A 56816-nucleotide genomic window follows, 5' to 3' on the forward strand; every position below is an offset into this window, starting at 1 on the left:
TCTACTTGATTCGTTGTTGGCGAGCCTGGCGGGCCTGCTCTTTGAACGACTCTTCGACATCACCGAAGCGCTCGACGTATCGGTCGCCGATCTCGTCTCCGACGATGACCGCTGGCTGTCGTTGGTAACAGCGAGACAGCACCCCGTCCAACGCACAGCGCAACTCGCGTGTGGGACACATGTAGCCGACCGAACGGCCCACATCGCCGACCCGATATACATGTGTCCCACCGCTGGAACAGGAATGAAGCTCAGATCTAGCTGTGCCGGTACAGATAAATCGGCCAATGTGTTTGTCATATCAGAAGATTTGGAAACATCCGGAGACTGACCGAGATCGCAGTGGTCTGCAAGGGTGAGGATGGGATTGCGCGGGTGATACCAGCATGGAACGTTGACGGCAGGACTTGTTCCGGTGCGGCGCAGCTCGACGCGTTGATCGCACGGTGTGTGACATGATGCAGGCTCTGCTGCTACTAGCCGCCGCATTTCTCCTTGTGCCGCAGAGGCACTCGCGGATAGGGCGGGGTGGGGTATCTCCTCGGCGGTGGAACGGAAAACTGGTGGCGGCACCATGGGGTGGTCTGATGCTGATAGCCGTGTGGTTGTTGCCGTTGTCGGTGGTGCTGGCGGTGGGCATTGCTGGCGGCACGCTGTGTGTGCGGTGGCGCCGTCGTCGACGGTTGAGAGTCCAATCGGAGGAACTGATCGTCTTGGAGTCTTGTCTCGAGGTGATTGTCGGTGAGCTGAGGGCGGGCGCGCATCCTGTGCACGCGTTCGAGGTCACTGCAGCAGAGCTTGGCGGAACAACCGGGGAGGTGTTCGCCGCCATCGCCTCCCGCGCGCGCCTGGGGGTGACGCTCGATCCGGCCGTGCCGAGGTCGGGTCCATTGGCAGCGCAGTGGGGCCGGATCAGCCGTGGCTGGATGCTGGCTCAGCGTCACGGCCTCGCCGTCGCGGACCTGCTCGATGTGTGTAGAACGGATCTACAAGAACAGCAACGATTTACGGCACGGGTGAATGCTGGCCTCGCGGGGCCGCGTGCGACGGCAGCGGTACTTACCGGACTACCGGCAGCAGGAATCGGGCTCGGGCAGATGATCGGAGCCAAGCCGCTGAGCGTGCTCTGTGCGGGCGGACTGGGTGGCGTGCTACTCGTTGTCGGGGTGGCGTTGGCATCTGTCGGTCTGCTGTGGTCCGACGTAATCACCGCGAAGGCATTGCGGTGATTACGGCTCTGCTGCTGCTTGCCTCGGCAACCTTGAGCCTGCCGGGGGCGTTGCGGGCCCGTACGAGGCTGTCGTGTGGTGATGCACCTGTCACGGCGGATCGCGACACCACCGAAAAGGGTTTGTTAGGAATGGCGTTCAGCCTTGACATGCTGAGTGTGTGCCTTCGATCGGGGATGCCAGTGGCGACTGCGGCGTTGGTGGTGTCCTTCTGCGCGCCATCAGAATTGGCCCGTGTCCTGAACCGTGCGGGAGAGATGCTCGCCTTGGGTGCGTCACCGTCGGCGGCCTGGGCTGACGCAGGATCTGCGGATGATCTGGGATACGAGCAGCGGCAGGCGCTGGCCAGATTGGCACGGCGATCGGCCGACTCCGGTGCGGTGATGGCTGCGGGGTTTGCGTCGCTGGCCGTTCAGTGTCGTCGGGATGCGGTCGACTCGGCCGTGGCTACCGCCGAGCGCGCCGGTGTGCTCATCGGTGCGCCACTGGGGTTGTGCTTTCTGCCGTCATTCGTCTGCCTGGGCATCGTGCCTGTCGTCATGGGTTTGGCGAGGGATGTGTTCAGCAGCGGTGTGCTGTGATCCGCGGAAGGGCCGCGGGGTCGAGAGGGAGGGAAACCATTGATACACAACATATTGACGAAGCTACGTCGACGGCTGGTGGTGGTCGTCAAGTCCGAGGATGGCATGTCCACCGTGGAGTATGCGATCGGCACAATCGCGGCAGCGGCCTTCGGGGCGATCCTCTACACGGTGGTCACCGGGGACTCGATCGTCAGTGCGCTCACCAACATCATCGCTCGCGCACTCAACACCAGCGTCTAGGCGACGACACCGGAGCCGTCACCGTCGAGGCCGCCTTCGGCATAGCGGCCTTGGTGGCGGTACTCGTGTTGTGTTCCGCGGGAATCCAGGCGGTATCGATGCAGGTGCGCTGTGTGGACGCCGCGCGGGAGGCTGCGCGATTGGTGGCACGCGGAGATGACGCCGATGCGAGAACGGTCGTGCAGCGGCTCGCCCCGCGCGGTGCGGTGCTCGAGGTGCGGCGCGACGGCGACTATGCGGTGGCGCGGGTCGCCGCGACGAGCCGATTGCTGCCTGCCATCACGATTGCCGCCGAGTCGGTTTCGGCGATGGAACCCGAGGGCTGACAACGGCTCGGCGACCATTGTCGCGGTGGCAATGATGGCGGTGCTGTTGGCGTTGACGGCTGGGTGTGCCGCGGTGGGCGAGGCAGTGGTGGCGCGGCATCGGGCTCAGGCCGCCGCCGATCTGTCCGCGCTGGCCGGGGCGCAGCGGGCGCTCTACGGCACCGCTCCCGCCTGTGCGGAGGCGACCGTTGCCGCCCGGAGGATGGGCGCCGCAGTCACCAACTGCACGGTGGAAGACCTCGATGTTGTTGTTGCTGTGGCTGTTCCGGTGATGCTCGGCCGATTCGGTGTTGGCCAGGCCAGAGTGGCGGCTCGTGCGGGGCCGGTTGCCGAGGGAGGGTGACGCAATGACGACTTTCGTGGCTCCGTTCGCGTCGCACCGGGCCAACTGCGACCTCACGTACCGTACAAATCAAGCAGCTTTAGCGTGACGCCATTGGTCCAGCCGAAGCCATCTTGCAGCGGGTACTCCCCGCCTACTCCACCACCGGTATTACCGGTTGAGACCACCGCCGCATCGTGTATGTGTGCGAACCGAAGCGTTCGAAAGCCTATGTGTCGTCGGTGATGTTGCGTGGCGACGGCATGCGGCGTGCATTCGATGAGGCGGGCGGCGTCGCCAACGACGTCACACTGGCAAAGGAAGCCGCCACCAGCCTCCTTACTGGTGAGTAACGCCCTTCTGTCATCGTGGCTCATCATGATGCACTCGCGGCCGGTGTTCTGGCCGGCGCCAGGGCGACGGGAGTCGCAGTGCCCCAGCAACTGGCGGTCATGGGGTTCGACGACGGAATGCTGGCAGAAAGCCTCGGCATGACAACAATCCGGCTGTCCTTCGAAGAAGCCGGACGGCTCGGCGCTAGACTTCTGCAGTCCTTGATTAGCAACGCTGAGCAATCCCCCACCAGGACAGTGCTCATCCCGCAGCTGGTGATCCGCTCCACATCCTGAACGACACATTGCTGAGTATGTGGGTACGCACGCTCGTACGCATCAGAGCGCCGCAACCAGGACCAGTCCACCGCTCATCGCCACGAATGACGTGAACGTGGCGGCCTTGAAGCTGGCGGAGGATGTGATGTTCTCCTTGAACGCCATGGGGAGAAACAGGGTTGGATTCAGTAGCGCGCCAAAGACCACGACTGCGGCCAGCCAGCCGGGCATGCCCGGTACGGCCAGGCCCACCGCGATCAGGAGTATCCCCATCATGATGTAGTCCAGGTGGGCCTGCAGAAACCTGCGCCCGTTCGTCACGCCGATGCGCTTGAGTAGTTGCGGGGCAAGGAAGTTCGCGGCCACCGTCCACCCCATCATCGCGCCGAATGCCAGTTCGGCCAGTCCTATGCGCACCACGAGGTTCATGCGCCCACCATGTTTCTGCGGTACCACCGTCGGCCATGCCACCGTTGGTAGTGCCATGCCGCGGTGGGCAGTACGCCACGGGGATGCAGCCAGAAGCGATCAGGAATCTCGGCCGTGGGTACCTGACGCCCCGGGTCGATATCGCCGAGAAGGATGCCTTGACCCTGCTCGGGGCGTCGTTCGGCGATGATGTGCCCGGCGCTATCGGTGATAAGGGTGGATCCCTCGAAGTGGCCCCGGTACTCGAGGGGCAGCCAGGGCATGGCGCAGCGGAATTCTCCGACGTGCGCGGCGTGAACAACGGGTGCTCCAACATATTTGGCGAAGGTGCCCGCTGCGGTGCGGGCTGTCTCGTGGTTACGGCGTTCCATCGCCTCGAAGGTCGCGCGTGGGTGCCACGGCGGTACCGACCACCAGCCGGAGCCGGTCATGACCAGATCGACGCGTGAACGCATCCGTTGTGCCGTGCGGGTGCGCATCAATTCCCAACACACAGCCGCCCCGACCTCATAGGTCCCCGCGCGGAACACTCCGTCATCCTGACCGCCGATATAGAAGGAGTTCTCCCACATGGTCGGGAGGTCCTTGTCGTGACGTCCGACTACTCCGGTCGCATCCGCCGCGACGTAGGCATTGCGGACGTGCCCGTCCTTGTCTCGGCACAGGAACGAGCCGCCCACGAGCGCGTCGTAGCGACGGGCCAGTGAACACAGCAGTTCGGTGGCCTCACCCGAGAAGGGCAGCGCCGCATCCTTCAAGGACGGGTCGAAGGCGATCCCGCTGGTGAAGAACTCGGGCAACGCGATGATGCGCGCCCCGGACCGGCCTGCCTCGTCGGCGAGCGCAGCGCACCTGTCCAGGTTCGCGGCCACATCGCCGATGACTGCCTCGAGTTGGATCGCCGCTGCCAGCACCATAACCGAACGCTACTACAAAACCGAACGTTCCTACAAGAGTTTGTCGCGGATGAGGCCCCGCTCGATGATCTCGCGACCCAGTGCCAGCACGCGTTGCATTTCGGCGGGCTCGAGTCGCAGCCGGTCGGGACGTAAATTGAGCGACAGCACGCCGTTCCACGCACCCCACAGGAAGATGGATGTCCGGACGGGGTCGGGGCAGTGCAGCTCGCCTGCGGCATCGGCACGGCGGAGCACATCGGCGATGTCGCCGACGAGCGACTCGACCTTGTCGGCGATCCGGCGTTCGACCTCGTCGGCCATATCGCCGGGGGGAACATCCAAGGTGCGGAGGGCGATCATGCGGAAGTATCCCGGGTTCTGCAGATGGAAATCGCAGTAGGCATCACTGGCGGCGCGCAGCTCCTCCATGGGGGTGCGCCCATCGCCGAACGCCGCGGCCATTGCTTGCTCGTTGACCAACAGGGCCCGCTCGACGAGCGCAAGATATAGGCGTTCCTTGTTCTTGAAGTGGTGGTAGATCGAGCCGACCGCGAGGTCGGCGGTCTCGGCGATGGCATCCATCGTGACCGCATGGAACCCGCGCTCCACGAAGAGCCCTTCGGCCGCATCGAGGATGGCCGCGGTTGTTACAGCAGTGCGACGGTCTTGACGTCGAGCCTTGGTCTCAGACACCCACCGAGGTTACGGGCGCGCGATCACATGGCGGTAGCGTGACCGGATGGTCGTCACCCTGCACCCCAAGTCGGGTCTCAAGGCTCGGTTGCCGTTTCTGTTCGTCCTGCTCTTTGTTAAGCCGCTGCTGATCTTGTTCCCGATCTTCGACGCGGGTCTTCGGCAGCTGAAATGGCTGGACCGGGGCGCTCAGCGGGGGCCCGACGCACCCGGCATCGAGCGGACGCGGATCGTGCTGGCCGACAGACCGACGGATCTGATGGTGCCGGCCGGGACGCAGGCCGGCGACTCCGATACCGCCATCCTCTATCTGCACGGCGGTGCGTTCATCGCGTGCGGCCCGGCTACTCACCGCAAGATCACCGGTCTGTTGGCGCGCCAGCTTCAGATCCCCGTCTACGTGCTCGACTATCGGCAGCTGCCGGAGGTCGGCGTGGGCTCGTCGGTGGCGGATGCGGTGCAGGCCTACCGCGAGCTACTCCAGGACTACGCACGGGTGATTGTCGTCGGAGACTCGGCAGGCGGTTACCTGGGCGGCAAAGTCATCGAATATGCACACACCCACAGGCTGTCGAAACCCGTTGCTTATGTAGGGTATTCACCGCTGCTTGATCTGGATCTGGCCTCCAATCCGTCCAGTACCAGCCGCCACGACGCATACCTGCCCAAGGGTAAGCTGTCGAAGTTGGCACCCAAATTCGACAGGGGCCCAGTGGAATTCACTGGAGAACGGCGGGTGATATCGGTACCGGTCGAGGCATTCCCGCCAACGCTGCTCATCACCGCACAGGACGAGTTCCTGGAGCCTGACGCTCTGGAGCTCGCGGAGAAGCTTACTGGTGCAGGTGTGGTGGCCACGGTGCACAGCTACTCGTGGCAGCTGCACGCCTTCCCGGCCATCGCCGTCTCGCGCGATACGGCCGAGGCCGTCGTTCTCTCCGCCGACTTCATCCGCGAGGCGCTTTCGGTGTCCGAGCAGGAGCAGGCGACCGAACAGACTGGGTAAATACGGCCCGGGAAATATTCGGCACGCGTCTGCGTTGGATTGTGCCGGGCCAGCGGTGCTGGCCGCCGACCCGACGCGAGGAGCCTTCGGACCATGAGCCTGCTGTTCGAGCCGTACCGGCTGCGTGACATTACGATCCCCAACCGGATATGGATGTCGCCTATGTGCCAGTACTCGGCGGACCCTACCGGCCCGTTGACCGGTGTGCCGAACGACTGGCACCGCACTCATCTGATCAGCCGCGCGGTCGGCGGAGCCGGATTGGTGTTCACCGAGGCCACCGCCGTCAACGCGCAAGGGCGGCTCTCCCCGTATGACACCGGGCTGTGGAACGACACTCAGGAACAGGCCTGGGCGGCCATCGTGGAACGCGTCAAGGATTTTGGCGCCGTCCCGGCGGTGCAACTCGGACATGCCGGTCGCAAGGCGTCGACCGTCGCGCCGTGGGATGGGCACCGCTCATTGGACCCCTCGGACCCGTTGAGCTGGCAGGCAATTGGTCCCACCGACGCACCGTACGGCGACTTCGTGCCACCTGCGGCGGCCACCCCCGCCGATCTCACCGCGATCATCGAGGATTATGTGGAGGCCGCGCGGCGCGCGTTGCGGGCAGGTTTCCAGGCGCTTGAGGTGCACGCCGCGCATGGCTACATCCAGCATCAGTTCCTTTCTCCGGCAAGCAATTCCCGCACCGACGAGTACGGCGGCTCCTTTGCCGGCCGCGCCAAGCTCACCCTGGACACCGTCGCGGCGGTACGCACTGTCTGGCCCGAGCGCCTGCCACTGTTCGTCAGGGTGTCGGCGACCGACTGGGTGACCGAGGAGCCCGGGCTGGAGGTGGACAGCTGGACGCCCGATCAGACCGTCGAGCTCGCCAGACAGCTGCAGGAACGCGGCGTAGACCTCATCGATGTATCGACGGGTGGCAATGTGCCGCATGTCCGGATTCCGGCAGGACCCGGATATCAGGTGCGGTTCGCTCGGCGTATCCAGACCGAAACAAGGCTTCCCGCGGCGGCGGTCGGCATGATCACCGAGCCGCATCAGGCCGAATCGATCCTTGCCGCCGGTGATGCTTCCGCGGTGCTGTTGGGCCGCGAGCTGCTACGCGACCCGTACTGGCCACGGCGGGCGGCGCGTGAGCTGGGTGCCGAGCTGAGCCCCGCAGTGCCCAAGCAGTACGCGCGTGCCTTCTAGCCCGGCAGCCGGGACAGCACCAATCGCAGCACCTTGACGGCCGCGGCCTTGTCCAGCGGGGAATTCCCGTTGCCGCACTTGGGTGATTGCACACACGACGGACACCCCGCCTCGCACTCGCACGCCTGGATGGCGTCGGCGGTGGCACCCAGCCAGATCGCCAGCTGCTCGTATCCACGGGCAGCGAAACCCGCGCCGCCGGGGTGGCCGTCGTAGACGAACACCGTCGGTAGGCCGGTCTCGGGTTGCAGCGCGGTCGATACCCCACCGATATCGCCGCGATCGCAGCTGGCGACCAACGGGAGCAGACCGATCGCGGCGTGCTCAGCGGCATGGAAGGCACCGGGTGTGGCGAGTGTGTCGATATCGATGCCTGCCAAAGCCTCCGGGGTGACCGTGTACATCACCGCCTTGGTGCTCAATGTCGAGGACGGCATGTCGAGCTCGACGAAGTCGAGGATCTCGCCGGTTGCCAGCTTACGCAGATAGCCGATCACCTGGTGGGTGACATCCACCGGTACCAGCCCAATCTGTATATCGCCCAGGTGTACCCGTTCGCCCTCGCCCGTGATCGCGATATCAATGGTGGACCGGGCGAATGTCGTGTAATTGGGAGTAGCGTTGTGCACCAGGGCAATTCCGTCACTGAAATCGAGAGAATCGACCAGATACGTCTCGCCGGAATGCAGATAGACGGCTCCGGGATGCACCGAAGCCGGCGCTCGGCCAGTATCGACGGTTCCCAGTACTCGGCCGGTGTCGGCCTCCAGGATCGTGATCTGGCCGCCGATCGATCCACGGATATCCACGGCTGCATAGGGATTGAGTCCCGGGGCCGCGAAGTATCCGCCGGGCCGCTTGCGTAGAAGGCCGTCGTCGACGAGCTCGGAAACCACATCTGCTGCGTCCAAGGATCGTACGTCGTCCTCGGTCAACGGCAGTTCTGTTGCCGCGCACAGCAGATGAGGTCGCAGCACATGCGGATTGGTTGGATCGATCACCACCGCCTCGATCGGTTTGTCCAGCAGCGCGCCCGGATGGTGAACCAGGTAGGTGTCTAGTGGATCGTCACGAGCGACCAGCACCACCAACGAGCCCTGTCCCCGGCGGCCCGAGCGGCCGGCCTGCTGCCAGAATGAGGCCACGGTGCCCGGGAAACCCGCCACCACAACGGCATCCAATCCGGCGATGTCGACGCCCAGCTCCAGAGCGTTCGTCGTTGCCGCGCCGGTCAGCGCGCCCGTCGACAACGCTTGCTCCAATGCCCGGCGGTCCTCCGGCAGATATCCCGCCCGATATGCCGCCACCTGGGATACCAGGGCAGGATCGACCTCGGCAAGCTGATGGGCGGCCCCGAGCGCCGTCATCTCCGCTCCGCGCCGCGATCGGACGAATGTCAGCGTTCGCGCGCCTTCCTGGACCAGATCGGCCAGCAGTCGGGAGGCCTCGGTGCTGACCGGGCGCCGCACGGGTGCCCCGTTCTCGCCGGTGATCGGCAGCAAGGGTGGTTCCCACAGCGCGACCGTGCGCATCCCGTGCGGCGACCCATCGGTGATCACTTCTTCGACCGGCTGTCCGATGAGTGCTTGGGCTGCCGAACCGGGGTTCGAGGTCGTGGCGCTGGCGAATATCACCGTCGGATGCGAACCGTACCGTGCGCACAAGCGCAACAGCCGCTGCAGGACGAGAGCCACATTCGACCCGAAAACTCCTCGGTAGTAATGGCACTCATCCACGATGAGGTAGCGCAATCCGCGCAGGAACACCGACCACCGGGTGTGGTTATGCAGCAAGGACACATGCATCATGTCGGGATTGGTGAAGATCCACCGCGAGCTCTCGCGGGCGAACCGCCGTAACTCGTTGGAGCTGTCCCCGTCGTACGCGCAGGGCAGCACTCGCCCGAAACTTTCTATCTCCGTGATCAATTCGCGTACCGAGCGCAGCTGGTCATGGCCGAGCGCCTTGGTGGGCGCCAGATAGAGCGCGCGTGCCCGCGGCTCCTCGGCCAGGGCGGTCAGGACCGGCAGCTGGTAGGCGACGGACTTCCCGGATGCGGTTCCGGTGGCTACCACCACATGGCGTCCCGCGAACGCCAGGGAGGCGGCGGCGACCTGGTGCGACCACGGAACGGTCACCCCTTGGGCCGCAAACGCAGCGACTGCGTCGGGATGCGCCCACTCGGGCCAGGCCGCCACCTCGGCATTTCGCGCGGGGATATCACAAATATGCCGCACCGGGGTCTCGCCGCTGGGCGTACCGGCCACGATGAGATCCAGCAGTTCGCGACCGTACCCAACCGTCACCGCAAAACACCTCGTGACCTGCACACTTGTGCCAAAATGGCGCCGTGCTCGCTACCGCAGATGGCCATAACGCCAGGGTAAGGCAGGCCGAAAGAGGGTCGAAGTTTCGCCACTGTTCACCGAACTTCCCGGCAATTATCTGGCACACCGCTATCGCCAACGCCCCAAACATGCTCTACTTAAGGGGGTCGCAGCTTCTGTGTTCGTGTTTTGCACTCGCAGGATCGACGTTGTGATCGCGGTTACTGCGAGGATCATTCCACGGGGTATGGCGGTCGGAACGGGGCCCGACGTGCCGAACGGGTATGTCGAACCCAAGTAAAGAAAGATCAAAGAAATGCCACAGGGAACTGTGAAGTGGTTCAACGCGGAAAAAGGCTTCGGATTCATTGCGCCCGAGGACGGCTCCGCTGACGTCTTCGTCCATTACACCGAAATCTCGGGCAACGGATTCCGTACCCTTGAAGAGAACCAGAAGGTCGAGTTCGAGGTAGGCCAGAGCCCCAAGGGCCCGCAGGCTACCGGCGTCCGCGCCGTCTGACCCACATCCGTCGAAGGAACGCCCCCGGCCATGTGCCGGGGGCGTTTCTCGTTCCAAGAAACTCTCCGCGCGCGGGGAGAGCCCCCTAGCTTGCGGAGAAAGTACTGTCTGTGACTGTGAGCCAGCTGTCCTTCTTTTCCGCCGAGTCGGTGCCTCCGGAGGTCACCGATTTGGCGGGGCTGCTGGCCGGACCAGGCCAGGTCGTGGTCGGCGCGGGGGGAGCCCGGATTTCGGTGGTCGTGGATCAGCCGTGGCGTGCGCTGGCGCTGGCCGAGATGATCACCGAAACTGGTCTGCAGGCGGAACTGGGCCACACCGAGACGGGCGCGGAGAACCATCCGCTGGTGCGTACCGCCATGGATCCCGCAGTGTTGCCGGTTGCGCGCGAGTGGACCCGCGGCGCGGTGAAAACTGTGCCCGCGCAATGGTTACCGGGTGCACGTGAGCTGCGGGCATGGGTGCTCGCCGCAGGCTCGCCGGAGGCCGACAGGTACCTCCTGGGACTGGACCCACATGCCCCCGATACGCATTCGTCGCTGGCGGCAGCGCTGATGCGGGTGGGCATCGCTCCGACCTTGATCGGAACACGCGGTGCCAATCCCGCGTTGCGGATAAGTGGAAGACGCAGACTGGGGCGGCTACTGGAAAACATCGGAGAACCACCCGGCGACACCGACGCATTCCGCGTCTGGCCGAGGGTCTAACCGGGTTCTAGCAGCGGTTTAGTGAGGACTCGGACACGCTTTTGGCCACCCTGACATCGGGAATACCGACGCCTATATGGAAGGCTAGGTTTGCGCAATTGGCGCGGGGGTGTCATCTTGTGACCACGGTGGACCGCCCTCTACACCGTACATATGCGGCTTGATGCGCAGGTAAGGAGACGAAGCAGGTGCGACGGCTCGTCATCGTCGAATCACCGACGAAGGCCCGCAAGATCGCTGGCTACCTCGGCGACGGATACGTCGTCGAGTCGTCGCGTGGCCACATTCGGGACTTGCCCCGTGCCGCTGCCGATGTTCCGGCCAAGTACAAGTCCGAACCCTGGGCACGTCTTGGAGTGAACGTCGATCAAGACTTCGAGCCGCTCTACATCGTCAGCCCCGATAAGAAGGGCACCGTCACCGAACTCAAGGGCCTTTTGAAGGACGTTGACGAGCTCTATCTCGCGACGGACGGTGACCGCGAGGGTGAGGCCATCGCCTGGCACCTGCTGGAGACTCTCAAGCCCAAGGTGCCCGTGCGGCGCATGGTCTTCCACGAGATCACCGAGCAGGCCATCCTTGCGGCCGCCCAGGACCCTCGTGACCTCGACAACAACCTCGTCGATGCGCAGGAGACCCGCCGCATCCTGGACCGGCTCTACGGCTACGAGGTCAGCCCCGTGCTGTGGAAGAAGGTCGGCCGGAATCTGTCTGCCGGTCGTGTGCAGTCGGTGGCTACCAGGATCATTGTCCAGCGTGAACGCGATCGCATGGCGTTCCGCAGCGCCGGGTATTGGGACCTGGGCGCCGAGCTGGACGCCGGTAGTGAGGCCAAGCCCCCACGTTTCAATGCCCGTCTGCTGAGCGTTGACGCGCTGCGGGTGGCCTCCGGCCGCGACTTCGACTCCCTGGGCCAGGTCAAGAAGGCCGACGATGTGTTGGTCCTCGACGAAGTGCGGGCCAACGCCCTCGTCGCCGGGCTGTCTCACGCCACCCTGACGGTCGCCTCCGCCGAGGAGAAGCCGTACACCCGCAAGCCCTACCCGCCGTTCATGACCTCGACGCTGCAGCAGGAAGCCGGGCGCAAGCTGAGGTTCTCCTCCGAGCGCACCATGAGCATCGCGCAGCGGCTGTACGAAAACGGCTACATCACCTATATGCGTACCGACTCCACGACGCTGTCGGAATCGGCATTGACTGCCGCACGCAGCCAGGCCGCGGAGTTGTACGGAAGCGAATACGTGCATCCCTCGCCACGGCAGTACACCCGCAAGGTGAAAAATGCGCAGGAAGCGCATGAGGCTATTCGTCCGGCAGGTGAGACATTCAAAACTCCGGGCCAATTGCATTCATTGGTCGACAATGACGAATTCCGTCTCTACGAGCTGATCTGGCAGCGCACGGTGGCTTCGCAGATGGCCGACGCCCGTGGCACCACGCTGAGCCTGCGCCTGGCGGGTACCGCCACCTCCGGCGAGCAGGTGGTGTTCACCGCCAGCGGTCGCACCATCACGTTCCCCGGCTTCTTGTCCGCGTACGTCGAGACCGTGGATGAACTGGCCGGTGGCGAGGCCGATGATGAGGAACGTCGCCTGCCGCAGCTCAAACAGGGCCAGACCGTCACGGTCACCGAACTGTCCGCGGATGGCCATACCACCAATCCGCCCGCCCGCTACACCGAGGCCTCGCTCATCAAGGCATTGGAAGAGTTGGGAATTGGGCGTCCGTCGACCTACTCGTCGATCATCCGGACCATCCAGGACCGCGGCTACGTGCACAAGCGCGGCAGCGCGCTGGTGCCCTCGTGGACCGCCTTTGCGGTGATCGGGTTGCTCGAGCAGCACTTCGGCCGGCTCGTCGACTACGACTTCACCGCCGCCATGGAGGACGACCTCGACGAGATAGCGTCCGGTAACGAACGGCGCACAAACTGGTTGAACGCCTTCTACTTTGGTGGCGAGCACGGCGCCGAGGGCTCGGTGGCCCGCGCCGGTGGTCTCAAGCGCCTGGTGGGTGTGAACCTGGAGGAGATCGACGCCCGCGAGGTCAACTCGATCAAACTGTTCGACGACGACCAGGGCCGCCCCATCTATGTGCGGGTCGGAAAGAACGGGCCGTACCTGGAGCGGATGATCACCGATCCGGAGGGCGAAGCCGGGGCTCTCATCCCTCAGCGTGCCAACGTCAAGGACGGCGTCACTCCCGATGAGCTGACGGTCGAGATGGCCGAACAGCTGTTCGCGATCCCGCAGGAGGGCCGGACGCTGGGTGTTGACCCGGAGACCGGACACGAAATCGTCGCTAAGGATGGACGTTTCGGCCCCTACGTGACCGAGGTGCTGCCGGCACCACCGGAGCAGCTCGACGCCGTCGAAGCGGATGCGAAGCCCAAGCGGGGAGCCAAGAAGGTGGAAGGCCCGAAGCCGCGCACCGGCTCGCTGCTGAAGTCCATGACGTTGGAGACCGTGACCCTGGAGGATGCACTTAAGCTGCTGTCCTTGCCGCGTGTAGTCGGCGTCGATCCCGCCAACAGCGAGGAGATCACCGCGCAGAACGGGCGCTACGGCCCGTACCTCAAGCGCGGCACGGACTCTCGATCGCTTGCCTCCGAGGATCAGATGTTCACCATCACCCTCGACGAGGCATTGAAGATCTACTCCGAACCCAAACGCCGTGGTGGACAGGCGGCCTCGGCGGCCCCGTTGCGTGAGCTCGGTGCGGATTCGACGACCGGCAGTCCGATGGTGATCAAGGACGGGCGCTTCGGTCCCTACGTCACCGACGGTGAGACCAACGCCAGCTTGCGTAAGGGCGATGACGTGCTGTCGATCACCGACGAGCGGGCTTCGGAGTTGCTTGCCGATCGTCGCGCGCGTGGTCCGGTGAAGCGGGCCAAGAAGGCACCGGCGAAGGCAGCCAAGAAGGCCCCCGCGAAGAAGGCTGCCAAGAAGGCGACTTAGCCGCGACGCGGCCGCGCGACCTGCGTTGACACATTGCGTCCGCGCAGTTCGACGGTCTCGCCGACGTTCCAGCGCAGTGCTTCCTCGTCGCGAGCCTCCATCACCGCGGAGGCTGATGCCAACACGTTTCCGGGTTCGTTCTTGGCCAGCTCGGTAAGCCGGGCCGCCTCGTTTACGGGGTCGCCGATGACGGTGTACTCAAAGCGCGCCTGCGCCCCGATATGGCCGGCGATGGCGCGTCCGGCAGAGACGCCGATGCCGAAATCGTTGGAGCCCAATACATTGGTGAGCTCGTCGGCCAGCTCACGGGCGGCCGCCAACGCGGCCGCAGCGCCGTCGGGATGATCGATGGGCGCACCGAAGATGGCCAGCGCCGCGTCGCCCTGGAACTTGTTGACGAATCCGCCGTGCTTATTGACGGTGTCGACGATCACCCGGAAGAACTCGTTGAGGACCCGTACGACCACTGCGGGGCCGCGCGTGGAAGCCAACTGAGTGGAGCCCACCAGGTCCACGAAAAGCACTGCCACACTGCGTTCCTGACCGCCAAGCTCGGTGCCGTATTCGAGCGCCCGGCGTGCGACGTCCTCGCCGACGTAGCGGCCGAAGAGGTCACGGAGGCGTTGCCGTTCGCCGAGATCGCGCACCATGTCGTTGAACCCGGCCTGCAGCAGTCCCAGCTCGCTGGCGTCGTAGATCGGTACGTGGGCGTTGTAGTTGCCGCGCTGCACTTCGCTGAGTGCCCAACGTAATTGGCGCAGCGGGTCGGCGATCGAGGTGGCCACCAGCAGGGTGCCCATCAGTCCGATCGCCAGCGCGATGATCGCCAGGATCAGGATGGAGCCGGTGAGGTTGTCGGCATTGGACTTCAGGTAGCCCGCGCGCTGCCCCACGACGGTGAGCACGATTGCCAGGATCGGCACGCCGGTACTCAGTGCCCAGGTGAGGACCTGGCGGACGATAACGCCTGGGGCAGTGACATTTTCCGGCACACCACGGCGCAACGCCTGAATCGCCACGGGGCGCAGTACACGCTCGGACTGCAAGTATCCGATGATGCTGGTCGTGGTGGCCCCGAGCACTGTCGCGAATGCGGCGACCAGCACCGAGCTATGGGTAGATGACCAGGTGACGGCGACAAATATTGCGCCACCCACAAGCCACGTCGCCACGCTGATGACGGTGCGGTAGAAGGGCATCTGCAGGGCGCGGACGCGGACATCCTCGGACCCCTCGGACTCGAAGTCCGGGGAACTGTACTGCCAGCGCAGCACGGGCAGGAGGAGGTAGGTGCTCACGATGGCGCCGGCAACAAAGAGGATGAACAGTGAGACACCGAGGATGATGAGCCGCTGCGTGCCGAGCTCGGTCAGTTCCACCCGGTCACTCGGTGGGAGACCGAACCGCAGGAAGCCCAACACGAACAGTGCGCCGACCAGGTTGGACTGGGCGATACCCATGATGAAGAGGGGCCAAGGCGTGCGCATGACCCATCGCGAATACCGGGCTGCGCGTGCAAGGGGGCGCTGGTCTACCCCTCCCTCCGCGCCAGTCACCCGTTAACCGTAGCTGTCGGCGGTGACGGCAGCGTTTCACACGCCTATGCGGCTTGTTCTTCGCGTCGGTTGCGGCGGCTAGGGTTGGAGGCGATGAGCGGGGTTTTCGGGCGCCTGGTGGATCAGGGAGCGGTGGTTTCCACGCTCTCATCTGCGGCATTGGCCGCACGCGGTGATGACGCGGGCCGGATGACCCATGCCTGGTTGTTTACCGGACCGCCGGGGTCGGGCAGGTCGGTGGCGGCTTTGTGTTTTGCCGCCGCCCTTCAGTGCGAATCGGAAGGTGCCGCGGGCTGCGGGGAATGCCGTGCCTGCACGACCACGATGGCCGGCACCCATGCTGACGTGCGCAGAGTCGTTCCCGAGGGATTGTCGATCGGCGTGGATGAGATGCGCGCCATTGTGCAGGCGGCCTGGCGCCGGCCGAGCACCGGGCGCTGGCTGGTGGTGCTCATCGAGGATGCCGACCGGTTGACCGAGGGTGCCGGCAATGTCCTGCTGAAGGTTGTCGAGGAGCCGCCGCCGCGGACGGTGTTCTTGCTGTGTGCACCGTCGGTGGACCCCGAGGACATTTCGATCACCCTCCGCTCGCGCTGTCGGCATGTGGCGCTCGTCACTCCGTCGGTGGCGGCCATCGCGCAGGTGCTGATGGAACGCGACGGGATCGATGCCGAGCAGGCGCAGTGGGCGGCCTCGGTGAGCGGCGGCCATGTGGGCCGGGCACGCAGACTTGCCACCGATGAGCAGGCCCGTGCACGGCGTCTACGGGCGCTGGGGCTGGCCAGGGAGGCCGCCACCCCGACGCGGGCGTATGCCGCGGCCGAGGAACTCGTGACCAGCGCCGATGTCGAGGCCAAGGAGCTGACGGCAGCGCGTAACGAGGCCGAAGAGGAAGAAGTGAAGACGGCGTTGGGGGCCGGGGGTACCGGCAAGGGTGCGGCGACCGCACTGCGCGGGTCCGCGGGTGTCTTGAAGGACCTTGAGCGTAAGCAAAAGTCGCGTCAGACCCGGGCATCACGAGATGCCCTGGACCGCACACTCATCGATCTGGCCACCTACTTCCGCGACGCGTTGGTGCTATCGTTCGGCGCTGCCGAGGAGGGCCGGGTGACACTGCATCACCCCGATATGGCCGACCGGCTTGGGCCGATGGTCGACAGGGTGCCGCCCGAACAGCTCCTGCAATGCATCGAGGCCGTCCTGGAGTGCCGCGAGGCACTCGCGGTGAACGTGAAGCCCAAGTTCGCAATCGATGCCCTGGTCGCGACGGCGGGGCAGGCGCTGCGCCCGTCGGAATGAGATTGGGAGTCGCGGCGGGGGTGCCGTAGACTTTCGGGCGCTGGGTTCGCCCGGCACGCTGCCCTAGCTCAGTCGGTAGAGCAATTCACTCGTAATGAATAGGTCGGGGGTTCGATTCCCCCGGGCAGCTCCACGCGGATTATTCGATAGCTTTCGTGACCGCCCCGGCCATCGCCATATCGACCTGCTCGAACTCGGTGAGCTGGCTTTTGCGCGCGGCGCCCTTCTCGAGCACTTGACGTAAATCACTCCGCTGCCGGGTACGTCTGCTGTGGGCACAACATCAGACCGCTAGATTGATGCTCATGTGGTTCGCGGGGCGCGGTGCCAGCCGTCATGGCTCGGTCGTTGCTGCGGTGGATCAGGTGCTGGCCACGGCCACCGGACGGCAAGGCTCGGTGGTTGATGTCGCGCATAGCTGGGCCCACGCGAACGGCCGGGTGGTGGACATTGAGGATGCGCCGCTCGCAGCCGGAGTTTTCGGCCAGTGGGTCTCGTTCCCCGACAGGGACCTCGTGCAGGTGGGGCATGGAGTCGTGGGCCGCGACCGCACGATCGCACATGAATTGGGCCACATGGTGTTGGGCCATCGCGGTCTGCCGGTAGCCGAGTTCGCCGCCGAGCACGTCCGTGCGGTGCCGCCTGAGCTTGTTGCGCGCATGCTGCAACGCAGTTGCGGCGCCGATGAATTGACCCAGAGTGATGACCGTTGGCCGCAGGATGAACTAGCTGCCGAGCGGTTCGCGGCATTGTTAGTGCGCCGCTTGCGGGCCGGCCGGCGTGACCGCCCGAGCTGGAGCCCATACGTCGACGACGCGCTGGGGTAATGACTCTCTCGGTTTGGGAGTCGCTGCAGGCTGTGCGCATCGCGGTACTGATCGGATTTCTACCGGTACTGCTGTTCCGGATCTGGCGGTTGGTCCGCTACCCCACGTCGATCCCCGCCATCGCCGCCACGGTCTTTGGGGTGTGGGTGTGGTTTTGGATGTTGATGTTCACCGAGCCGGTGTGGTCGGTGATGCCGTCCTACGTGCACGCGGTGAGCATCGGTGGTTGGGCGCCCGTCTGGATGGCCGGCTGTTTGCAGATTTTCGTGATCGGGATCAGTGGTGATGTCTCGCAGGTTTGGATTCGACGGGGGCTGCGTGCCACCTTCGCCGTCACTGGCCTGGTCCTGGCTGTGGTTGCGGTAGCGGTGAGTCAGAGCCGTGCGCTGGTGTCTTCTGACGACATGTTCGCGCTCACCAACGCTCTTCTCGATGGTGGAGATCGCGGTGCGGCCGTTGCCGAAGTCGTGAGCAGTGGCTACCTGGCAGTGGTGCTTGTCCAGCTCGCCTGGGTCGGATTCCGGCACGCCGACCGCACGCCGGTCGGCGCGGGGCTGGGACTGCTGGCGACCGCCGCGGTGCTGCAATTGATCGCAATCGCCTTCATGGGAATCTGGCGCCCGCTGACTGGCGGAGGCATGGGGATTGGTGGCCCCTATGGTCCATTGCTTCAGATCCTGCCCGGATGTATCGGCGCGGCGCTTATGGTGGTGGGATTCGCCTGGCCGCCGGTGATGCTACGTATTCAGGCGCGGCGAGAATTGCGGCGGCTACGGCAACTCCATGATGCTTTCATCGAGATGTACCCGGGGCTTTTCCCGCCGACAGAGTCTCAAATAAGGCTGTCAGACTTGGTATTTGAGTGGCTAGCGCATATACAAGACGGCCTCACTCTGCTGTCGCAGGGCCGTGGGATACCGGTGGAAACCAGTGTGCCGATTCCCGTAGATCATGTCGATCATGCTCTGGAAGTGGCGAATTGGATTTCTGGTCAATCGGTTTTGGGAATCAGCCATGAATGGCTGCGTCCGCCAACGGGCATGAGCGATCAGGCGTGGGTGCTCGCCATCGCCGATGCCTATCGGGGCCGTGCGGACGCCTTTGGTATGCGGGAAGCACGACGTGGGCATCTGCTGGTGGCGCGGTGACTACCCGGGCGGCGTGGGAGCTGATGCAGATTGTGCGCGTGGCCGTGCTCATCTGCTTTCTTCCGGTGTTGCTGTACCGAATCCGGCGGATTGTGCGTGATCCCACGTCGGTCCCTGCCGTCGCGGTCACTGCCTTCGGGATGTCGGTGTGGATCTGGTTCGTGGTGTACACCGACTGGGTGTGGGCGGCACTGCCACCTGGTGCGCGTGCCGTCAGCGTCGTCGGTTGGCCAGCCATCACGATCGCGGCGTGTTTACAGGTCTTCGTCATCGGTATCAGGGGCGACGCGTCGCGGGAGCGTATCCGCCGTGGGCTGTGGGTCACTGTTGCGGGAGCAGTCATCGCTCTCACGATCGTCGTTGTCGCCGTGCGTCACAGTGAGGTGATCGGGATGGCGGGCGATGCGCTGACGATCGCAAATATCGTGTATTCCGGGGCTGATCGCGGAGCGGTCATCGCTGTTGCGGTGAGCAGCGCGTACATGATGTTAGTGGTCCTGCAGCTCGCGTGGGTCGGCTCTCGGAACGCCGATCGAACTCCCGTCGGCGTCGGTCTGGGACTGTTAGCGGCCGCGTCTATGTTCCAGGTTGTCGCGAGCTTCTGCGGAGGGATCTGGCGCCCGCTGAGCCATGGCGAGGGCTTTATCGGCGGCGCCGTTGGAGTGTGGTTGCAGACGTGGCCGGGGTGTATTGCCGCGGTTTTGATCGTCGCGGGCTTTCTTTGGCCGCCGGTGATGCTGCGTGTTCAGGCACGCCGAGAATTACGGCGGCTACGGCCGCTCCGTGACGCTCTCGGTGGCATGTTCCCGGGGCTTTTCCCGCCCGTGGAGTCGCGAATACGCTTGTCGGACTTAGTCTTCGAATGGATTACGCATATCCAGGATGGCCTCACGCTACTAGCGCAGAGCCGCCGGGTGCCGCTCGTAACCAACTCCCCGGCGCCAAGAGGCGGCTCCGAACAGGCGCTGGATGTGGCGAATTGGCTCGTCGATGAAGCGGTTCCGGGATTTAGTTGCGAATGGCTGCGTCCGCCAGAAGGCGTGAGTGACGGGTCCTGGGTCCTCGCGATCGCCGACGCCTACCGGGAGCATCAGGAAGACTTGGCGGCTCCGGCTTCCTTGTCGGGTATGCCCTCGACTTTGCGTAAGTGATCGACCATATCGGCTATCGCCTGCCGACTGTCCTCGGAGAGTGCATAGCTGCGTTGCGCGATTTCGCGGACCTTTGAGTCACGCAGCTGCACAAGCCAATCCAAATCGCGATTTACCGATGCGGCGTAGTCGGCGTCGTAGAAGTAGGCGGGGCTCACTTGGAAGAACTCCGCCAGTGCCGTGACGATATCGGGCGCCGGGTTGGAACGTTCGCCCTTGCGCAGGAGCGACAGATAGGGCGAAGACACCTCGACGCCGCGCTCGCCAAGTGCGGCGACCACCTCGTTGAGGGAATAAGGTCCGCGCCCGGCCGGATGCACTGTGGCAAACAGATGGCTCAAGCGCTGCGAAAAGTCCGGCACCGCACCCCCTCACATACTTTCACTTCGCAGTCCAACGATACACGCACATGCTGTGCTGCTCACCGTACGTCTGCGGGTGTCCGAGCGATATGCAACTTATCGGAAGGGTAAGTGATTGACAAGGACTATTTACTGACAGTAATGTCCCGAGTGTTCGTTCGGCTAACCAAGGCCGACCGCTGTCGGCTGGTCATTCCCTGTGCTCATCGTGGGGTTGAGCACAGGGAATGACCAGCCGATTTTTGTATGAACTCTTCGCCGCTCAGCGGAGCCCCAGTGCGCCGTGATGCACCAGCGCACTGGCGATCAGGACGCCCCCCAAGCCCAGGAAAATCACTCGAATCGCGGTGGGGCCGTATCGCGTCACCGTCCGCACCAGCGCGCGCTGCGCACGCCGCGCGCCGGGAGATCGTCGCGTCGACAGCACGAGAATCAGCAGACTCGGGAGAATGGCGACCAACCCGTAGCCCACCAGCAGCAGCGGCCACATCGACGGCAGCGGGTGACGTGAGGCGAGCATCGCCAGTGCGCTCAGGTACGGAACAGATGTGGGAGCCTCCGCATAACCCAGCGCAAGCCCCACGAGTGCGAGAAGCCACGGATGGCGGCGCGCAATAGTGCGAATCCACGGCGGCGTCACCGGCTCGGTGAACCAGGTCAACGCCGCAACTGCGATCAACAGAATGCCGATGACCAGTTGGGCCCAATACCGGGTAGACGGGGTGATGTCCGAACCACCGGCCACGTCGGTCAACGAGCGCACCCCGAGCACGGTCGCCAGTCCAAAGGTGAATAGTGCGACAAACAATCCGGTGACGAAGCTGAGGCCGCCGGGAAATGCCGATCGGCGTTCCAGCCGGGTCACGTAGACGATGGTGGTGGCAATACCGATGTTGAGCACGTTGAGGGCGTCCAGACAGGCGAATCCCGCGAATGCCAGCAACAGGGTGAGCACGATTCCAGAACTTACGTGAGGGTGGATCGTGTTCCGGTTAACGCAGCGTTGTGGGCACTGCCACAATCGGCCCCACACCGAGGTGCGGGGCGATAGCCACGACTGGATCACACTCTGACCTGGGTCAACGAGACCGCCGGTACTCTGGACCGGGTGCCTACTCAGACCTCGGCTGCTGCTGCGCCCCTGCATGGATTGCGGGACGTGCGCACCTACATCGACATTGCCGTCGTGGTCGCTGTTCTCGTCGCCACCAATCTGATCGCGCACTTCACCACGCCCTGGGCCAACTTCGTCGTGGTCCCGATTGCCGCGATTGGGCTGCTGGCTCTGATCCGCTACCGGGGCCACTCCTGGGCCGAGTTGGGGTTGGGCCGCGATCACTGGCGTTCCGGCGCCAAGTACGCGGCTGTCGCGGTCGTCATCGTTGGAGCGGTGATTGGCATAGGTCTCTTGCTGCCGATTACCCGGCCGATGTTCCTCAACAGCAGCTACGCGACGACCGTTTCGGGCGCGCTACTGGCCTCTTTCGTCCTGATCCCGCTGCAGACCGTGATTCCCGAGGAGCTCGCCTTCCGGGGAGTTCTGCACGGGACGATGGCCCGAGCCTGGGGCTTCCGGGGAGTCGCAGCCGCCGGGTCTCTGCTGTTCGGCTTTTGGCACATCGCTACTTCCTTAGGTCTGACGACCGGCAACGTCGGCCTGACGAGGCTGCTCGGGGTGGGCCTGTGGGCGCAGATCGCCGGTGTCGCCGGGGCGGTGGTCGCCACTGCCTTCGCGGGTTTCGTCTTCACCTGGTTGCGGCGCCGCAGTGGCAGCCTCTTGGCGCCCATTGCGTTGCACTGGTCACTCAACGGGATGGGAGTGCTGGCCGCGGTTCTGGTCTGGCACCTGATCTAGCCCGATACGACGATCCCGGTCGCTGCGAGAAATAGCAGCTGTTCACCGGTGCGCCAGCCCAGGGGAGTGGACAGCGGGTTGGACCGCTGGGTCGCGGCATACACATTGGCCGGAAACATCACCACCTGCAGCACTCCCCCTCACGCACTGCGGGCAGTGATACTGGCCAGCGCGGCCGATATGGTGGCCAGGTGCGGCGCCACCGAGCTGTCACTGCGGGAACTGCCTCGTAAAGCGGGTGTCTCGCACGCCGCGCCGGCACACCATTTCGGCGATCGCCGCGGTCTGTTCACCGCCTTGGCTGCCGACGGATTCACCAAACTCGCCGAGGCCCTCGACGGCGCGTACCCTGACTTTCGTGCCGCTGCCCTGGCCTACGTGGACTTCGCCCTGGTCCATCCCGGCCACTACTCGGTGATGTTCGAACCCGCGTTACTGGATTCCACCGATGCGCGACTCGCCGCGGTGCGAGGCCGTGCCGGCGCCGCCTTGGATGCCGGGATCGCGACACTGACATCGCGGCAGACTTCGGCCGACAAGGTCACCGCGGCCCGCGCGGCCTGGTCCTTGGTGCACGGATTTGTCTCGCTGTGGTCCGTTGGGGCGCTTGCTGATTCACGTGACGATGCCGCCCCCAGGGCGGTCGCCTCGCAGATCGCGTATGCGCTCTTCCCGCCCGCCGATTAGCCGAGCAGGACCTTGGCGCCCTTGGACTTGTAGTCGATATGTAGGTCGATCTCCCTGGGCACGGTGCCGGCCGGGACGTCATAGACGAGCACCGACCGCTTCTGCGTACCGGGCCCGAGCTCTGCGCCGGGCTCGAGTTGTTCGGCGTTGCGCGCCAAGATGTTTGCCATGCTATCGGGGGTGTACTCCTTGCCCGCTGCGTCCTTGAGTTTCTGTTCGTCCCCGAGGAAGGAGTGCGTTGTCTGTCCGAGGTTTAGGACCTCGACGTGAACGACGACGAAGGTGCCGGTTGCCGTCGCCTGCAGGGCCGGATTCGTCTGGTCGCCGACCGTTCCGGCATCGTTTACCCGTGTGATGACAAACGCGAGGTCGCCGTCGCGCACCTGCTGTCCGAGAGTGCCGGGCTTACCTTCTTCTGCCGTAACCACTTTGGTTTCAGCGCCGCCGCCGCTGGGGCCGACGTGGATGAGGGTTGGCCGACTTTCTGAAGCCCCATTGCCTCCACACGCAGTGAGAAGTATCCCGATAAGTCCAAGGGTGCAAAGGTGTTTCATGATCATGAAGCTTCCATCACGGGAATCGTGATGGAAGAGGGGCGTTCCTCGTCGTGGTGGATCTCGAAGCGGATCGGGACGATGCGGCTGGCGGTCGCCAGCGGTTCACCGGAACCGGTGTTGCGGGCGTGGTTCGGAAACGCGCCCCCGCTGACCTGTACTCGCAGCCGGTGGCCGCGCGTGAAACGGTAGCCGGTGGGATGCATAGTCACGTCGACCGGCGAACCCGTCGTGCCGTTGAACCGTACGATGCCATCGGAAACATTGCGGGACACTCCCTTTCGGTCGACATCGCAGAGTCGGACGAACAGATCGCCCTGGCCGCTGTCCGTGGTCGCGTAAATGGATGCCGAGACGGGGCCGATGAGGTCCAGGTCGCTCGTCAGCGGACCACTGGTGTACACCAGTACATCGGAACGCTTCTCGGTCGCGAAGTTGTCTCGCTGGCCGGAGGATCTCGTGTCCAGCAGCGGCCCGCCTGCAACTGGAGTGGGATCCGCCGGATCGTAGGTAAACGTGTCGGTGGAGTTATCACTCTGTGGTGCATGCCAATCCAGTACGTTATCGGCCTGCAGATACAGCGGGGTGGGGTTTGACTTCTTGGGTGGCCAGTGATCGAAGTCGAGCCATTGGCCGGCCTTCTGCAGGTAGACCCGAACCGGAGAGCGATGGGTCGAGGAGGCGTCGCCCCGCAGATGAGCGGCCAGCCACGAGAAGCTGTCGGAGACCACCGCCTTGAGTGACTTCATGTGGTCCCATGGGCCAATGGTGATCCGCCGTGGGCAGTCGGCCTTCTGCAACTCGTCGTAGTCGCGCAGCTGACCCACCAGGAGCAGGTCCCACCATCCGGTCACCATGCTTACCGGTGTGTTGAGTTGCGCGAGCCGTGGGGTGTGATCGATCTCGTCCCAGTAGTCGTCGTCGGTATGGTCGGTCACGGTGCGCCAGAACGGTTCTGGTTTGCCAATGGCGACGTTGTCGGCGTTGCCCAGGGGCAGGTGATCCATGGCGCGCCGTACCTGTTTCTCAAGGGCGCGCGTCTGCAGCAGGCGCTTGATCTGGGAGCCGTCGTGCGTGCCGATCGAGGCTGACCAGCTCAGCAAGTTGTGCAGATTGAAGGCCCCGCTCGGGTAGAAGAGCTCGGTAAAATTACTGGTGGTGATCGCCGGGCACATGGCCGCCAAGGGTGGCTCGAGGTACGGTGCCACCGCCCATTGAGTGTGCCCGAGATACGACGGACCGGCGGTCGCGAGTGTGCCGTCGCACCAGGGTTGCTTCCGGACCCAGGCCGCCGTGGCCAAGCCGTCCGCACGCTCCTGCCGAAAGGCGTCGAACTTGCCCTCGGAACCGAACTGGCCGCGAGTGTCCTGCAGGATAACCTGAAATCCCTGACGTGCCAACAGCGTTGCCCACATCTGGCTGATAGCGCCGTGCCTGCCGTATGGCGTGCGGAAGATGACGGCGGGTAGCGGATCTTGCCCGGGCGGCCGGAAGTGGTCGGTAGCGAGCTTGACGCCGTCGGGCATCGTTACCTTGATGCCCCGACGTGCCTGCACCTCCGTGGTGACGGGTTCGGGCAGGTCGAGCAGCTTTTCAAGGAAAGGGGCAGAAAGTCGTCCCGTCCAGGTGAAAGCCAGTTCTCCGAGCATGGCGCCCAATCTACCGGGGCGCGAGCGCTCCCACCGGCCCGACGGCGACGCACAGCGACAGCGACTGAGTAATCGGCTGCAGGGTAAGCGAATTCCCCGAACCTGGGAGTCTGATGAACACTCGGTTGAGCCCGGGGCGAACCGGAACCTTGACCCTGGGCCCGTTGGTGAACGATGCCCACACCGCGCCCTCGGTGTTGGCGAGGTAGTTCAGCTCGACGATCCAGTCCGCGGGAAGCAGCGGCCCGGTCAGTGGCATGGTCTGGATGGACTGCACCAGGTAACCGCATCCTGGGACCGGCCCCTCGGTCAGGGCGCGCACCCACGTCACCTGGGCGTCCAGCAGGTGGCCGTAGCGGTCTAGCATGCGTAACTGCGTTGTGGTGGAACCGATCTCTGGCCGGGGACGGACCAGCGCGAACATATGACTTAACAGGTTCTCCGGCCGCACCACATTCTGAAGCACCAGTGGGTCGACTTCCTGGTCAAGGACCGCGGGCCCGCCCGCGACCGCCGCCAGGGATTCCTTCACGGTAGCGATGTAGGGCGAGGCTGGATTATTGCGCCAGGTGCGCAGATAGCTGGCCGTCGAGATCAAGCTGCTTGCCACGAACAATGCCAATGCGAACGCGACCACCGCGGTGCGTCGGACAGAGTTGTCCAGGTAGCCGCTGCCCAGTCGGTTCGGGGCGGTGAGCCCCACCGCGGCCAGCAGCGTCGCGACCACCACCAGATCCGGCAGGTATCGCAAGGTTTGTGCAAGCAGCAGCGCCGTGAAAGCAGATGAGCGCATGAGATAGATCGGCACCTCGCTGGCGACCAGGTAACCCAGCAGCGTCAGCCAGACCGGTGCGAGTCGCTGTTTACGAGAACACGTCAGTACAACCGTCGCACCCAGCGCGAGCGCTCCCAGCCAGATGACCGACGACGACGGTTCGGCCCACGGTGAGCTGGGTACCCAGCGGTCCCAGCGCCACGGTCCACCCACCAACCCGGGGAGCACCCCGTGCGTGAAGGAGCGTTGTAGCAGCGACCATGTCATAGACAGGTCGGTGCTCCATCGCTTCTGGTCCACCACTACCAGATACAGGGCGATCCACGCCGCAGTGAGCGCCCCGGCCGGAATCCAGAGCATCGCGCCGCGTCGCCAGGTCCGTGTCAGTGCCGACCACCCGTCGCCGCGCAGATGGGCCAACAGCGTCACCACCGCGAACGCGACGAACGGAATGACCACCGATTTCTCGAAGAACAACAGCCCGCCGAGGAAGGCGCCCATGGCCGTCACGGCGTACCGGCGGTTTCCGCTGCGATCCAGCAGCACCGCGTCGGCCACGAACCAACACATCGCGGTCAGCATCGGCAGGGAGTTCAGCGCTGCGGCCCACCAGGTAAAGCCGGGTATCGCCAGCGGCGTGAACAGGGCGAACGTGAGTGGAACGAGCAGCACTGGCCGCCAGCCCAGAATCACCCACAGCGCCCGCAGCAATGCCAGGGATGCCAATGCCTGCAGAATCACCAGGCTCAGCGCGGGCCCGAACCAATTCAATGGTGCGAGTTTGGTGATGATGCCCGCCAGTAAGAAGGCCGCGGGCATGACATGCCCATCGTGGTCATCGAACAGGTACGACGGGGCGAACAAGCCCTGTGTGCCCGCGCGGCCAACCAGGATCAGATCGTCCCAATAGAAGTCGCCCCCGAAAGCCAGCACGCCGCGAACCACAAGGTGCACCACGAGGAGAGCCGCGGCGGCCAGGGCAACGCGGTTGGTTCTGGCGAAAGGCATCAGGGCCCGAGACTAGCGATGAACGCTCGCGCGAAGAACATCAGGCACGGTCGGTAGGGTGGGGCCGAATGCCGTGAGCTATGCGAATAAAGAGGGAGTCGCCACGTGCGGGCAATGGTTACCGGAGCCGCAGGATTTATCGGATCGACGCTGGTCGATCGGCTGTTGGCGGACGGGCACGAGGTAACGGGTCTGGATAATCTGGCTACCGGCAAGGTGACGAATCTGGAGGCTGCTGAGGCGCAATCCGCCTTCACCTTCGTCAAGGACGACATTGTCGAGGCGGATCTGAATGCCGTCGTGGCCGAGTTCTCGCCCGAGGTGATCTTCCATCTGGCCGCGCAGATCGATGTGCGGCACTCGGTGGCCGACCCGCAGTTTGATTCCGCGGTCAACGTAGTCGGCACCGTGCGGCTGGCCGAGGCCGCACGCAAGGCTGGCGTGCGCAAGATCGTGCACACCTCCTCGGGCGGATCGATCTACGGCACTCCAGAGCAGATTCCCACTAGCGAGTCCGTTCCCACCGATCCGCATTCGCCGTACGCGGCGGGCAAGGTGGCCGGAGAGATCTATCTCAACACCTTCCGGCATCTGTACGGACTGGAGTGCTCGCATATCGCGCCGGCCAATGTGTATGGGCCACGCCAGGACCCGCACGGCGAGGCGGGTGTCGTTGCCATTTTTGCGCAGGCGCTGCTGTCCGGTCGTTCCACCAAGGTGTTCGGTGACGGCGGCAACACGCGTGACTACGTCTTCGTCGACGATGTGGTGGAGGCCTTTGTTCGCGCATCCGGTCCCAACGGCGGCGGACAGCGTTTCAACGTCGGCACCGGTGTGGAAACCAGTGACCGGCAACTGCATTCGCTGGTGGCCGCGGCGGCAGGCGCGGCGGACGATCCAGAGTTCCACCCGCCGCGACTGGGTGATCTGCGTCAGTCCTGCCTGGATGTCGGCCTGGCCAAGAGCGTGCTGGGGTGGGAACCGAAGGTGGCGCTAACGGACGGAATCGGCCGGACTGTCGACTTCTTCCGGGGGCTCGGCGCCGCGTAACGCGACGGCTCGCGCGAGCCGTGAGTACCGCAGTTCCAAATCCTTGAAACGGAGGTAGGTGCTGAGCGTCGTGAACGCGAACGCGATGATCAGCGCGTAGAGCATGAGGTCGGTGCCTCGGCCCAAGCCGAGCCAATGCGCCAGTGTGGTGGTGTCATTGGGACGCAGGATGGCGTAGATACCCGCGACCACGAAGAGGACGAACCCGAGCTTTACCCATGCCTTGGCCTGTGCGGTGCTACGCGAACGCAGCAGATACACCAGCAATAGCAGGACCGCGACGATCAGCAGCGGCTGTATCCAGGTGATCACGGCAACCTCCGGCGGAACGCGGTGTCGAACATGATGTTGACTCCGTTGATCAGCGACTGGCCTTTGGCCATCGAGTACTCGGTGTACAGGATATCGACGGGCTGTTCGGCTACCCGCCAATGGTTTTCAGCGATCATCGCGATGAACTCGCTGGCGTGGCCCATGCCGTTCATCGTGATGTTGAGTCCGGTGGCGACGGTGCGGTTGAACACACGCAGCCCGTTGTGGGCGTCGGTCAGGTTGAGGCGGCGGGTGCGGGGGCTCAGCAGCACAACGGTTTTCAGTACGATGCGCTTGATCAGGGGAACATGGCTGGGTGCGGACCCCGCCCCGAAACGTGTGCCGACGATGATGTCGAGCGGTTCGAGTCGCAGCCTGTCCACCATGGCAACCACGTCCTTGACCTGATGCTGGCCGTCGGCGTCGAAGGTGACGAAGATGTGAGCACCGGGCTGCGCGCGGGCGTATTCGACACCGGTTTGTATCGCGGCACCCTGCCCCAGATTGACCGGATGCCGGACTAGATGCGCCCCGGCGCCGTGCGCCAGCGCGGCCGTGCGGTCCGCGCTGCCGTCGTCCACACAGACGATGTTGGGGAACGTGCCGAGTGCCGCTGCGATGACGTCGGCGATGACTGGCCCCTCGTTATAGGCGGGGATGACCAGCCAGACGTCACTGTTACCGGTGTTGCTCACTGGGATCAAGGTAGCACCGGCTACCGATCAGCGAACGTCGGCTCTACCCGGCCCCGACGAGTCCTGCCATTCCGGCAGAAGGGACCGTTGGCGGCACTAATGTTTCGGCCATGCAGCGGCTGTCTGGGGTAGATGCGGCGTTCTGGCACGCCGAAACGGCGGGTTGGCATATGCACATCGGGGGACTGTCGATCTATGACCCCACCGATGCACCTGACTACAGCTTTGAGCGGGTTCGCGGCCTCATCGTGGAGAGGCTTCCGTCGATGCCGCAGCTGCGCTGGCGAGTCACTGATGTCCCGCTGGGATTGGACCGGCCGTGGTTTGTCGAGGATGAGGAACTGGATCCCGACTTTCACATTCGCCGCATCGGTGTTCCCGCGCCCGGCGGTCGCAAGGAGCTGGAGGAACTGGCCGGCCGGCTGATGTCGTACAAGCTCGACCGATCGCGCCCATTATGGGAGCTGTGGGTCATCGAGGGTGTCGAGGGTGGACGTGTCGCCACGCTGACCAAGATGCATCACGCCATCGTCGACGGGGTTTCGGGCGCCGGCCTGGGCGAGATTTTGTTCGATATCGCCCCCGAGCCGCGGCCGGCGCCGGACGACACTGTCGGGTCGCTGGTGGGCCTCGGGCTGCCCAGTCGTGAGCGCATCTTGTTGAGCGCGTTGGTCAACCTGGGCGTCAAAACGCCCTATCGGGTGGTTCGGCTGGTGCAGCAGACGGTTCGCCAGCAGCTGGCGGTGTTCGGTATGGAACGGAAATCGCCGGGCTACTTCGAGGCCCCGCACACCCGATTCAATGCACCGGTGTCGCCGCATCGCCGGATATCCGGGGCGCGTCTGGAGCTGGCGCGGGTCAAGGTACTCAAGGATACGTTTGGCGTCAAGGTCAACGACGTGGTGCTGGCCATCGTGTCCGGGGCCGTCCGGAACTATCTGGCCAAGCGCGACGAGCTGCCGGACAAACCGCTGATCGTGCAGATTCCGGTCTCGGTGCGTACCGAGGAAACCGACGGTGAGGTGGGCAACCAGATCAGCTCCATGACGGTCTCGCTGGCGACGGATATCGACGACCCGGCCGAGCGGATCAGGGCGATCTATGAGGGAACGCAGGGCGCCAAGGATATGGCGCGCGCGATGTCGGCCCATCAGATCATGGGGTTGACCGATACGACGCCGCCGGGGCTGCTGCAATTGGCAGCGCGGGCGTACACCGCCAGTGGGCTGTCCCGGAATCTGGCCCCCATCAACCTGGTGCTCTCAAATGTCCCGGGTCCGTCTTTCCCGCTCTACATGGCGGGCGCCCAGTTGGAGTCGATGATCCCGCTGGGTCCGCCCGTCCTGGACGTAGCCCTCAACATCACTTGTTTCTCTTATATGGAGCACATGGATTTTGGGTTCGTCACTACGCCGGAGGTCGCCGCGGATATCGACGAGATGGCCGACGGTCTCGAAGCGGCGCTGGTGGAGCTGGAGCACGCCGCGGGGATCTGAGGGTGCCGGCCGACGCACTCAGTCGATGATGTCCGCGTCGGTCTCCGGGTCCCGCCAGAAGGCGAGCGCGGCCACATGCACGACGATTCCGACGACCGGTCCGACTATCAACGCGATCACGGTCCGCTCCTCCAAATCGAGCGGCAAGAGCAGCAGGAGCGCCGAGACCACGGTGGCCCCAACCCATCCCGCCGAATAGGCCAGATGGCGGGCATGAGCGACGGTGGCCGCCCCGGTCAGCGTCAGTAAGGCGATCATCACCGCGCCGGCGGTCAACCAGCCCAGGAGCGGACCACCCGCCTGGTATGCGGGATCGAACACCGTCCGCAGCAACCAGGGGCCAACGGTCGCGGCGAGCGTGATGCCTACCGCTCCCACACCGATGATGATGGCGGCCGGGGTGATAAGTGCACTGAGGCGCCGATCCCGCTCATCCACGAAATGGGCTATGAGGTTGCCCTGCAGCGCTGTCAGCGGCACCAATAGCGGCGCACGAGTCAAGGTGACGGCCAGGATCACCACGCCGCCGGTGGGGCCGAGATCGCCTGTCGTTGACTGCAACAGCACCGGGAAGCCCATCACCAGTACCGCGCTGGCCGCGGCTGCGGCGATCGAATGCCGGGCACCGCGCAGGAACCCCATGGTATCGACGAGTGCGGGCACCGTGAGCGCCTCGCGGGTCGGCTTTGAGACCACGGTGAGCAGTAACCAGGACATCGATCCCGCGACTGTCGCCCACAGATACCCGACGAGCCCGACGGCGGCTACGAAGGTGACAACCGCCACCACTAAGCGGATTCCCGCATCGGTCACCATGAGAACGCCGTACTGAGTCCACCGGTTCGACCCGGCCAGGGCGCCCAGGGTGGTCGCGTGCATGCAGAACCCGGCGAGCCCGCCCGCAAGCAATGCCACACTGAGCCAACGAAACTCGGTGAACACATGAGCCGCCCACAGTGGTGCGGTGCCGACGATCCCGATGGCGGAGGCGATGGCGAAGGCCACGGCGATCCTGATCGGCAGGGTGGTGGCCAGTGGTGACCGTTCACGCTGCGCCAGCGACAGCCGCACTTCGCGGGTGGTCTCCTGCAGTAGCCCGTTGGCCGCGCCGGTCACCAAACCGAATGCGCCCCAGAAGACTCCGAACACCGAGAACGACGCGGGCCCCAACTCGCGGGCCGCCAAGTACAGCACGGTGTAACCGCAGATCGCGCTGATGGCGGTGGCCACGCCGATCCGTGCGACGCTGGAGCGGACCGATGAGCCGCTCGGGCGGAGAGGTTCAAACTCGGTGGGGCCGGCGTCGGTCACTTCCGGTCCAGGGGCGGGAGCTGCTTCTCGTACAGCCACGCGGTCCACAGCGGCCGCAGCGATTCGTCGGCGTAACCGGCCGCCAGGCCCGTGAAGTCGTCGGTGATGACGGTGCTGTGCCGGTATCGGGTGGTCCAGTCTTGCAGCAGTGCAAAGAATTTCGTATCGCCGAGCCGTAATCGCAACGTGTGCAATGTCAATGCTCCACGCTTGTACACGCGATCGTCGAACATCAGTTGCGGGCCGGGGTCGGCCAGGATCAGATCTTGGGGGAGGTCCTTGAGTTTTTGGTGGTAGTGGCGGGCGCGGGCATCGGCCGACGGCCCACCGGACTCCTCGGACCACAGCCATTCGGCGTAACAGGCAAACCCTTCGTGGAGCCAGATGTCGCGCCAGCGGCGCGCGGTGACACTGTTGCCGAACCACTGGTGCGCCAGCTCATGCGCCACCAGTCGCTCGGAGCGCCGCTCCCCATCGCAATGATTGGCACCGAACACCGAAATACCTTGTGCCTCCAGCGGAATATCGAGCTCGTCATCGGTGACCACCACGGTGTACCCGGCGTCGAATGGGTACGGGCCGAACTGTTTGATGAACAGCTTCATCATCTGCGGCTGCCTGCCGAAGTCGTGTGTGAACCGCTCATGCAGCCGCGACGGGAGCGCGGCGTTCATCGAGATCGGGTTCTTGGCGAGCTTGACGGTTTGGTAATCCCCGATCTGCAGCGTCGCGAGGTAGGGCGCCATCGGCTCGGGCTGCTCATAGGTCCAGGTCGTGTGTGCGGCCCGGACTCGCCGTGATACCAACTCGCCGTTGGACACAACGCAGTACGGGCTGTCGCTGCTGATGACAAACCGATAGCTTGCCTTGGAGCTGGGGTGATCGTCGCACGGGAACCAGGACGCCGCGCCGTTCGGCTGTCCGGCCACCAGCACGCCGTTGGACAGCTCCTCGAACCCGACGTCTCCCCACATGCTGTTGATGGGGCGGGGTGATCCGCCGTATCGGATAACGATGGTCATGGCGGCTCCGGCCGGGATGCCGGTGGCCAGCTTGATGGTGATCTTTCCGGCACGATGCCCGAAATGTGTTGGACGCCTGCCATTCACGGTCACCTTCGAGACGCCGAGAGCGTCGGCGAGGTCGAGGGTGAATTCCTTGAGGGTGGCGAGGCTGACTGCCGTGACCGTCGCGGTACCGGTCAGCCGGTTGATGGCCACCTTGTATTCGAGGTCCAGCTCGTAGCGGGACACCCGATACCCGTAATTACCGTTCTGTGGCAGGTAGGGGTCGATAATCGGAGGCCGTGGGGGGAGCCTTTTGGCTGCCTTTTTGCCTGGCTTGGTCATGCGGCCCCGGAGTTCTTACTTGGGGAAGCCTTGCCGCCCTTGGGCTTCTTCGGTGCCATCGGATCCAACTTGCCCCATGGAGAAATGGGGTTGCCCTGCCACCTGGTTGACGGCGGGACGACGTCACCACGGACCACCAGCGAGGCAGGCCCGACGGTGGCGCCGGCCCCTAGCTCGGCGGCGGGAAGCGCTACGCAATGTGGTCCGAGGGTGGCGCCCTCGCCGAGGACCACGGTGTCCATCCGCATGATCCGGTCGTGGAACAGGTGTGTCTGCACCACGCAGCCGCGGTTCACGGTCGCGCCCCTACCTAGGGTCACCAGATCGGCCTCGGGCAGCCAGTACGTCTCGCACCACACTCCGCGGCCGATCTTTGCGCCCAGGCCGCGCAGCCACCAGTTCTGCATCACCGTTCCCGACGCGGCACGCGCAAACCACACGGCAGCAACGGTTTCCACGAACGTATCGGCAACCTCATTACGCCAGACGAACGAGGACCAGAGGGGTTTCTCCACAGCTTTGGTGCGCCCGACCACCGCCCACTTGGCGACCACGCTCACCACGCCGGCCAAGGCGCCGGCGATCAGCAGCACCACGCCACTGAGTGCGCCCGCGGCCCAGAAATTGAACCGGATGGCGATGGTCTGCAAGGCCAGAAGTACCCCGACTCCGATCCCGAACGTCACGATGATCGGGATGATGCGGCACGTCTCCACGATGCCCCGCATGACCTTGAGCCGGAAGGGCGGCTCGAATGTCAGCGCGGAATCTGCGCCGTCGGCCTTGCGGCGTAGTCGCTTTGGCGGGCTACCGATCCACGACGAACCCGACTTGGCCTTGTGGGGAGTCGCAGAGAGGACGGCGACCAGCGCGTCATTGGGTACCTTGCGGCCGGGCTGGGTAATCCCCGAGTTCCCCAGAAATGCGCGCTTGCCGATTCGGGCCTTGGCGATGTGGATCCAACCGCCGCCCAACTCATAGGACGCGACCATGGTGTCGTCGGCAAGGAACGCGCCGTCGTCGACCTCGGTGAACTTCGGTATCAGCAGGGCTGTCGAAATCTCGGTGTCCTTGCCGATTTTCGCGCCCAGGACGCGCAGCCACCATGGGGTCAGTTGGCTGGCGTAGATGGGGAACAAGTAGTTGCGGGCCGCGTCCATCAGGCGTTCGGTGGCCCACATTTGCCATCCCTGCCGGCTGCGGACGGGGTGATAGCCCTCGTGCACGCCGATCGACATCAGTCGCACCAGTGCAACGGTGATGGCGGCGTATACGATCACGCTGACCAGCGCCGCGCCGGGCGTCCAGATGAGCGCGGGCGCCACGGCTTCACAAATCGTCGCAGTGTTCCGGATGCCAAAGGCCACCACGCCCAGCCCGGCGGCCAGCGCGAGCAAGGGCAGTCCGCCCAGCAGGATCGATGTCACCCCGTAGATCGGTACCCATTGCCCGGCTCGGGGCGGACGGTAATCCGGCCAGGGATGGCGGGCCTTGCCCGACTTCACGGCCGGTGAGCCCTTCCAGTACTGGCCGTTCTTGACTCTGCCGACGACACCGGAACCCGGTGCGACATCGGCGTTCTTGCCGATGACCGCTCCCGGTAGCAGGGTGGTGCGGGCCCCGACGGTGGCATCCTCGCCGATGACGATGGGGCCGACATGAAACTTGTCCCCGTCAACCCAATGCCCGGACAAGTCAACTTCAGGTTCGATGGAACTGCGGTCGCCAAGCTGGAGCCAACCCGTCACGGGCGGAGATGAATGCAGGTCGACACCGCTACCCACACGTGCACCCAACGCCCTGGCGTAATAAACCATCCACGGTGCGCCGGAGAGGTTCTCGGCGCCGCTGGCGGCGGCCAGCCGGTCGGCGATCCACACCCGCAGATGCACACTTCCGCCGCGCTCGTATGTCCCGGGCTTGACCCCGGACAGCAGTAGCCGTGCCCCGACGACGGTGATGCTCATGCGGCCCAGGGGAGTGATGAAGAGAACGAACGCCGCCAGCAGCACCCACCAGTTGACCGTTACCAGCCATGGCACATCGCTGAACATTGCGAATACGTTGTTGGCCAAAGCGAGCCAGGTCGCCCATTGCAGACCCGTGAGGGTGGTCAGCGGAAGCGTTGCCACCACCTGCGCCAGCTCGGTCATCCGCGGTACCGGCTTCACGATCCGGGGTTCGACCTCGATGGAAGGTGCCAGCTCATCCAGATAGGTGGCCAGTGATCCGAGTCGTGGCTGGTCGTACAGGTTCGCGACGGTCACCTGCGGGTAGCGCTGCCGCAACGCCGCGACCAGCTGTGCCGCGGAGAGCGATCCTCCACCGAGAGCGAAGAAGTCGGCCTCAGGTCCGTCGACCGTGGCCGCCAGGATGTCTCGCCACAATCCGGCGAGCCAGCCCATGGTGCCGCCCAATTCGGCGGCGTCGTCGTCGGTATCCGCGCCCGGTGGCGGCCATGGCAGTGCGTTGCGGTCGACCTTTCCCGAAGTGCGCGTGGGCAGTTCGTCAAGTTTCACCAGTCGCGGCACCAGCGCGGCCGGAAGTGACTCGGCCAGGCTCGCGCGGGCTGCGGCGATATCGAAGTTGGGGTCGGCGCTGGCGATGTAGCCGACCAGCAGCGGGGTGCCGCTGGCGGTCTTGCGCACTGCGGCCGCGCCGCCGCTCACGCCGGGCAGGTTGACCAGCGCCGCGTCCACCTCGCCGAGTTCGATACGGCGGCCACCGACCTTCACTTGGTCATCGGCGCGGCCCTGGAAGTACAACCCGTCGGGTTCCAGGCGCACCAGGTCACCGCTACGGTAGGCCCGCGACCATCCCAAAGTATTTAAAGCAGCGTACTTTTCGGCATCCTTGTCGGGGTCGAGGTACTTGGCCAAGCCAACGCCGCCGATGACCAGTTCACCGACCTCGCCGTAGCCGACCTGGTTGCCCTGCGCATCCACGACTGCCAGATCCCAGCCCGGAAGCGGTAACCCGATACTGACGGGGCTGACCCCGTCCAGTCGTGCCGCACATGCCACCACGGTCGCCTCGGTGGGGCCGTAGGTGTTCCACACCTCGCGGGCGGCACCGTCTTCACCGGTGGCCAGCCGTTCGGCCAGATCCGGTGGGCAGGCCTCGCCGCCGAAAATCAGCAGCCGCACCGCCTCCAGCGCCTCCGCCGGCCACAGTGCGGCCAGGGTGGGCACCGTCGACACCACGGTGACATCGCGGGACACCAGCCAGGGACCCAAATCCATGCCGCTGCGGACCAGGGACCGCGGTGCGGGTACCAGGCAGGCGCCGTAGCGCCACGCGAGCCACATCTCTTCGCAGGAGGCGTCGAAGGCCACGGATAGTCCGGCGAGCACTCGGTCATCGGGACCAATTGGGTTGTCCTGCAAGAACATTTGCGCTTCGGCGTCGACAAAGGCGGCTGCGTTGCGATGCGTCACCGCTACGCCTTTGGGGGTGCCGGTGGAACCCGAGGTGAAGATGATCCAGGCGTCGTCGCGCGGCGTCGGTTTGGTGGCGCGCCAGCCTCGTGACGAACCGGGTCCACGAACCAGACCGTCCGGGGTGATCACGGCGGCGACCTGTGCCTCGCCGAACACCAGCGCCGCGCGTTCTTCGGGATCGTCGGCGTCGACGGGAACGTATGCGGCTCCCGCGGCCAGTGTCGCCAGGATCGCCACATAGAGCGAGTAGCTGCCCGAGGGCATCCGGATCCCGACGCGATCACCGCGCCCGATTCCCCGAGTGCCGAGCCATTCGACACTTGCCTCGACGTCAACGATGAGCTCGGAGTACGTCAGCTGGATGGTGCCGTCATCGATGGCGGGCGCGTCGGGGTGCTCCGCGGCGGTGGAGTAGAGGATGTCGATCAGGGTCCGGGCCGGAGGGGCTGACCTGCCGAGCAGGTACTGCGGAGGCACCGGGTGGGCCGGGGTTTCATGTGCGACGGCCTCGGAGGACTCTTCGTGCGCGCGGTTGGTGGGTGACTCGTCGGGGCCGGTCACGCTGCTCCTCGTTAGTTTCCGCGTCGGTTTCTGTGGGCCTGGAGGGGTACCGTAGCGAGCCTATCGGTCCGGGTGCGGCTAGGCTCGTCGCCGCGCGGAAGTGGTCCGTCGGGCACGGTGATCCCGTGGCCCCTAAGTTTGCCACGGTGGTCCACCGGCCGATCTGTCCGGTACCGGAGCAGGAGAATCCCCATCCGATCCGACGCGCTGCGGTATCTGTACACCTAGCCGGCCGACCTGCGGATCGAGATTCTTGTTGTGGCGGCCAAGGGCGCGCGCACCCGTGCCGAGACCATCACCAAGAACGGCGGTAGCTACGACACGTGGACCGTCGGCAGGGACATCACCGTGGTGATCTCGATGACCTTCGGCGTGGAACACCTAGCCCTCTTTGGCAGTGCGCCGGGTCTTGTACAGGCTGGCGACGGTGGTGATGAGCAGGGTCACGATGATCACCGCAAGGCTGGCCAATGTGGGGATCTCGGGTACATGGACCGGCTCGCCGCCGTTGATGAACGGCAGTTCGTTCTCGTGCAATGCGTGCAGGATCAGCTTGACGCCGATGAAGAACAAGATGAACGCCAGCCCCTGCGACAGGTACACCAGGCGCTTGAGCATGTCGCCGAGCAGGAAGTACAGCTGGCGCAGACCCATGAGGGCGAACACGTTGGCGGTGAACACCAAGTAGGGCTCCTTGGTGAGCCCGTAGATCGCGGGGATCGAGTCGAGCGCGAAGAGAAGATCGGTGGTGCCCAGCGCGACGATCACCAGGAACATCGGCGTCATCAGTCGTGTGCCGTTTTCCCGGACCCACAGCCGCAGGCCGTCCCACTTATCGGTGGTCCGCAGGTGCTTGCGGGCGAACTGCACCACGGCGTTGTCGGCGTCGTCATCATGCTCGGTGTCGCGTGCCAGGTTGACGGCGGTGTACACCAGGAACGCGCCGAACAGATAGAAGATCCAGGAGAACTGGTTGATGGCCACCGCGCCGAGGGCGATGAAGATGCCGCGGAAAATCAGCGCCAGGATGATGCCGATCAACAGGGCCTCTTGCTGATAGATCCGGGGCACCTTGAAGCTGGCCATGATGATCAGGAAGATGAACAGGTTGTCCACCGAGAGGCTGTACTCGGTGAGCCAGCCCGCGAAGAACTCCAGTCCGAACTGGCTGCCGTGGAAGAACCACACCCACAAGCCGAATGCCACCGCGAGCCCTATGTAGATGCTGAGGGCGGTGGCGGTTTCGCGGACGGTGGGTTCATGGGGCCGCCTGCCGATCACCACGACGTCGATCAGCAAGATCGCGACCGTGACGGCCAGCGTGATGATCCATTCGAGCTGCGATACCTGCATGAAATAACCTCCGGTCGCCAAAACGCCGGAGGTCTCTTCCGCCGGCGGGTGACCGGCCTGCGGCACCGACCGGTCCGACAATGGCCGATGTGATGACGACACCGCAGCGAAGGAATACTCCCCTCCGCGCGCCAGTCTGCCCTATGGCGCGGGGATCGGAAAATCGGGCCGGATTCACGAGCCGACACGGCGGATTTGAAATCACCCTGCGCAATGCGCTTGACGGTGGCTGCGGCCGCGCGCAGACTGCGCACAGGTCATGAGTACCAGCGATAAGCCCTGGCTAGCTGGTCGGCAACCCTCCTCCATGCCGTTTGTCTTCGCGCAAGCGGCTCATCCACGGCGGGGTGCTCCAGGTGACGACCTGGCCGCGCTCAACCGGGCGTGGCAAGCGTGGACTCGCCGGGCGGGTCCGGTGAGATGGGATGTCACATGCCAGTGTCCAAACAATCTGGGTCCGAGCAACCGGCCGCGCGTGTGGTGGGAGCCGACACCAAAGTTCCTCTGGCCCTAGGTGGCTGGATCAGATACGCCAATTTTGACTACGCGGCCAGCGCGCCCGCGCTCTGTGCTGTCGCGGATCGCGTCACCGAGCTGCTGCCGTATTACGCCAGTGTGCATCGTGGCGCCGGATACGCCTCCCGTGTGTGCACGGCGCTCTACGAGCGCGCCCGTGAGATGGTGGGACGCTTCGTCGGGGCCGCCGCCGACCACCATGTGATCTTTACCCGTAACACCACCGACTCGTTGAATCTGCTCGCCTCGGCGGTGCCGGGTGAGGTGGTGGTGCTCGATATCGAGCACCACGCAAACCTGTTGACCTGGCAGCGATATGCGGCCCGGGTGGTAGGGCATCGAGCCACCGTTGCGGACACCGTCACCGCGCTGGCTGACGAGCTCGCCCGCCGGCCCGCCGCACTGCTGGCCGTCACCGGGGCTTCGAATGTCACCGGCGAGGTGCTGCCGTTGGCCGAACTCGCGTCCGTCGCGCACCGGTACGGAGCGAGGATCGCAGTAGACGGCGCACAGTTGGTTCCGCACCGCCGAATCGATTTGGTGACAACTGGAATCGACTATCTCGCGTTCTCCGGGCACAAGCTGTATGCGCCATTTGGTGCTGGAGTCCTTGTGGGGCAAAGCGACTGGCTCGACGCCGCGAGGCCGTATCTCGCGGGTGGTGGGGCGGTGCGCAATGTTGGTATCGACGGGGCCGAGTGGCTCGCGGGACCGCAGCGCCATGAGGCGGGCACGCCCAATGTGGTTGGCGTCGCCGCCGTGGCGGCTGCGTGTGAGGCATTGTCCGCGCTGGGGGAGGTAGGCCACGTACAGGATGCGCTCACCGCCCAACTTCGGGACGGGCTCGCCGCGATCGAAGGTGTTGACACCCTGCGTATTTGGAACGGTGGTCGGGATGTGCTGGGCATTGTGTCCTTCACTGTCACCGGATACGCGCCGTCGGTCGCCGCGGCCTATCTGTCGGCCGAGCACGGAATTGGGCTGCGTGACGGCAGATTCTGTGCGCACCCGCTGCTGGAGAGGTTGGGATACCCAGGGGGTGCGCTGCGCGCAAGTATCGGGCTGGGAACCACCGCGAGTGACATCGCGCGCCTCGTCGACGCGATCGGTGAGCTCGTCCGTCACGGGCCGGCGCTGATCTATACCGAGCGCGACGGGCAGGTCGGGCCGGTTGATGACAGGCGGCCACTCCCGGATTTCCTGGTGGCGTAGGCGCCAACACAGTATCCGTAACTCGCAATACGTGATACTTTCAGTTCGACACATCACAGGGTCTGACTGACAAGGACGTCGAATGACTAGTACACGTGTGCGGGGTAGCGAAGTCAACGGTGGGGAACGGGCAGTTCCCGACCATGAGGTCGTGATCATCGGGGCAGGCTTCGGCGGCATCGGAGCGGGTGTTGAGCTGACCAAAAGGGGAGTCCACGACTTCGTGATCTTGGAGAAGTGGGGTGCTGCCGGAGGCACCTGGCACGCCAACAAGTACCCGGGCGTGGCTGTCGACATCCCAACCTTTATCTACAGCTTCTCCTACGACCAGAAGACCACCTGGTCAAAGTTCTTCACCCCCGGTGACGAGCTTGAGGGGTACGCAAACGAACTCGTGGACAAGCATGAACTGCGCCGCAAGATCCGGTTCAACACGCGTGTAGTGCGTCAGGAATTTGATGAGGCGCGCAACATGTGGGCTCTTACTCTGGACGATGACAGTGTCATCACTGCCCGGCACGTGATCGCCGCGACGGGGGGCCTCGAGCAACCCAAGCTCCCCGAGATAGACGGTATCGATTCCTATCAGGGTGTGCTGATGCATACTGCTTTGTGGGACAAGGATGTTCAGCTGGCCGGAAAACGAGTGGCAGTCATTGGCACCGGTGCCACATCGCTGCAGCTGGTTCCAGAGATCGCTCCGGAGGTTGGCCATCTCAGCGTCTTTCAGCGCACCCCCATCTATGTGGGGCCCAAGCCCGACTTGAAGTACAACGCGTTCTGGCGCGCGCTGTTCGGATTCCCGGGCGTTGCCAAGGGCATTCGGCACGCCATCAACCTCAGTACCGCCTACATTCCGGACGCAGTCTTCAAGCTCGACTCCAAATACGTCGAATCCGCGTCGATGGCCCTGGCCCACCGGATGCGTGGCTGGATGCGTACTCAGGTCGACGACCCGGTAACCCGAGAGAAGTTGCTGCCCTACTACGGTTTTGGTTGCAAGCGCCCCTCCTTCTCCAATACCTATCTCAAGACGTTCAACCGCCCCAACGTGGCTTTGGTGACCGAGCCCATTGAGCGGATCACCGAAAAGGGCCTGCTTACCGCGGACGGTGTCGAGCATGAAGTGGATGTGTTGATCTGCGCCACCGGGTTCGCGATCTGGGATCACATGCCTGCCTTCCCGACCGCCGGACGGCGCGGCAAGGATTTGAAGCAGTTCTTCCAGGAGAACCGTTATCAGGCATACCAGGGTGTTTCGATCCCGGATTACCCCAACTTCTTCCTCGTTCTCGGACCGTACGGGTACGTCTTTGGGCCGTATCACATGCTGATCGAGTCAACCACTGCGCACGCGGCCCGGGTCATCGCGGAGACGAAGAAGCGTGGCGCTACCACCGCCGAGGTCAAGCAGGATGTGCATCAGGCCTACTTCGACAAGATGCACGAGCGCAATAGAAATCATCTGTGGCTCTCGCCGGCATGCTCGGCGGCCAACACTTACTACATCGACAACCATGGTGATTCGCCTTTCCGCCCAGGCGGTTTCGGTGAAATGTACTTCCACAACAAGTACTTCCGGCTGGACAACTATCGGTACGGCACCGAGACAGTGGCACCGGTCGTGAAGGCGGCGTCGCGGCGCAAGCGCAACAAGGAGGTTGTGGGATGAGACTGCTGCCCGGACGTAAACCAGAACTTGTCGTCGTGACCGGTGCCGGAAGCGGCATCGGGCGAGCCATCGCCGTCCAATTCGCACGGGGCGGTGCGGAGGTGGTGGCCTCAGATCTGGATCTGACGACCGCCCAGGAAACGGCTGCGATCATCCACCGGAAGGGACATCGGGCGGTGGCTTTTCAGCTCGATGTCACCGACCCGGCGGCCTGGGAGCGGTTCGCTGATCAGGTGCGGGCCGAATACGGTGTTCCCGATGTGCTGGTGAACAACGCCGGCATCATGGTCGGCGGGCGCTTCTTCGACCTTGAGCAGGAGCATTGGGAAAAACAGTTCCGGGTCAACGTATTCGGTGTCGCCTATGGCGGACGGGTCTTTGGCAAGCAGATGGCCGAACGTGGCCGCGGTGGTCAGATCGTCAATATCGCCTCGGCGGGGGCCATTACCCCGACCCCGATCTTCCCCGCCTATTCGGCCTCCAAGGCGGCGGTGAAGATGCTGAGCGAGTGCATGCGAATGGAATTGGGCCCCAAGGGAATTGGTGTATCTGCGGTATGCCCCGGCTTCATCAACACGAACATCGGGGTAAACGCCACCGTCGCCGGTCTGGACCTTCGTGATGATGTGCGCGAGCGTGCGAACAACGCCATGAGGGCCTTCCAGTCCTCTGCCCCGATGCGGGTATTGGACCAGTTGATCGGTCCCCCGCAGGTCGCGCGTGCCACGGTCCGCGCGGCGCGTTACAACTTTGCGGTGGCCCCGGTGCGTCCCGAAGCGTGGCTGGGCTACTTCTTGAGCAGGCTCCTGCCCGGTCTCAATCGCCATTTCATGTATCCGATTCCGTACTGGCTTGGATTGGATATCGACACGCTCATGCCCAAGGTGCAACGCGTCATTGACAATCTGACCGAGCGCACCCCAGCGGGGCCGCTCACCGAGCAGTCGACGGTGTGATCGGGGCCTATCGGCTCACTCGGAATTCAACGATGGCGATGCCCAGACCTCCTGGGTACCGTGGCGGCTGTGGCGACACAACACCAGACGTTCCGGGTTTTCACCGACGATGCTGCCAGCTGGCGCGAACTGACCAATGGAACGGGTGTCACCGCACGCGTCAACGCCCCCGATCTCAAACAGGCACAGCGGGCCCGGCATTCTCTGCGCACCGCGCGCAAGGACGCACCCGCGGTCATCCTGGATGTCTACGTGCACATCGAAGCCGACTCGCGATCGGCGCGTAAGCATTTTGCGAGTCTGAGGGTTCCGTCGGCGGTCTCGTATGCGGGTACCCCGGAAGGGCTGGCGGGTTTGATCGCCGATATCTACCTGGCTGGTGTGGCCGACGGGGTGACTCTGATTCCGGCGTCGCCCACCACAGATATCAGTTGTGCCGCACGTCGCGTACTCGCGTTGCTGCCCCAGCGGATACCGCTGGCGGCGTAGCGATCACCAGTTGTCGTAACCACCCTCGGGGCCGAGCATGCGCTCCAGCCGGGTGCGGTTGATCTTCGCGAGTTCGTTGCGCGTCACCTTGCGCTCGGTATCCATGTCATGGTGCATGCGGTCGGAGATCGCGCGCAGCACCGAGACGCCGTCCTGCCCACACATGTGCATGACGAAGCGATGCCCGAAGTGGTGCTCGTATCGATGCGCGGCGGCCCGCAGCGCGGCCATCATTCCCGGGGTCTCGTCGCGGATCGCACACTGTTCGGCATGGGACCGCGCACTTCCCGGACGTTTTCCCAGCGGCGGATAGGCGATCAGGACCTCGTCGAGTGACTCCTCGGACAGCGCGAACAACTCGTTGTCGGCCAGTCGGAACAGGGCGTCATGATCGGCGAACGGCCGCGCCGCGGCGATCTTCCGTGCCCAGGTCACACTGCCGCCGCATTCGTACAGCGCGTGGACCGCTTTGGTGTCGGGCATCTGGTTGAACGTGTCGCGGCCGATGCCCTGATGCATCAACATAAGACCATGATTCGACGGGTCGCTGCTGTTCGCTAGAGGGGGACCGTGCATTTTGCAGGAGCTTAACGCGACGTAACATTGCACCGAGTAGGACTGGGGAGGGAGTGGGGGACAGTGACGGATCCAGCCTGGCAGCAGTACCCGCAGGAGCCGTGGCCGCCCGGCGAGCCGATTCCCTATCCCGAGGACCCGAAGCCCCCGAAATGGCCGTGGATAGTCGCCGGCGTCAGTCTTCTGGCGGTGCTGGCGATAGCCCTGACGGCGATCTTGGTCATCACCCGCCGAACCGAGATGGCAGCTCCGACGACGGTCACCGTCACTCCTTCGACGACGTGGACGGGGCCCAATGACGTTCCGTTGCCGTCGAGGACGACGACCGAGCCTCCTCCGCCATCACCACCCCCGCCGAACCCCAGCACCGGTGCCGAGACCACACCAACGACCACCGAAGCGCCTCCGGTGCCCACCACGACCGAGGCACCCAAGCCGGTGCCCACCGCCGGAGAAGGCCCTGGTGGGTCCGGCACAGGAGGCAAGAGCGTCACCTACAGTGCGTGGGGCTCGGGCGTCGACCCGCTGCCACCGCATTTCGGATTGAAGGTCAGTTATTGGACCGGCACCGAGCTGGTGACGATCCAAGACATCAAGCTGCCCTGGGGTGTCTCGGTGACGATGACCAACTCTGCGGCGTCGCCACGCATGATTGTCGACTGGGGTGAGGCCAGTTGTTCGATCACAGTCGACGGTGTCGTCGTCGTCAGTAACAGCGGTCCGATGGGCGCCGTATGCGTGGCGCCCTGACCCAGGTCAGTGACCCTGGGTCTTGAGCCGCTCGAACGACGCGATGACCTCGGCCTCGGCCTCGGTGCGGCCCACCCAGTCGGCAGCCTTGACGAATTTGCCGGGCTCCAGGTCCTTGTAGTGGACGAAGAAGTGCTTGATGGAGTCCAGTTCGAAGGACGACACATCGCCGATTTCCTGGATGTGATCCCAGCGCGGGTCGCCTGCGGGCACGCACAGCACCTTGTCGTCACCGCCGCCGTCGTCGACCATCTTGAACATACCGACGGGCCGAGCTTCCACGATCACGCCGGGGAAGACGGACTCGGGTAGCAGTACCAGGGCGTCCAGCGGGTCGCCGTCCTCGCCGAGGGTGTTCTCGATGAAGCCGTAGTCGGTGGGGTAGGCCATCGGGGTGTAGAGGTAACGGTCCAGGCGTACTCGGCCGGTCTCGTGATCGACCTCGTACTTGTTGCGCTGCCCCTTGGGGATCTCGATGGTGACGTCGAACTCCACACCCGCTCCTTGAATGTCGGTGGTACTCAGTCGGTCGGTCGGTCTTCGCGCAAGCGCTCATCGGTGTCCGCAGGCCTTCGGGCAAGCGCTCGTCCAGCGCGCACCAGGATAGCGATACCCTGCAGAGCATGGTCACCGCCAGGGCACTTGATCCGCGTCACTGGCGGCGCTCTACCCACGTCCTGCTGGCCGTCGCCGTCGTGTTGGCGATTGCCGCGCTTGTTCTCGTAGCGTCGCTGACCACCGGAGCCTCCACCGCCCGCCAGCCGCAGAGCGCAGATCCCGAACCGACGCTGGTCACCCCGAAACCGGGTGTCGTGCCGGTTTCCGATTCGGCGCCGGTTCCGACGGCAGATGGTTTGGCACAAGCGCTGGACAAGGCGCTGGCCGATCCGGCGCTGGCCATGTTCACCGGCCGGGTAACCGACGCACTGACCGGCCGCGAGCTGTGGCAGCAGGGCTCCACGGTGCCGATGGTCCCCGCATCTACTAACAAGGTGCTGACCGCCGCGGCAGCGCTGCTGACCCTTGATCGGGCCGCGAAACTCACCACATCGGTCGTGGCGGACACCGAGGGACAGCGGGGACTGGTGACATTGGTCGGCGGCGGCGACCCGATTCTCAGTGCGGCGCCGGCGGACACTGACACCTGGTACCGCGACGCCGCGCGCATCAGTGATCTGGCCGACCAGGTACGTAAGTCGGGGGTCACGGTCACGTCGATCACGGTCGACATCAGCCGGTTTGGCGGCCCGTCCATGGCGCCCGGATGGGACCCGGCCGATATCGACGGCGGTGACGTCGCGCCCATCCAGGCTGTGATGCTCGACGCCGGACGTACGCAGCCAACCGATTACGACTCGCGTCGTTCCACCACGCCCGCCCTCGACGCGGGGCGTGCACTGGCTGCGGCGCTCGGGGTTGACACCGACATGGTGCGGTTGGACTCGGCGTCGCCGTCGGCGAAATCCATTGCCTCCGTTCAGTCAGCTCCGCTGATGGAGCGGCTGCGCGAGATGATGAATGCCTCCGACAACGTGATGGCGGAAACCATTGGCCGCGAGGTGGCGTTGGCCTCGGGCCGGCCGCAGACCTTCTCCGGAACTGTCGATGCGGTCACGAGCCAATTGCGCAGCGCAGGAATCGATCTCACAGGCCTGACACTGCGTGATTCCAGTGGCCTGTCGGTGGACGACAGGGTTACCGCACGCACCCTCGACGAGGTCATCGGAGCCGCTGCCGGCCCTGATCAGCCGAAGCTGCGCCCGCTGCTGGATGTGCTGCCCATCGCCGGTGGCAGTGGCACGCTGTCCGAACGCTTTGTCATCCAAAACCAAGCCGCGGCGGGATGGTTGCGCGCCAAGACAGGATCGCTCACGGGTGTGAACACCTTGGCCGGTGTGGTCACCGACGTCAGCGGGCGGGTGCTGACTTTCACGCTGATGCAGAACCAGGCGACCGCACCGACCGCGCGCAACGCGGTGGATAACACCGCAGCGGTATTGCGGTCTTGCGGATGTAGCTGATGGCCGTGCCGGATCGCGTCGGGAAGGGCGGAGCCGGAACCGGAACCGAGCGCCCCGAGCTGACGGTTGGCCGCATGGTCAACTGGGAGTTCGCCGTGACCGTGGGCGCCAAACTGGCACGGCCCGCGCCGCCCACCACCGAGTACACCCGTAATCAGGCCATCGCCGAGCTGTCGGATGCGGCGCGGCGCGCCGAGGCCCCGGTGCGTGAGCTCACCGGCCTGGCGGACGGCCTGGTGGTACCGGAGGCGCGGATCATCGATCGCACCCGTTGGATCGCGGCAGCGGCCGAGTCCATGCGCGTGATGGCCGGTGGTGACGGCGGCTCCGCGGGGTTCCTGTCGGGCCGTGTCACCGGGGCGCAAACCGGTGCGGTGCTGGCTTTCGTGTCGTCGGGCATTCTCGGGCAATACGACCCGTTCACCGCCGACGGTGTGGGTGCATTGCGTCTGGTGTACCCGAACATCATCGCCGTGGAACGCCAACTTCGTTTGCTGCCAAGCGATTTCCGGATGTGGGTGTGCCTGCACGAGGTAACGCATCGCGTGCAGTTCTCGGCCAACCCGTGGCTGGCGGACTATATGTCGGGCACCTTGGCGACTCTCGCGTACGAGCAAGAGGAGGATGTAGCTGGCATGCTCGGCCGACTGGTCGAATTTGTCCGCGCGCCGAAAGATCAGGGCCAGAACGGGATCGTCGATCTGCTGCGCGCCATGCAATCCGAAAGTGGCAGGGATGCATTGGATCGCCTGCTAGTACTGGGCACGCTGCTCGAAGGGCACGCCGACCATGTGATGGACGCGGTGGGTCCGGCCGTTGTCCCATCGGTGTCGACCATCAGGTCTCGCTTCGAGGCGCGACGCTCACGCAAACAGCCACCGTTGCAGCGGATCATCCGCGCTCTCATCGGCATGGATGCCAAGATGCGTCAGTACACCCGCGGTAAGAAGTTTGTCGACCACGTGGTGGAAACGGTGGGGATGGAACGCTTCAACACAATCTGGCAAGACGCCGAGACACTGCCCAAGCCCGCCGAGATCGAGAACCCGGACCAATGGATAGCCCGAGTACTTTAGCGCTGCGTCAAGCTGTCAAATTGTTTGGTGTTCAGCACCTTCCGGGTGCGCGGCATGTGGCCGTGGCGGTCTCCGGTGGTGCGGATTCGCTAGCGCTTGCGGCAGCTGCCGTCGCGCAGGGCTGGGCAGTGACCGCGCTCATCGTCGATCATGGACTGCAGCAGGACTCCGCCGAGGTCGCGGGCCGGGCGCGGAGTCAGGCGTTGGCTCTGGGATGCCATGATGCCTCGGTTCTTTCGGTGATCGTCGACGGTGTGGGTGGTCTTGAAGCGGCGGCGCGCGATGCCCGGTACGCCGCGCTGCGCGAGGCACGGGATGGCCTACCCGTGCTGCTCGCCCATACTCTCGACGACCAAGCCGAGACGGTGCTGCTGGGACTGGGGCGAGGCTCTGGCGGGCGTTCCATCGCAGGAATGCGCCCCTGGGATGATCCGTGGGGGCGTCCACTTCTTGACATCCGCCGAACCGAGACACGCGCCAGCTGTGCCGAATTGGGTCTGACCCCGTGGGAAGACCCGCACAATGTCGACTCCCGCTTCATCCGGGTGCGGCTGCGTCACGAGGTGCTGCCGCTGCTGGAGCAGATTCTTGGTGGCGGTGTTGCCGGGGCTCTCGCCCGAACCGCGGCATCATTACGGGACGACGGCGACGCGCTCGACGAACAGGCGCGGGCAACCTTCACCGGTGCGGAGCTCCTGGCGATCGCTGGTCTGCGCGATCTGGCACCCGCCGTGCGGCGACGGGTGATCAGGCTCTGGTTACTGGCAGGCGGCGCACAGGATTTGAATGACAGCCAGATTCGCGCGGTGGACGCGCTCGTTGTGCAGTGGCGTGGACAGGGAGGGGTCGCAGTGGGCGCCGACCTTCCCTACCAGCGTCTGGTTGCGTCCAGATTGGGTGACCATCTGGTGCTGTCGATCCACGATGTCTGACAACTGGGTCTACGTGATGGCGAAGTCCTCGCGGATCGGCGAAGTGAGTGTGCGGCGATAGTCCACGGGAGGCCAGGGCCATAGCTCCGGTACCCCGTCGGCTCCCAGATACCAGCTGTCGCATCCGTTGGACCACACGGTATTGGGCATAGCCCGGCGCACTTCGGCGTTGAAGGTCTCGGCGGCGTGTGCCGTTGGCGCTACCGATTGAACTCGGCCGAAACGGATCTCGTTGATCCAATGCATCGCGAATTTCACCTGCGTTTCGGCGATCGAGATCAGCGAGTTGTTCCCGATCGGGCTGTTCGGGCCGATCAACAGAAAGAAGTTCGGAAATCCAGCGAGGCCCACGGCCCGGTATGCGCGTGGTCCGTCACTCCATGCCTCGCTGAGCTTGATCCCGTCGCGCCCGATCACCTCCATAGGACGCAAGTACGAGTGCGCATCAAAACCTGTGGCGCACACCAAGATGTCGAGTTTGTGCAGAACTCCGTCCTTGGTAATGACACCTTGCGGCACGATGCGTTCAATCCCCTCGGTGAACACCGCGACATTGCGGCGTTGCACCGCCTTGAAGAACGGCACCGACATCACCAATCGTCGGCAGAGCGGCTCGTAGTCGGGATGCAGCTTCTGGCGTAGTGCCGGGTCGCGGATGAGCAACCGATGCGATGCCCGGACGAATCCTTGGATGAGCCGCCGCCGGATTCCGGGGTTGACCACCGATCCACCCACGCCGCGTTCAAAATAGAAGCGCCACAGGCGATAAGAGAATCTGTTCAGAATCGGCACGCGGGACCATATCGACTTCGACATTGCCGAGTAGGTGAAGTTGGGAACCGGTGCGACCCATTGCGCCGAGCGCTGGAACACCGCGAGACTTTGCACATCTTCGGCGAGAGCGCTGATGATCTGGACTCCGGATGACCCGGTGCCGATAAGTCCGACCCGCTTCCCGGCATACGGCACCGAGTGATCCCACCGGGCCGAGTGAAAACACGGACCGGCGAAGGACCGCAGCCCGTCGATATCGGGGAGGCGTGGGAGGTGCAACACTCCGGTGGCACTGACTACGACGTCAGCGGTGTCGCGGCTCCCGTCGGAAATCTCCAACTCCCAGTGGGACTGGCCAGGCCCATCAACCCATTCGGCTCGGCTGACGGCTGCCCCGAAGCGAATGTTCCGGCGCAGACCCTGCTCGTCGGCGAATCTGACGAAATACTGGTGGATCTCCGGTCCGGGCGAGAAGCCCTTACTCCAAGCAGGATTCGGGGCGAATGAGTACGAGTAATAGCGCGACGGTACATCGCACTGCAGGCCCGGGTAGGTGTTGTCCCGCCAGGTTCCGCCGACCTCATCCGCCTTCTCGTAGACGGTGAAGTTGGTAATACCGCGGTGCTGGAGGGTGGAGGCCATGCACAGCCCGGACATGCCGGCCCCGATCACGACCACCCGGATATCGCGGGACGGCAGCTTTTCGCTTGCCCCGTAAGCGCCATTGCTCACGTTTCCATAATGGCCTATTTCGTAAACAAAGTCACTGGCCGGTGTCACCGGCTTGGATAGCTCGTGTCGTCCATGGCACGCTATCGGTCGTGACCTGCGAACAGGATCAGGCATGCGGCGAGCAATACAGCGGCGACGTGAAGTCGGTGCTCCTCACGGAGGAACAGATTCGCGCCAAGACGCAAGAGCTCGGCGCCGCCATCGGCGAGAAGTACCGGGACATCGAGGGTGACCTGCTGCTGGTGACCGTGCTCAAGGGTGCCGTCATGTTTGTGTCGGATTTGGCCCGGGCCATTCCGATCCCCACACAGATGGAGTTCATGGCCGTCAGCTCGTACGGCTCGGCAACGTCGTCCTCCGGCGTGGTGCGCATTCTGAAAGACCTGGACCGGGACGTCCAGGACCTGGACGTCCTGATCGTTGAGGACATCATTGATTCGGGACTCACCCTGAGCTGGCTCATGCGCAACCTCGCCTCACGCGGGCCGCGCTCGCTGAACGTGGTCTCGCTACTGCGTAAGCCCGAGGCCAAGAAGGTCGATGTCGACGTGGCCCTCGTCGGCTTCGAGATCCCCAACGAGTTCGTGGTCGGTTACGGGCTGGACTACGGCGAGCGCTATCGCGACCTGCCCTTCATCGGAACACTGCACCCGCGGGTCTACACCGACTGACCGTCTCTGAAGGTCTCCGTCGGGGCGTTCATCGTCTGACGGTCTTGGCGCGCGCTCATCCCAGCTCCCACGTCACGGTGATCTGGGTGCTGACGGTCTGCTGACCCGCCTCCACCGGTGGCCCGCCCGCCGCCCGCAACATTGCGAACTCGGCACGCGGGGAGGGGGTCGAGTGGCCGCCGGTCTCGTCGATGCGCAGGACCTTCCCGAGAGTGCCGCCGGAGAGGGTGGCGTATTGCTCGGCTCGGGCTTTGGCATCGGCGAACGCGCGCTCACGCGCCTGTGTGGACAGATCGCTGCTGTCCTGCAGATCGAAACTGACCCCGGAGAGCTGTGCGGCTTCACCTCCCGCGGTGACCGCCTTGTCCAGAACGTCGGACACCTTCGACAGTTCGCGGACGGTGATCCGTACCGAGTTGTCGGCGGCGTACCCGGTGATCCGGTTGCCGTCGAACTGCGGGTGCACCGACATCCAGGCGGTCCGGACGTCTTCGGCCGCCACCCCGGAGTCGAGCACCGCATCGATCACCGCGCGGGCCTTGGCCTTCACCTCGGCCATCACCCCGGCGATGCGGCGTGAACGTACCGAAACGCCGACGGTGGCCATGAACACGTCGGGACTCCCGCTGGCCTCTCCGTGGCCGACAACCGTGATGTCACCCATGGCCTAGTTCAGCTCCCAGATGACGCTTACTTCGAATGTCACCGTCTGCTGTCCGGGTTCCAGCGGTGGCGCGAATGAGGCGTCCGCCTGCATGGGCGCCCGCTTGCCCATCGCCGGTGCGGGGGGAGGAACCGAGCCGTGGGACTCATCGATCCGCAGCACCTTGCCCAGCTTCGAGCCAGACAGGCCGGCGTACTGCTCGGCGCGGGCCTTGGCGTCGTTGAAGGCACGCTCCCGCGCACCCTTCACCAGGTCGGCGTCATTGTCGAGATCGAAGCTGACCCCGGAGAGCCGTGCCGCGTCGCCACCGGCTTGCACGGCCTTGTCCAGCACTTCGGAAGCCTTCTTGAGATCGCGGACATTGATGCGCACGGAGTTGGTGGCGTTGTATCCGGTAATGCGCGTGGGACCGCCCTGTGGGTATGTCTGTTCGGGCTGGATGGACAGCTCGTTGGTCTGGACGTCCTCCCGGGCCACTCCGGCCCCGACCACGGCATCGATGACGGCCTGGGCCTTCTCACTTGCCTGAGACAGTGCGCCGGATACGTCCTTGGCGGTCACCGATACGCCCACGTCAGCGCGCAAGACATCGGGTGCGCCCTTGACCTCGCCCTTCCCAATGACCGTGACGTTACGAGTGGACTCTGGGCTGCCGGTGGAATCGTCACCGCAGCCGGCCAGGAGCACGGCCATCGCCGCGGCGCCAGCCACGGCGATTGTCCGGGTCAGAGCTTTCCGACTTAGTACCCGCATGTCACTTCCTGTCCTCCCCGACCTTTACGGCACTACCAAGATCTTGCAGTGGTGCCCCGGATTACCGAGATCGGCAAATGCTGATCCGACATCTTCCAGACCTACCTCACCCGTGACCAGGTGTGCAACATCGATCTCGCCGTGCGCGATTCGCCGCAACGTTTCGGAGAACTCCGCTGGGTCGTAGGCGAGCACGAATTGGAGCGCAACTTCCTTGGCGATCCCGAAGTACGGCGTGATGGCATCGGGCTCCATACACACGCCGACCACCACCACCCGGGAGCTGTGCGGTGCGTCCCGCAGCACATCGTTGAGGATGCCCGGTACCCCGACGGCCTCGAAGATCACCGGTGCGCCCTTGCCGACCCGGGACCAGGCCTCGAAGGTGGGTTCGGTGCTGGGGTCGACGACCTCGTGCGCCCCCATGAGCCGGGCCAGATCGCGCCGGGCCGGGGACAAGTCGGCGGCGACGATCGGCTCGATCCCCAGGTTGTCCAGGGCGGCTATCACCGCTATGCCGACGGGGCCGCACCCGATGACGATTGCTCCGGTGCCCGGCTGGACGCCCGATTTGTTGACGGCGTGCAGACCGACCGCCATCGGTTCAGTCAACGCCGCATGCCTGGGGTCGAGGCCGTTGGGGATAGGCAGCAGTAGCGGTGCGCTCAGCAGCATCTGCTCGGCGTAGCCCCCGAGCGTGCTGTTGCTATAAACGATGGGTTCGATTCCCTTGGCGGACAGCAGAATCGGAATCGAAGTGACTGCGGTTCCCGGAGCGGGAGCCTGCGTCCCCGGTCCGGCTTCGATCACTTCCGCTGCGAACTCGTGCCCCATGAACACGTCGGCGCCAAGGTCGACGCTGTCGGTCAGGCTGGGCACGCCCGCCATCTGTTGTGACAGTTCGATGGCCTGGGCCCCGTGTTTTGCGAAATGCAGGTCGGATCCGCAGATTCCGCACGCGGAGACCTTGACGAGCACCTGGCCCTCGCCGGGCACCGGGTCGGCCACATCGTCCCGGTAGACCATCGCGCCGTTACGCAACACCGCTGCTCGCATCAGTTCGAGGCCTTCTGTGCTCGGTCGTTCTGATGTTCGCCGATGGCCTTGGCGACGGCATCGCCGGCACGGCCCAGCAGCTCGCCACGCTTGGCCTGCGCCCAATCGTGCGAGACCTTGGCGGCGGTGAGTTGGCCGGTGAAATGCGGAATTACCTTGCGGGCGAACAGCTCATAGGATTTGAATGTTGCTTCCGGCGAGGCCCAGTCATGGCCGAGCATCAGGAAGGTGCCGAATCCACCCGATGTGTCGAGCAGATCCTGGATGTAGTCGATGGCATCTTCAGGCGTCCCGATGCAGCAATTGCCCTCGTCCACATAAGCCTTCACGAAATCACGCGGATCCTGATGCGTACCGTCAACGTCATTCGCGAGCGGTAGCACCCCGACCGCGCCGAAGTAGTGCGCGTAGTCCGGCAAGCCATATGTGCAATCCTCGATGGCCTGCTCACGGGTCTCGGCCAGATGCAGGATGCCAAGCACTCGCCACGTCGACCGATCCGGTTCGGGGTGGCCATGGGTGGCCGCCTGCTCGCGTACCACCTCCCAGGCATTTTCCAGTGCCGCGAATCCGCCCGGGATGGACGCCGACAACGACAGCAGGCCCGCGCCGAGCTTCCCGGCCAGCCGGGGTCCCGACGGGGAAAACATTGCTGCGGTGAGGATTTCCGGGTAGGGGTGGGTATAGGGCCGCAGCTGCAGCTGCGCGTCCCGAAGGGTGAACCAGGACGTTTCGCGGCTTATGCGTTCCTCCGGCGCCGCGCGCAGCAGCGCCATGATCGCTTCCAGCGACTCCTCCTGCATCTGACGCTGATCCACGGGGTCGATGCCCATCATGTACGCGTCGGTGGGCAGCGCGCCCGGTCCGGTGCCGAAGATGACGCGGCCTCGAGTGATGTGGTCCAAGAGAATCCAGCGATCCACCACCATCAACGGATGGTGATAGGGCAGCGAGACCACCCCCGTGCCCAGTCTGATGTGCTTGGTGCGCTCGGCTGCGGTGGCGATGAAGACCTCGGGACAGGAGATCAGTTCGTAGCCGCCGGAGTGATGCTCACCGAACCATGCCTCGTCATACCCCAGGCGGTCCAGGGCTACCACTCGGTCTAGGTCGTACTCCAGTGCGGTGGTCGGATTTTGGCCGACGGGGTGAAACGGCGTGATGAAGGCGCCGAATCGCAGTGGGGCGCTCATCGCGCAACCTCGTGCAGGAATCCGAGCAATGCGGCATTGACCTCGTCCGGCCGCTCCTGCTGAATCCAGTGCCCGGCACCTTCGATCAGGATGTCACCCCGATTGTCGATACGGTATCGCACACTGCCCGCATGATCCGTGAAACCGAGAACCGGGTCGGCGGCACCTGCGATGAATAGAGACGGCACAACTACATTCGCTCCAGCAAGCCGTTCGGTAAGCGCCCAGTTGCGGTCGAAGTTCCGGTACCAGTTGAGTCCACCGGTGAAACCAGTGCGGGTGAATTCTGCGATGTAGTGGTCCAATTCGACCTGACTCAGCCATTCGGGAAGCTCACCGGGATCGGTCATGCGCTCGATGAATCCGGCCGGTCCGGGTGCGATCATCGTCGCACCGTCGATATGGGCCATTCCGGCCATCATGCGCCGCATGGTGGCGGAGGGGTCGCGATCGAGGTCGGCATCGGCGACCCTCGGCTCCTGGAAGTACAGAATGTAGAAGAAGTTGTCGCCGAACAGTTTTTTCCATGCCAGTGTGGGAGCCACCTGACTGCGCCGGGTGAAGGGGACGGAAAGACCGACAACGCCCTCGACGCGCTCGGGGACGGCGAGCGCGGTATGCCACGTGACGACGGCGCCCCAATCGTGTCCGACGAAGGTCGCCTTGCCCGCGCCCACCTCGTCGAGAATGCCGAGCAGGTCATCGGATAGCGCTTCGATGTTGTAGTCGTCAATATGCGCGGGCGTACTCGATCTGCCGTAACCCCGCTGATCGGGTGCGATGACGTGATACCCGGCGGCGGCAAGGGCCGGAATCTGGTGGCGCCAAGAATATGCCAACTCGGGGAAGCCATGGGCCAGAACGACTACCGGCTGGCCAGGATCACCCGCCTCGACGATGCGCAGGTGCACGCCGTTTGTGGCGATGTCACGTTCCCGGATATCCACAGCGGCATCGGTCATGAGCGCATTCTCACCTTCTGAGGGCGGCCAACAGCGTTGTTGTCGCTTCTTCGCCGGAGAGGCTCATCAGCGTCGTGATTGCCACTAAACCACAACGCGCAATCGCCGACCAGGGATGCGGATTGTCGGTCACATCGGGATCGATGGCGTGCACCGCCACGCTCGACCATGGCGCGTTCGCGGGTGTTCAAATAGTAGACATTTTAGCGATTTTGTCACGCGATGTGAGTTGCTTCGGACCGCGTTGGTGATGGCTGGGGGTTCCCCAGAGTTCGATCCGCAGGTGAAAATCATCCGGTGCTGGAAGAGCCTTGGGAGCTACTCGATCACGGAGTATCGACCACTGAAGCTATGGGCGAATCATGGTGAAGTGGTGGCTTTTCAGGCAGCGACGGGTCCTGCGGTGAGGATCCGCTCGTAGTTCCATGGGGTCGGCGGCTTGATGGATGGCGGCGTCCATTCGGTGGTCCACCTACCCTGAGGATGGGCTACCTCGACTGGGCTCACACCGAGGATCGACTGGGCCTCGCGATAAGGCAATTCGAGCAGCTCCTCCCAGGGAGCGGCCATCAACAGGTCGGCACGACGGCCGCGCTCCACCGCCTGGCGATAGTAACGGAGTTTGAACGGCGCCGATGCGCCCGGCAGTGTGAGGGCGCCGAGCATGCCGAGCTTCTCCAATGGGCCCGCGGGTTCCATTTGCCCGCAATGAAATCCGATGTTGGCCATTTCGCCGGCGATGTCGGGACCGTAGCCGCCGATAGTGTGGAACATGTCGTGGAGGGCGGTGCCCCTCATGATCATGTAGTAGAAGTCCTCGTCCCAGTTGTTCTTCTCGGCGATCGGTCTGATGATCGTGGATTCACCAAAGACGCCCGCGTCGAGCTTGTTGGTGTTCAGGAACGACAGGTATGCGTGCCCCAGGCTGCCGAATGGCAGCGAGTCCAGATACTCCACGTCGTTCAGCACGGCGAGCAGGTCTGGTTTGTGCTTGAACAGCTTTCGGCCATTCGGATGGGCACGCACCTGATAGTAAGCACGTGCGAAGACGGGTGCTTCCATCCCGAGGAACGCCTCGTAGATGTCGCCGTGGTACTTGGCGTCGATCAGCATGCGCCAAGCCTTCAGCCAGGGGGTCCATGTCGCGCGGTCTGGTACGACACCGCCGGGATTAGAGTATTTGACCAGGTTGTTCGGCATGCGGCCAATAATAGGCAGATCTAATAAAGTGTCAATATATTGTTTGAGGAGGCAGCTAGGGGATGGCTCGCAAAAGTGAGGGCGAGAGTAAGGCTCCCCGCGGCCGCGGTAGACCACCTGGAGGCG

Annotated in this window: 56 protein-coding genes, 1 tRNA gene, 1 pseudogene and 1 riboswitch (1 of these 59 running past the window's edge); of the genes and pseudogenes, 30 read left to right on the forward strand and 28 right to left on the reverse strand. The window is 64.4% G+C overall.

Annotation, left to right across the window (positions count from 1 at the left end):
* Nucleotide 1 precedes the first annotated feature (1 nt).
* On the reverse strand, nucleotides 2–181 hold the full coding sequence (locus tag B4383_RS18855) for a hypothetical protein (protein WP_139360882.1): 180 nt from the start codon (nucleotides 179–181) through the stop codon (nucleotides 2–4).
* A gap of 274 nt (nucleotides 182–455) precedes the next feature.
* Here B4383_RS18855 and B4383_RS18860 point away from each other — a divergent pair, with 274 nt between their 5' ends.
* Genes B4383_RS18860 through B4383_RS18880 form a run of 5 tightly spaced genes read left to right on the forward strand, consistent with a single transcriptional unit; the run spans nucleotide 456 to nucleotide 2722 of the window.
* Nucleotides 456–1229: a type II secretion system F family protein gene (locus tag B4383_RS18860; RefSeq protein WP_078292518.1), complete on the forward strand. Its 774-nt coding sequence runs from the start codon at nucleotides 456–458 to the stop codon at nucleotides 1227–1229.
* A complete protein-coding gene (locus tag B4383_RS18865; RefSeq protein ID WP_078292520.1) occupies nucleotides 1226–1810 on the forward strand; it encodes a type II secretion system F family protein in 585 nt (194 codons plus the stop codon). The genes B4383_RS18860 and B4383_RS18865 overlap by 4 nt, the downstream gene beginning before the upstream one ends.
* Before the next feature lie 51 nt (nucleotides 1811–1861).
* On the forward strand, nucleotides 1862–2053 hold the full coding sequence (locus B4383_RS18870) for a DUF4244 domain-containing protein (protein WP_078292633.1): 192 nt from the start codon (nucleotides 1862–1864) through the stop codon (nucleotides 2051–2053).
* A gap of 41 nt (nucleotides 2054–2094) precedes the next feature.
* Nucleotides 2095–2379: a TadE family type IV pilus minor pilin gene (locus B4383_RS18875; RefSeq protein ID WP_217697250.1), complete on the forward strand. Its 285-nt coding sequence runs from the start codon at nucleotides 2095–2097 to the stop codon at nucleotides 2377–2379.
* A complete protein-coding gene (locus B4383_RS18880) occupies nucleotides 2288–2722 on the forward strand; it encodes an Rv3654c family TadE-like protein (RefSeq protein WP_078292523.1) in 435 nt (144 codons plus the stop codon). Before B4383_RS18875 ends, B4383_RS18880 begins: the two co-directional genes overlap by 92 nt.
* Before the next feature lie 65 nt (nucleotides 2723–2787).
* On the opposite strand, the pseudogene B4383_RS26385 reads toward B4383_RS18880, so the two are convergent.
* A pseudogene (locus B4383_RS26385) lies at nucleotides 2788–2886 on the reverse strand (trehalase family glycosidase); the annotation flags it as partial.
* A 180-nt stretch (nucleotides 2887–3066) separates the two neighbouring features.
* On the opposite strand from B4383_RS26385, the gene B4383_RS18885 reads away from it, so the two are divergent.
* Nucleotides 3067–3330: a substrate-binding domain-containing protein gene (locus tag B4383_RS18885; protein ID WP_078292525.1), complete on the forward strand. Its 264-nt coding sequence runs from the start codon at nucleotides 3067–3069 to the stop codon at nucleotides 3328–3330.
* A 42-nt stretch (nucleotides 3331–3372) separates the two neighbouring features.
* Here B4383_RS18885 and B4383_RS18890 read toward each other — a convergent pair whose 3' ends face one another.
* Genes B4383_RS18890 through B4383_RS18900 form a run of 3 tightly spaced genes read right to left on the reverse strand, consistent with a single transcriptional unit; the run spans nucleotide 3373 to nucleotide 5333 of the window.
* The gene (locus B4383_RS18890; protein WP_078292527.1) at nucleotides 3373–3741 is read right to left on the reverse strand and encodes a hypothetical protein; all 369 of its coding nucleotides are present in this window, start codon (nucleotides 3739–3741) and stop codon (nucleotides 3373–3375) included.
* A complete protein-coding gene (locus tag B4383_RS18895) occupies nucleotides 3738–4658 on the reverse strand; it encodes a carbon-nitrogen hydrolase family protein (RefSeq protein WP_078292528.1) in 921 nt (306 codons plus the stop codon). Before B4383_RS18895 ends, B4383_RS18890 begins: the two co-directional genes overlap by 4 nt.
* A 30-nt stretch (nucleotides 4659–4688) precedes the next feature.
* The gene (locus B4383_RS18900) at nucleotides 4689–5333 is read right to left on the reverse strand and encodes a TetR/AcrR family transcriptional regulator (RefSeq protein WP_078292530.1); all 645 of its coding nucleotides are present in this window, start codon (nucleotides 5331–5333) and stop codon (nucleotides 4689–4691) included.
* A 46-nt stretch (nucleotides 5334–5379) separates the two neighbouring features.
* Between B4383_RS18900 and B4383_RS18905 the strand changes: the two genes are divergently transcribed.
* Together B4383_RS18905 and B4383_RS18910 are read left to right on the forward strand one after the other, a co-directional pair.
* A complete protein-coding gene (locus B4383_RS18905; protein ID WP_078292532.1) occupies nucleotides 5380–6339 on the forward strand; it encodes an alpha/beta hydrolase in 960 nt (319 codons plus the stop codon).
* A gap of 93 nt (nucleotides 6340–6432) precedes the next feature.
* A complete protein-coding gene (locus B4383_RS18910) occupies nucleotides 6433–7536 on the forward strand; it encodes an NADH:flavin oxidoreductase/NADH oxidase (RefSeq protein WP_078292534.1) in 1104 nt (367 codons plus the stop codon).
* Here B4383_RS18910 and B4383_RS18915 read toward each other — a convergent pair.
* A complete protein-coding gene (locus tag B4383_RS18915) occupies nucleotides 7533–9842 on the reverse strand; it encodes a DEAD/DEAH box helicase (protein WP_139360884.1) in 2310 nt (769 codons plus the stop codon). The two genes, B4383_RS18910 and B4383_RS18915, sit on opposite strands and share 4 nt — an antisense overlap.
* A gap of 337 nt (nucleotides 9843–10179) precedes the next feature.
* On the opposite strand from B4383_RS18915, the gene B4383_RS18920 reads away from it, so the two are divergent.
* The 3 genes from B4383_RS18920 to topA all read left to right on the forward strand — a co-directional run bounded on the left by B4383_RS18920 (nucleotide 10180) and on the right by topA (nucleotide 14047).
* Nucleotides 10180–10383: a cold-shock protein gene (locus tag B4383_RS18920; RefSeq protein WP_078292536.1), complete on the forward strand. Its 204-nt coding sequence runs from the start codon at nucleotides 10180–10182 to the stop codon at nucleotides 10381–10383.
* A 116-nt stretch (nucleotides 10384–10499) separates the two neighbouring features.
* Nucleotides 10500–11087 carry a hypothetical protein gene (locus B4383_RS18925; protein ID WP_078292537.1) on the forward strand — a complete coding sequence of 196 codons (588 nt, stop codon included), beginning with the start codon at nucleotides 10500–10502 and terminating at the stop codon, nucleotides 11085–11087.
* Between the two features lie 188 nt (nucleotides 11088–11275).
* Nucleotides 11276–14047: a type I DNA topoisomerase gene (gene topA, locus B4383_RS18930; RefSeq protein WP_078292538.1), complete on the forward strand. Its 2772-nt coding sequence runs from the start codon at nucleotides 11276–11278 to the stop codon at nucleotides 14045–14047.
* Here the strand turns inward: topA and B4383_RS18935 are convergent.
* Nucleotides 14044–15534: an adenylate/guanylate cyclase domain-containing protein gene (locus tag B4383_RS18935; protein WP_078292539.1), complete on the reverse strand. Its 1491-nt coding sequence runs from the start codon at nucleotides 15532–15534 to the stop codon at nucleotides 14044–14046. The two genes, topA and B4383_RS18935, sit on opposite strands and share 4 nt — an antisense overlap.
* Before the next feature lie 162 nt (nucleotides 15535–15696).
* Here B4383_RS18935 and B4383_RS18940 point away from each other — a divergent pair, with 162 nt between their 5' ends.
* From B4383_RS18940 to B4383_RS18960, 5 genes are all read left to right on the forward strand, one after another.
* A complete protein-coding gene (locus B4383_RS18940) occupies nucleotides 15697–16902 on the forward strand; it encodes a DNA polymerase III subunit delta' (RefSeq protein WP_078292540.1) in 1206 nt (401 codons plus the stop codon).
* A gap of 57 nt (nucleotides 16903–16959) precedes the next feature.
* Nucleotides 16960–17035: transfer RNA gene (locus tag B4383_RS18945), tRNA-Thr, on the forward strand.
* 172 nt (nucleotides 17036–17207) lie between these two features.
* The gene (locus B4383_RS18950) at nucleotides 17208–17729 is read left to right on the forward strand and encodes a hypothetical protein (RefSeq protein ID WP_078292541.1); all 522 of its coding nucleotides are present in this window, start codon (nucleotides 17208–17210) and stop codon (nucleotides 17727–17729) included.
* On the forward strand, nucleotides 17729–18877 hold the full coding sequence (locus B4383_RS18955; protein WP_078292542.1) for a hypothetical protein: 1149 nt from the start codon (nucleotides 17729–17731) through the stop codon (nucleotides 18875–18877). Before B4383_RS18950 ends, B4383_RS18955 begins: the two co-directional genes overlap by 1 nt.
* Nucleotides 18874–20028: a hypothetical protein gene (locus B4383_RS18960; RefSeq protein WP_286143965.1), complete on the forward strand. Its 1155-nt coding sequence runs from the start codon at nucleotides 18874–18876 to the stop codon at nucleotides 20026–20028. Before B4383_RS18955 ends, B4383_RS18960 begins: the two co-directional genes overlap by 4 nt.
* On the opposite strand, the gene B4383_RS18965 is transcribed toward B4383_RS18960, so the two are convergent.
* Together B4383_RS18965 and B4383_RS18970 are read right to left on the reverse strand one after the other, a co-directional pair.
* A complete protein-coding gene (locus B4383_RS18965) occupies nucleotides 19968–20390 on the reverse strand; it encodes a helix-turn-helix transcriptional regulator (RefSeq protein ID WP_078292544.1) in 423 nt (140 codons plus the stop codon). The two genes, B4383_RS18960 and B4383_RS18965, sit on opposite strands and share 61 nt — an antisense overlap.
* A gap of 262 nt (nucleotides 20391–20652) precedes the next feature.
* The gene (locus B4383_RS18970; RefSeq protein ID WP_078292545.1) at nucleotides 20653–21345 is read right to left on the reverse strand and encodes a GAP family protein; all 693 of its coding nucleotides are present in this window, start codon (nucleotides 21343–21345) and stop codon (nucleotides 20653–20655) included.
* Between the two features lie 204 nt (nucleotides 21346–21549).
* Here B4383_RS18970 and B4383_RS18975 point away from each other — a divergent pair, with 204 nt between their 5' ends.
* Together B4383_RS18975 and B4383_RS18985 are read left to right on the forward strand one after the other, a co-directional pair.
* Complete coding sequence (locus tag B4383_RS18975) at nucleotides 21550–22245, forward strand: CPBP family intramembrane glutamic endopeptidase (RefSeq protein ID WP_078292546.1); 696 nt, start codon at nucleotides 21550–21552, stop codon at nucleotides 22243–22245.
* A gap of 180 nt (nucleotides 22246–22425) precedes the next feature.
* A complete protein-coding gene (locus B4383_RS18985) occupies nucleotides 22426–22932 on the forward strand; it encodes a TetR-like C-terminal domain-containing protein (protein ID WP_078292547.1) in 507 nt (168 codons plus the stop codon).
* Here the strand turns inward: B4383_RS18985 and B4383_RS18990 are convergent.
* Genes B4383_RS18990 through B4383_RS19000 form a run of 3 tightly spaced genes read right to left on the reverse strand, consistent with a single transcriptional unit; the run spans nucleotide 22929 to nucleotide 26918 of the window.
* Entirely contained in the window at nucleotides 22929–23492 is a 564-nt protein-coding gene (locus B4383_RS18990) for a DUF4352 domain-containing protein (RefSeq protein WP_078292548.1), read from the reverse strand. The genes B4383_RS18985 and B4383_RS18990 overlap by 4 nt on opposite strands.
* Nucleotides 23489–25135, reverse strand: a complete 1647-nt coding sequence (locus B4383_RS18995; RefSeq protein WP_078292549.1) for a CocE/NonD family hydrolase — start codon at nucleotides 25133–25135, stop codon at nucleotides 23489–23491. The genes B4383_RS18990 and B4383_RS18995 overlap by 4 nt, the downstream gene beginning before the upstream one ends.
* A gap of 10 nt (nucleotides 25136–25145) precedes the next feature.
* A complete protein-coding gene (locus B4383_RS19000) occupies nucleotides 25146–26918 on the reverse strand; it encodes a hypothetical protein (protein ID WP_078292550.1) in 1773 nt (590 codons plus the stop codon).
* Nucleotides 26919–27023: 105 nt separating this feature from the next.
* On the opposite strand from B4383_RS19000, the gene B4383_RS19005 reads away from it, so the two are divergent.
* A complete protein-coding gene (locus B4383_RS19005; RefSeq protein WP_078292551.1) occupies nucleotides 27024–27968 on the forward strand; it encodes an NAD-dependent epimerase/dehydratase family protein in 945 nt (314 codons plus the stop codon).
* Here B4383_RS19005 and B4383_RS19010 read toward each other — a convergent pair.
* On the reverse strand, nucleotides 27912–28280 hold the full coding sequence (locus B4383_RS19010) for a DUF2304 domain-containing protein (RefSeq protein WP_078292552.1): 369 nt from the start codon (nucleotides 28278–28280) through the stop codon (nucleotides 27912–27914). The genes B4383_RS19005 and B4383_RS19010 overlap by 57 nt on opposite strands.
* On the reverse strand, nucleotides 28277–28975 hold the full coding sequence (locus B4383_RS19015) for a glycosyltransferase family 2 protein (RefSeq protein WP_078292553.1): 699 nt from the start codon (nucleotides 28973–28975) through the stop codon (nucleotides 28277–28279). Before B4383_RS19015 ends, B4383_RS19010 begins: the two co-directional genes overlap by 4 nt.
* A gap of 110 nt (nucleotides 28976–29085) precedes the next feature.
* On the opposite strand from B4383_RS19015, the gene B4383_RS19020 reads away from it, so the two are divergent.
* The gene (locus B4383_RS19020; protein WP_078292554.1) at nucleotides 29086–30471 is read left to right on the forward strand and encodes a wax ester/triacylglycerol synthase family O-acyltransferase; all 1386 of its coding nucleotides are present in this window, start codon (nucleotides 29086–29088) and stop codon (nucleotides 30469–30471) included.
* Between the two features lie 18 nt (nucleotides 30472–30489).
* Here the strand turns inward: B4383_RS19020 and B4383_RS19025 are convergent, their stop codons facing one another.
* From B4383_RS19025 to B4383_RS19040, 4 genes are all read right to left on the reverse strand, one after another.
* On the reverse strand, nucleotides 30490–31782 hold the full coding sequence (locus tag B4383_RS19025; RefSeq protein ID WP_078292555.1) for a hypothetical protein: 1293 nt from the start codon (nucleotides 31780–31782) through the stop codon (nucleotides 30490–30492).
* Nucleotides 31779–33131, reverse strand: coding sequence for a M1 family metallopeptidase (locus tag B4383_RS19030; protein WP_078292556.1), 1353 nt, complete (start codon nucleotides 33129–33131; stop codon nucleotides 31779–31781). Before B4383_RS19030 ends, B4383_RS19025 begins: the two co-directional genes overlap by 4 nt.
* Nucleotides 33128–37132, reverse strand: coding sequence for a Pls/PosA family non-ribosomal peptide synthetase (locus B4383_RS19035; protein ID WP_078292557.1), 4005 nt, complete (start codon nucleotides 37130–37132; stop codon nucleotides 33128–33130). Before B4383_RS19035 ends, B4383_RS19030 begins: the two co-directional genes overlap by 4 nt.
* Before the next feature lie 381 nt (nucleotides 37133–37513).
* On the reverse strand, nucleotides 37514–38485 hold the full coding sequence (locus B4383_RS19040) for a TerC family protein (RefSeq protein WP_078292634.1): 972 nt from the start codon (nucleotides 38483–38485) through the stop codon (nucleotides 37514–37516).
* Nucleotides 38486–38740: 255 nt separating this feature from the next.
* Nucleotides 38741–38885, forward strand: a riboswitch (SAM riboswitch).
* A 32-nt stretch (nucleotides 38886–38917) separates the two neighbouring features.
* On the opposite strand from B4383_RS19040, the gene B4383_RS19045 reads away from it, so the two are divergent.
* The 4 genes from B4383_RS19045 to B4383_RS19060 all read left to right on the forward strand — a co-directional run bounded on the left by B4383_RS19045 (nucleotide 38918) and on the right by B4383_RS19060 (nucleotide 43330).
* A complete protein-coding gene (locus tag B4383_RS19045; protein WP_078292635.1) occupies nucleotides 38918–40213 on the forward strand; it encodes an aminotransferase class V-fold PLP-dependent enzyme in 1296 nt (431 codons plus the stop codon).
* A gap of 82 nt (nucleotides 40214–40295) precedes the next feature.
* Nucleotides 40296–41885: an NAD(P)/FAD-dependent oxidoreductase gene (locus B4383_RS19050; RefSeq protein ID WP_078292558.1), complete on the forward strand. Its 1590-nt coding sequence runs from the start codon at nucleotides 40296–40298 to the stop codon at nucleotides 41883–41885.
* The gene (locus B4383_RS19055) at nucleotides 41882–42841 is read left to right on the forward strand and encodes an SDR family NAD(P)-dependent oxidoreductase (protein ID WP_078292559.1); all 960 of its coding nucleotides are present in this window, start codon (nucleotides 41882–41884) and stop codon (nucleotides 42839–42841) included. Before B4383_RS19050 ends, B4383_RS19055 begins: the two co-directional genes overlap by 4 nt.
* Nucleotides 42842–42892: 51 nt before the next feature.
* Nucleotides 42893–43330, forward strand: a complete 438-nt coding sequence (locus tag B4383_RS19060; RefSeq protein ID WP_176126449.1) for a hypothetical protein — start codon at nucleotides 42893–42895, stop codon at nucleotides 43328–43330.
* Nucleotides 43331–43333: 3 nt separating this feature from the next.
* Here B4383_RS19060 and B4383_RS19065 read toward each other — a convergent pair whose 3' ends face one another.
* The gene (locus B4383_RS19065; RefSeq protein WP_078292560.1) at nucleotides 43334–43855 is read right to left on the reverse strand and encodes a 2-oxo-4-hydroxy-4-carboxy-5-ureidoimidazoline decarboxylase; all 522 of its coding nucleotides are present in this window, start codon (nucleotides 43853–43855) and stop codon (nucleotides 43334–43336) included.
* Between the two features lie 114 nt (nucleotides 43856–43969).
* Here B4383_RS19065 and B4383_RS19070 point away from each other — a divergent pair, with 114 nt between their 5' ends.
* Entirely contained in the window at nucleotides 43970–44656 is a 687-nt protein-coding gene (locus B4383_RS19070) for a hypothetical protein (RefSeq protein WP_078292561.1), read from the forward strand.
* A 6-nt stretch (nucleotides 44657–44662) separates the two neighbouring features.
* On the opposite strand, the gene B4383_RS19075 is transcribed toward B4383_RS19070, so the two are convergent.
* The gene (locus B4383_RS19075; protein WP_078292562.1) at nucleotides 44663–45151 is read right to left on the reverse strand and encodes an inorganic diphosphatase; all 489 of its coding nucleotides are present in this window, start codon (nucleotides 45149–45151) and stop codon (nucleotides 44663–44665) included.
* Nucleotides 45152–45279: 128 nt separating this feature from the next.
* Between B4383_RS19075 and dacB the strand changes: the two genes are divergently transcribed.
* From dacB to tilS, 3 genes are read left to right on the forward strand one after another with little or no spacing between them, the layout of a single operon-like run.
* Nucleotides 45280–46677 carry a D-alanyl-D-alanine carboxypeptidase/D-alanyl-D-alanine-endopeptidase gene (gene dacB / locus B4383_RS19080; RefSeq protein ID WP_078292563.1) on the forward strand — a complete coding sequence of 466 codons (1398 nt, stop codon included), beginning with the start codon at nucleotides 45280–45282 and terminating at the stop codon, nucleotides 46675–46677.
* Nucleotides 46677–47753 carry a zinc-dependent metalloprotease gene (locus B4383_RS19085; protein WP_078292564.1) on the forward strand — a complete coding sequence of 359 codons (1077 nt, stop codon included), beginning with the start codon at nucleotides 46677–46679 and terminating at the stop codon, nucleotides 47751–47753. Before dacB ends, B4383_RS19085 begins: the two co-directional genes overlap by 1 nt.
* Before the next feature lie 56 nt (nucleotides 47754–47809).
* Nucleotides 47810–48685 carry a tRNA lysidine(34) synthetase TilS gene (gene tilS, locus B4383_RS19090; RefSeq protein WP_078292565.1) on the forward strand — a complete coding sequence of 292 codons (876 nt, stop codon included), beginning with the start codon at nucleotides 47810–47812 and terminating at the stop codon, nucleotides 48683–48685.
* Between the two features lie 9 nt (nucleotides 48686–48694).
* On the opposite strand, the gene B4383_RS19095 is transcribed toward tilS, so the two are convergent.
* A complete protein-coding gene (locus B4383_RS19095) occupies nucleotides 48695–50191 on the reverse strand; it encodes an NAD(P)/FAD-dependent oxidoreductase (protein WP_078292566.1) in 1497 nt (498 codons plus the stop codon).
* 89 nt (nucleotides 50192–50280) lie between these two features.
* Here B4383_RS19095 and hpt point away from each other — a divergent pair, with 89 nt between their 5' ends.
* Entirely contained in the window at nucleotides 50281–50862 is a 582-nt protein-coding gene (hpt, locus tag B4383_RS19100) for a hypoxanthine phosphoribosyltransferase (RefSeq protein WP_078292567.1), read from the forward strand.
* Between the two features lie 55 nt (nucleotides 50863–50917).
* Here hpt and B4383_RS19105 read toward each other — a convergent pair whose 3' ends face one another.
* The 7 genes from B4383_RS19105 to B4383_RS19130 form a co-directional block, all read right to left on the reverse strand.
* Nucleotides 50918–51526, reverse strand: coding sequence for an SIMPL domain-containing protein (locus B4383_RS19105; protein ID WP_078292568.1), 609 nt, complete (start codon nucleotides 51524–51526; stop codon nucleotides 50918–50920).
* A gap of 3 nt (nucleotides 51527–51529) precedes the next feature.
* On the reverse strand, nucleotides 51530–52279 hold the full coding sequence (locus B4383_RS19110; RefSeq protein ID WP_078292569.1) for an SIMPL domain-containing protein: 750 nt from the start codon (nucleotides 52277–52279) through the stop codon (nucleotides 51530–51532).
* 24 nt (nucleotides 52280–52303) lie between these two features.
* Complete coding sequence (locus tag B4383_RS19115) at nucleotides 52304–53335, reverse strand: zinc-binding dehydrogenase (protein ID WP_078292570.1); 1032 nt, start codon at nucleotides 53333–53335, stop codon at nucleotides 52304–52306.
* Entirely contained in the window at nucleotides 53335–54528 is a 1194-nt protein-coding gene (locus B4383_RS19120; protein WP_078292571.1) for an LLM class flavin-dependent oxidoreductase, read from the reverse strand. Before B4383_RS19120 ends, B4383_RS19115 begins: the two co-directional genes overlap by 1 nt.
* Nucleotides 54525–55490 (reverse strand): alpha/beta hydrolase, encoded by a 966-nt coding sequence (locus B4383_RS19125; protein ID WP_078292572.1) that lies wholly within the window; start codon nucleotides 55488–55490, stop codon nucleotides 54525–54527. Before B4383_RS19125 ends, B4383_RS19120 begins: the two co-directional genes overlap by 4 nt.
* A 10-nt stretch (nucleotides 55491–55500) precedes the next feature.
* On the reverse strand, nucleotides 55501–55650 hold the full coding sequence (locus B4383_RS26755) for a hypothetical protein (RefSeq protein ID WP_176126435.1): 150 nt from the start codon (nucleotides 55648–55650) through the stop codon (nucleotides 55501–55503).
* A gap of 221 nt (nucleotides 55651–55871) precedes the next feature.
* A complete protein-coding gene (locus tag B4383_RS19130) occupies nucleotides 55872–56690 on the reverse strand; it encodes a Coq4 family protein (protein WP_078292573.1) in 819 nt (272 codons plus the stop codon).
* Between the two features lie 62 nt (nucleotides 56691–56752).
* Here B4383_RS19130 and B4383_RS19135 point away from each other — a divergent pair, with 62 nt between their 5' ends.
* Nucleotides 56753–56816: the beginning of a TetR/AcrR family transcriptional regulator gene (locus B4383_RS19135; RefSeq protein WP_078292574.1), read on the forward strand. Its footprint extends 599 nt past the window's final position; 64 of the gene's 663 nt are visible here — the first part of the coding sequence; its start codon is at nucleotides 56753–56755; its stop codon lies off the right edge, out of view.

Origin of the sequence: Mycobacterium sp. D16R24, assembly GCF_002013385.1 — a bacterium.
Lineage (GTDB): Bacteria > Actinomycetota > Actinomycetes > Mycobacteriales > Mycobacteriaceae > Mycobacterium.

Bases quoted from the DNA above. Each gene is read 5' to 3' on its own strand.
- B4383_RS19065 (WP_078292560.1), bottom strand. From the start codon at position 43,855: ATGTTGATGCATCAGGGCATCGGCCGCGACACGTTCAACCAGATGCCC.
- B4383_RS19130 (WP_078292573.1), bottom strand. From the start codon at position 56,690: ATGCCGAACAACCTGGTCAAATACTCTAATCCCGGCGGTGTCGTACCA.
- B4383_RS19050 (WP_078292558.1), top strand. From the start codon at position 40,296: ATGACTAGTACACGTGTGCGGGGTAGCGAAGTCAACGGTGGGGAACGG.
- B4383_RS18940 (WP_078292540.1), top strand. From the start codon at position 15,697: ATGAGCGGGGTTTTCGGGCGCCTGGTGGATCAGGGAGCGGTGGTTTCC.
- B4383_RS19115 (WP_078292570.1), bottom strand. From the start codon at position 53,335: ATGCGAGCAGCGGTGTTGCGTAACGGCGCGATGGTCTACCGGGACGAT.
- B4383_RS18910 (WP_078292534.1), top strand. From the start codon at position 6,433: ATGAGCCTGCTGTTCGAGCCGTACCGGCTGCGTGACATTACGATCCCC.
- B4383_RS19120 (WP_078292571.1), bottom strand. From the start codon at position 54,528: ATGAGCGCCCCACTGCGATTCGGCGCCTTCATCACGCCGTTTCACCCC.
- B4383_RS18950 (WP_078292541.1), top strand. From the start codon at position 17,208: ATGTGGTTCGCGGGGCGCGGTGCCAGCCGTCATGGCTCGGTCGTTGCT.
- B4383_RS18935 (WP_078292539.1), bottom strand. From the start codon at position 15,534: ATGCGCACGCCTTGGCCCCTCTTCATCATGGGTATCGCCCAGTCCAAC.
- B4383_RS18880 (WP_078292523.1), top strand. From the start codon at position 2,288: ATGCGGTGGCGCGGGTCGCCGCGACGAGCCGATTGCTGCCTGCCATCA.
- B4383_RS18855 (WP_139360882.1), bottom strand. From the start codon at position 181: ATGTGTCCCACACGCGAGTTGCGCTGTGCGTTGGACGGGGTGCTGTCT.
- B4383_RS19105 (WP_078292568.1), bottom strand. From the start codon at position 51,526: ATGGGTGACATCACGGTTGTCGGCCACGGAGAGGCCAGCGGGAGTCCC.
- B4383_RS19085 (WP_078292564.1), top strand. From the start codon at position 46,677: ATGGCCGTGCCGGATCGCGTCGGGAAGGGCGGAGCCGGAACCGGAACC.
- B4383_RS19030 (WP_078292556.1), bottom strand. From the start codon at position 33,131: ATGACCAAGCCAGGCAAAAAGGCAGCCAAAAGGCTCCCCCCACGGCCT.
- B4383_RS18895 (WP_078292528.1), bottom strand. From the start codon at position 4,658: ATGGTGCTGGCAGCGGCGATCCAACTCGAGGCAGTCATCGGCGATGTG.
- B4383_RS19000 (WP_078292550.1), bottom strand. From the start codon at position 26,918: ATGCCTTTCGCCAGAACCAACCGCGTTGCCCTGGCCGCCGCGGCTCTC.
- B4383_RS19045 (WP_078292635.1), top strand. From the start codon at position 38,918: ATGCCAGTGTCCAAACAATCTGGGTCCGAGCAACCGGCCGCGCGTGTG.
- B4383_RS18955 (WP_078292542.1), top strand. From the start codon at position 17,729: ATGACTCTCTCGGTTTGGGAGTCGCTGCAGGCTGTGCGCATCGCGGTA.
- B4383_RS18920 (WP_078292536.1), top strand. From the start codon at position 10,180: ATGCCACAGGGAACTGTGAAGTGGTTCAACGCGGAAAAAGGCTTCGGA.
- B4383_RS18890 (WP_078292527.1), bottom strand. From the start codon at position 3,741: ATGAACCTCGTGGTGCGCATAGGACTGGCCGAACTGGCATTCGGCGCG.
- B4383_RS19040 (WP_078292634.1), bottom strand. From the start codon at position 38,485: ATGCAGGTATCGCAGCTCGAATGGATCATCACGCTGGCCGTCACGGTC.
- B4383_RS19110 (WP_078292569.1), bottom strand. From the start codon at position 52,279: ATGCGGGTACTAAGTCGGAAAGCTCTGACCCGGACAATCGCCGTGGCT.
- dacB (WP_078292563.1), top strand. From the start codon at position 45,280: ATGGTCACCGCCAGGGCACTTGATCCGCGTCACTGGCGGCGCTCTACC.
- B4383_RS18990 (WP_078292548.1), bottom strand. From the start codon at position 23,492: ATGATCATGAAACACCTTTGCACCCTTGGACTTATCGGGATACTTCTC.
- B4383_RS19055 (WP_078292559.1), top strand. From the start codon at position 41,882: ATGAGACTGCTGCCCGGACGTAAACCAGAACTTGTCGTCGTGACCGGT.
- B4383_RS19125 (WP_078292572.1), bottom strand. From the start codon at position 55,490: ATGACCGATGCCGCTGTGGATATCCGGGAACGTGACATCGCCACAAAC.
- B4383_RS18985 (WP_078292547.1), top strand. From the start codon at position 22,426: ATGGTGGCCAGGTGCGGCGCCACCGAGCTGTCACTGCGGGAACTGCCT.
- B4383_RS18905 (WP_078292532.1), top strand. From the start codon at position 5,380: ATGGTCGTCACCCTGCACCCCAAGTCGGGTCTCAAGGCTCGGTTGCCG.
- B4383_RS18860 (WP_078292518.1), top strand. From the start codon at position 456: ATGATGCAGGCTCTGCTGCTACTAGCCGCCGCATTTCTCCTTGTGCCG.
- B4383_RS19020 (WP_078292554.1), top strand. From the start codon at position 29,086: ATGCAGCGGCTGTCTGGGGTAGATGCGGCGTTCTGGCACGCCGAAACG.
- B4383_RS18995 (WP_078292549.1), bottom strand. From the start codon at position 25,135: ATGCTCGGAGAACTGGCTTTCACCTGGACGGGACGACTTTCTGCCCCT.